Below are 57,671 nucleotides of genomic sequence, written 5' to 3' on the forward strand. Positions count from 1 at the left end.
TGGTGCTTAAAATCGTGGATGGCTCCTATAAGGCGGACATTATCATGTTCCTCGGAACTGAAAACCGGCCGGGAAGGATCTATCTCATGGATCTTCTGGGCCAAATTTTCCAAAAACGTTACGTATCGCTTTCGAACCACCGTCAAATAGGGTTGACCATACCGCTTTTTCAGCAGACCCCAGGTTTCATTTCCGATGTTCCAGGCAATGATGGATTCTTCATGTTGATACTTTTTTACGTACTTGAGTACCTTTTTCTCATAGGCCCGCAACTCATCTTCGTCAGCTACGTAATCTACTTTGGGATCAAACCAAAAACCGTACATGATTTTCATATCCTGCTCCTTGGCTTCCTTCAGGATATTGCGATCGTAGACGCCCGGTTCATACCGCCTAATGGTATTCGCCCCTGCTTGCTTCATTTTTTCAAAATCTCCAGCCACTTGCTTTCGGGATAATGGTTTAAAACCCTCTTCCCAGTCGTGACCGTTGTTATAGCAAATACCCTTCATATAAAACGGTTCACCATCCACCTGAAGGGAAAAGTCACCCGAAGTGCCCCTTAGGTTCTTTGGACGAGTCAAGGGAGTGGATGCCGTCGAAAGAAACTGCACGGGTAAACGCTCCACTTCCCGAATCGCAATTGATCTTGCTATTGTTGAAAGGTCAAAGGTCCAATCGATCGCCTTGACTTTACCGGATGGCTTCCAGTCAGCGATCGCCCTATCGTCGCTACTGCTATAGTACCATACAATTGCTTTGATTTCCGGATGGGAATTGCGAATGGTATTCAAAGACTTTATGTTCCATGCCTCCGGATCTGTGGAGAAAGATGCCGAACCAAACTCTGCAAGCATCACAGGTACTTCAATTTCCAACGACTCCAGTTCCTCCTGAAAGGGCGAGTAGAGTTCATCAAAGCTTCCGGATCTCCCAGCATTAGATGCTGAACCGTAATTCAAGGCAGTGAATCCGACCCAATCCACCAACTCCGTAGTAGATCCACCCGACCCGTAAGGATAATATTCAGCTATATTTTTTGGATCGTTGGGTGAAAATACCCAGCTGACATTTTGCGCACCTACACTTTCGAATAGATAGTGGACATGTTTCCAAGCTTCTTTGAATTCCTCTGAAGTGTTTCCGAAAGCCGCGGACCAAGGAAATTTAGGGTCATCCATATCTGGAGCGAAACGCAAGAATACAGGTGCGTTCAAGTCGCGAACAGTTTCCGCCATTCTAATAATGTATCCGTCAAAATGTCCCGCAAGAATTTGTTGAAATACCCCGGCACTGTCCTGACCGATCGAATCTTGTGCAATGTCCAAATAAGGTTGCCACGTAATCATAGGAATGGCACCGTGCGAAATGATCTGACGCCATTTGGCTTCCGGTAATGTTGGACTTGACCACTTCAGGTAGGTGGAAAGAATGGACCATTGATGATCTGACTGAACCTCTGTGTTCTCAACATATCTCAGGTCTTCTGACAGGTCAAAGTTCGGTTCATATAAGCCGGTGTAGAAGCTACCGTATTGCTTTTTGCTGATAGACATCTCTACAGGCAATTCATTGAATTTAAAATTCAATGCTGAGAATAAAAACAAAATACCGAGGACGAGTGGAATAGTCGCCGAAACAGGCAGCGAAACGCGACTGATCTTCACATAGGTCAACTCCAAGGACTCCACAGCGGGCCGGGTTTTTAACCAATACCAGGCTGCTCGAATCTTCTGAACCCATAAGTATTGCCCCATCAAAAATGCAGCAAAGAAAATGATGCTGTTTGATATCGCAAAGCTTGCCATCATCCAGCTATAGGGCTGCCAGTCTACACTAACTCCATACATCGCAGCCGAGAAGGAAACAATCGATACGATCAAATTAGGTAAGCCCAGCAAAAAGTCTCCTTTCGAAGAGTGCTCTTTTGGAGTAGGTATATAGGGAACCTTTTTATTGATAAGGGTATAGACAAATCCCAAAATATAGATCCACCAGGTACCGACGCGTAGAATCCCGCCAAGTAAATGTAACCCCTTTTCATTTCGGCTATGCAACCAATGCTGTGCATAATGCCTTTGAAGCATCGACATACTTAAAAAGGGCAAAAATATGGCGAAAAATACTGTAGGGTTCAGCAACCAAGGATATTCGCCAGTGATCAGGGAATAAATAGGAACACCCACGTCGATTAAGCCTACAAATCCAAAAAGAAAATAAATCGGAAGCAGGAAATAATGCAACTTTTGTCGAAACGTAAAACTGGAAAACAATTTGGGTAGTTTGTTCAACCATAAGTCGAACGTACCTCTGCTCCATTTCAATTGCTGTTGGTAATAAGCCGCTAAGCTGCTAGGTACCAATCCCAAAGACAAAACCTTTGGCTCATAAACGGATTTCCATCCTTTGGCGTGCAGCAACATGGCTGTGTGCATGTCCTCTGTAAGACCCGGAGCATGTCCCCCGATTGAATCAAGCGCAGTGCGTCGGAAAGTACAATTAGCTCCTATCGCCTGTGCCGTCCCGAAGGTGCCCATAGCCTCCATATAAGGGCCATAATACATATACGTTTGTTCGGCCGCAGCATGCGCGACCAAGGATTCGCTTTGGTTCTTATAGGCCTGTACAATCTGTACGTAGCCAACTTCCGAATCATCAAAATGGTGCACTACATGATCCAAAAAGTCGGGAAAGGGTACATGATCTGGGTCAAGAATCACACAAAGCTCGCCGGTAGCTCCCCTTAGCGCATTATTGATATTACCAGCCTTGGCATTCTCATGGGTCTCCCGAGTTACGTGGATCGCCCCCAATCTATTACACAATGCCTTTAGCTTCGGATCATTGCCCTCGTCACATAAATAGGAAGTATGGGGATACGTCACCGCTACCATCGCCGTTAAAGTCTCCTCAATCATGTCATATGGCTCCCCAGGACATGCCGTCGTCAGCATATCCACCGAGTAAACCCTTGCAGCTTTTTCCGGCAACTTATTATCTTCCCGTCTTTCAGATAATGCCCAAAAATGATACCACTCAAAGCCAACTTCGAGCACCTTTAGTATAAGTGAACCCGTAAGCAAGTAATAGGCAATCTCATCCCCTACCCCCACTATCCAAAAAAAGCCAAACAAAAAAGCAACCAACGACAAAATGGAAGCAAAATTTAGCAAATTCCTTAGCATCGCATTTAAAATTTAAGTCTACTACACCCACCTATTTCACGTTCCAAAATACATTAAAATTATTTTAAAAAACAAATTTCTATATGTTAAATATTTTCTACCTTTGTCGCCATAGGCGGGGGGAGATCGTAAAATTCTCTAAAACGGATTTTATTCAATTATTTTAACTCAAGTTGGCATGAAAAAGTCTTATAAATCAAACTTGCTTTTTTTGAAGGGATTAGTACTTTTTGCGTTATCGGTGTCTTGCACGCAAGAAAACACAACGTTTAATCCGAATAGCGTATATGTGAATTACGAAAATGGACGCGCTACATTGTACAGAGCCGGGGCTCCGTATTACATCAAAGGCGGAAGCGGAAGGGATCACATTGAAAAAATCGGAGAGAACGGCGGAAATTCGGTAAGAACCTGGAGCCTGCATGAAGCGGAGGAACTGTTGGACAAAGCGCATGAACATGATATGACGGTGACTTTAGGTATTGAAATTGGCCGGCCCTATTGGGGAGAAGATTTCAATTACTGGAATTGGTTTGCCGTAAGCCGAAAGATAGAGGAACTGAGACCCATCATCCGAAAATACAAGGATCATCCCGCACTATTAATGTGGGGAGTCGGCAATGAAGTGGAGCTTCAGGGCGGCAATAAGTACCTAGTTTATCTTATGACGAACCGCGTTGCCAAAATGATCAAAGAGGAGGATCCCAATCATCCCACTATGATGGCGACCAGTGTAAAACTTATTGGAAGAAGTGGCATACTCCTTTCGAACATCGATATCATGGGGTACAATTCATTTGGCAAAACGCCATTATTTTTTGAAGAGAATAAGAACTATGTACCTAGAGGATGGAAAAAGGCATATTTATTCTCTGAGATCGGACCTCCGGGGCACTGGGAAATAAACGAAACAGAGTGGGGTGCACCCATCGAAATGGACATCTCCGAAAAGCTAGCCTTTCTCCAAAAATATTGGGATTTTATAGATTCGGATACGGTTTCATTATTGGGGTCCTATTCATTTTATTGGGGCTACAAGCATGAGATTACCGCAACGTGGTTTAGTCACTTTTCTAAGGAAGGGGCTGAAGCCGAAACCGTGAAATTTCTCAAAACAAAATGGAGGGGCGAAAATCCAACAAATTTCCCACCGAGGTTGTCTCCTATAAAAATTAATCAACAATTTCCTGACATAAATACGTATTTGGTGGCAGACTCGCTTTTCCAAGCACATATTGAGGCATTTGATCCAGAAAGCGACAGTGTTACCTACCGATGGGAACTCTGGCAGGAAGAAATAAACTTTCATGAAATGAATTCCTATAACTACAATATGGAACACCTGCTTTTCGATCAAGACAGTAGCACCTTGACGTTTAGAACGCCCAAGAATGAGGGGGCTTACCGTTTATACATTTATGCATTTGATAATCAGGGTAACTTTGTATCGAGAAACCTGCCTTTTTATGCTATAAACCGTTGAAACCAGAAATTCTGTCGGGTAGGAAGGCCGCTGAATTCTTGGTATTATGCTAAGAAAAGCTACCAGGTTCCGTTTAGGTAAGCAATCCTACGTTTCACTTCGTCATTCATTACTTTGGGCTTCAGCTTAGCAGTATCTAGCATTCCTGTAAAGCAGGTATGATCTAGAAAATAAACCAATGAATTCAACGCCATCAACCCCTCAACTGGATCCACCGTATGGTTTATTAACTCGACCAGGGAATCTACAGGATTTATTCCCGCCGCAATACCCAAAAACTCTATCGCTCTCAGAGATACTGCATTGTCTTCCGAATGCCTCAATTTACTGATAAGCGGAACTAACGCACTGGCCTCAGCCCCAAATCCAGAGGCGACGGTTGTCGCCCAATATTGCTCCAACTCAGTACCATACTCCAAAAATCGCCGCAAAGATGCCTCTGCCTCAGTAAATGGTCTCGTGCCCAGATTGTTTATCTCCAATAGTTTACCCAATACCGGATGAAATCGTTTTCCATATGATACCGGATCATTTAGCGCAGCCTTTACCAGGTAATTTTCCGGAAGGAATCCCAAGTCATTTTTCTCCAAAAGCATCTCATGTAAGCGATTCCGCAAATCCTGAACTATATACTGAAAATCGGATCTTTGAGCCAGATTATTCGTTTCCAGAGGATCTTCTTCCAAATCAAAAAGCATCTCCATCGGCTTAGCGGAAAAAAACTGGCCTTGAAGAGAATCCAGCCCTCGTTCGGTATATAATTTTCTCCACTCCGCGTAAGCCAGCATCTGGTAGCGGTAGTTATTATGCAGCGCATCGGGATAGAAGGGTTGAAAACTTCTAATGTATTTATACTTCCCCTTCCGTAAGGATCGCACCATATCGTATTTCTCATCAAATCGATCCGCATACCCCAGCGCTTCATCCCGTGCTGCCACCTCGCTACTCCTAATTCCAGGGCCTAAAAAGGCTTTGCCATCCATTTGCGAGGGGATTTCCAAACCCGCTAAGGAAAGAACCGTGGGCGCAAAATCAATGAAACTTACAAACCCCTTTTGAACTGATCCGGGCAAGGCATCTACCAAATGGCGGAAATTTTGAGGAATCCTCACCACCAAAGGCACATGAAGTCCCGTTTCGTACAAATAACCTTTGCTGCCTGGGAGTACTCCCCCATGGTCTCCAAAATAAAATACAAAGGTATTTTCCAATTGCCCATCTGCTTCAAGTTTACGAAGTGTCTCGCCAACCCATTGGTCTATTTCTCTGATTTTATCTCGATGATAGGCCATGGTAAACCGAAAAATCGGGGTGTCCGGGTAGTAAGGAGGCAAAAACACCGACTCTGGTGAGTCTAGGGGTTGGTAAGTACCCAGCAGCTCTCTTTCAAAATGAAGCCTGCTTTCGTGCGACTCCATAAATGTCTCTTGATGAAAAAAGGGTTGATCTCCCGACGGTCTGTCTCTCCAACTGGCCTGATTGGATGAAGAATCCCAGACATCGGGTGCCTCTACCGCATTGTAATCTTTTTTCGCATTATTGGTGGTATAATACCCCGCCTTCCGAAGGTACGCCGGAAACATTTCCAGCCCTTCGGGCATAGGGGCTAATTTTATTTTTCGATGCAAATGCATCCCTGTTCTCGTTGCCAAGGCACCTGTAATCAGCGTACTTCTGGCCACGGAGCAAACCGGTGCATTTGAAAAAGCATGCATAAAGGTGATTCCATGCGCTGCCATGGCTCGAATCGCCGGTACCTGCACTCCCGAAGAATCAAACAGATCCATATAATGCTTGGAATTATCTTCAGAGATCAAAAAAACAATATTCGGTACAGCGGGGATCTTTCTCTTCAGTTGCGGCAACACAGGCGTTGATGTTTCTGTGGCTTGCTGTTCGGGCAAATGCTTTGGGATGGCAACCACGTGCAAAAAAATAGTCAGATATAAGCATAGATTGGGTAAATTCATCGGTAGAAAAGGGATTAGGCGAGATCGATAACTAGGCCAAAGCAAATTAACGATGTCAAACTAGCAGTTTTGCCTCAAATTAGCGAATAAGCGGCGTAAAAAAGTGCATTAAATTTTCTGATTTACTCAACAACTTGCATGAAGTTTACGTCATGGGGCAAACCAATAAACAGATCTTATGAATACGACCATGATGTGGACACTGATTTTTGGGGCATTCTTTGCCTGCGTACAAGAAGATGACCTTTCAGGCCCCCTACCTGTTGGATCATGGGTTCATTCTGAACGCATACCACAGGGATTTACGCTGGAAAAGGTTTCAGATATTCCTTCCAACACCTATGGCTACCGGTTCCTGCCCAATGGTAAAATGATCAACCGTACACAAAGTGGATGGTGTGCCACACCACCCATCGTCACCCAAGATTATGAAGGAAGTTGGCAATTAGACGGAGATATTTTAACGTGGGAATCTCCATTTTGGGGAGGCACCGAAATCCAGGAATGGAAAATTACCCCTAATGCCCAGAATCAACTACAAGTAGAAGTCATCCGAAGGGATTTCGTATACACCATTTAGAAGGGTGCAGAAATTGCATTTTTGATCCGGGTATAAAGCAAGTCAACTTGGGACATCGATCACCGAAAAAAATCCTAGGGCCTTCCCTAAACCGTAAATTGCTTCATTCCTTCCCTGCTATCCGATCGACCAAAAGCGCAATGGCTCCATCTCCCGTAACATTGCAGGCTGTTCCAAAACTGTCCATAGCGATGTAAAGGGCAATCATTAGCCCAGTCATTTCTTCGTTGAAACCAAGCATCGTTTGCAGCAGGCCAATAGCTGCCATGATCGCACCACCCGGGACACCTGGGGCAGCAACCATTGCTATACCAAGCATCGGTATGAACCCCCCAAAAACGCCTAGGCCATTTGGCATACCCTCCAAAACCATCAACGCAAATGCGCAGGCGGTAATCTTCATGATGCTGCCCGAAAGATGTATCGTGGCACAAAGCGGGATAACAAATCCCGCTACCTTGTCCGAAACCCCCAGCTTTCCTGCCTGTAGCAAAGTAACAGGAATGGTAGCTGCTGAGGATTGGGTTCCTAACGCGGTAAAATAAGCTGGCATCATCGTCACTAATAAACGAAGGGGATTTTTTTGTACCACCACACCTGCTATCAGATACTGAAGTAGCAACAGCAGCACATGCATGACAAAGATAACCCCGGCAATATTTAGAAAAACGGTCAAAATACCAAACACCCTACCGGTAAATGCCATCTCTGCAAATATTCCCAATATAAAAAGAGGAAGGAGCGGAACGATCACCCGTTCAATCAGTTGCATAATGATTTTTTGAAAATCTACCACGACCGCCTTTAGCCTGGATCCAGTCTGAAAAGACAAACCCAACCCAACAATAAACGACAATGCCAAGGCCGACATGACGTCTATGACTGGCGGGATGGCAATGGAAAAATAGGAGGCTAACTCCGGGGTAGGATCGGTAATCGCCTCCGATGCACTGATATGGGATTCCAGTAAGGGAGGAAAGACAGCGGAGGCTATGCCATAGGTAGAAAAGCCAGAAAAAAGGGTGAAGCCATATGCAATTCCGGTAGTGTATAACAGCATCTTTCCAGCTCCTCTACCCAGATCGGCTATGGCCGGCATTATCAACCCCAAAATGATCAACGGAATGGCAAATCCCAAAAACTGACCGAAAAGCGTATTGAATGTTGCAAAAATCCGGTTCACAGATTCGGGAAGATAAGTACCAAACACGATTCCCAAAATAATGGCAACCAGTACTTTGAATAGCAAGCTGGAAAACAGACGGGTCATTCCTTTTTCAATTTTCGGCCAAAACGCAGGAAACCTTATCCCGCAAAACACTCGCTAAGTTACAAGGAAAGCAGCTGATGTCGCTGTATCGACAGATTAATTTTAAGAAATCGCCTAGGGGTATGATATATTGGAATTTAAGTGAACTCATGTATGAATTTCTAGAATCCCGCACTTAGGCAGTGTCAGGATCTGAAGAAATAAAATTTTTCGAATTTTTTTCATTTTAATTTCAAGCCTAAAAAATCGCTAATCAAAGGAAGTGTACCAAAAATGTCACTTAAACAACTATCACAAAAAGAGATTTAATTACCAATTATCAAATTGGATGAATAAAAAATTCGAATTACCGTAATCGAAAAATTAAAAAATTCCCAAAACACCAATACCAACCATACAACAAGTACCCTCGTATACCACGAATGATTTTGTGAATTGCGTTTTATTATTGGTAATTTTTCGACGAAATTAAAACTTTTCAATTTTATAGAATTTTATTCGGAATTTAATATGTGTGGAATTGTCGCATACACAGGACAAAGGGAGGCCTATCCCGTGATTTTAAAAGGGCTAAAACGATTGGAATACCGTGGCTATGATAGTGCTGGAGTAGCCCTATCTGAAGGAATCGGTCTTTCGGTATACAAAAAAAAGGGAAAAGTAAGCCAATTAGAAGAATCCCTGATCGGAAAACAGCTGAATGCCCTGTCTGGGATTGGCCACACACGCTGGGCCACGCATGGGGAGCCTTCTGACCGAAACGCCCATCCCCACCGGTCCTCAAACGGAAAGTTGGCATTGGTTCACAACGGCATCATCGAAAACTACGCCTCTCTGAAGCGGGAGTTGGTAAACAAAGGCTATTCCTTTGAAAGTGATACCGATACAGAGGTTCTATTGAAATTCATCGAGGACATTTTCAACCATCAGAGCGAGTCCTTGGAAGAGGCTGTACGAATCGCCCTGCGTCGTGTGGTAGGGGCCTATGTCATTATCCTGCTAAACGAAGATGAGCCCGGCACATTAATTGCCGCCAGAAAAGGAAGCCCCTTGGTTATAGGCATCGGCAAAGGAGAACACTTTTTGGCCTCCGATGCCTCGCCCATTATCGAATACACCAAGGAAGTCGTTTATATAAACGACTACGAAATTGCGATTGTCAAGCCCGAAGAATTAATCCTGAAAAACTTGGGAAATGACAAAGTAACCCCTTTTATCACCCAGTTGGACATGGAATTGGCTGCGATAGAAAAAGGGGGATACACCCACTTCATGCTAAAGGAAATTTTTGAGCAGCCAACCACTGTCTTCGATTGCCTGCGTGGTAGACTCGATGCGAAAGAAGGCACGATTACTATGGGGGGTGTGGATCCCCACTTGGATAAACTAACCAATGCAAACCGTATCATCATGTTGGCTTGTGGCACCTCCTGGCACGCAGGGTTGGTGGCAGAATACGTTTTCGAAGAACTCTGTCGGATTCCCGTAGAGGTGGAATACGCTTCGGAATTTCGATACCGCAATCCTGTAATAAAGGAAGGTGATATAATCATGGCAATTTCCCAAAGCGGTGAGACAGCCGATACCCTGGTAGCGATGGATATGGCAAAAAAACAGGGTGCTTTTCTCTTTGGCGTCGTCAATGTGGTAGGTTCCAGCATTTCCAGAATGTCTCATGCAGGTACCTATACCCACGCCGGACCAGAGATTGGGGTTGCTTCGACCAAGGCATTTACCGCTCAACTGACCGTACTTATGATGATCGCCATGAAAGTTGCCTATGCCAAAGGCACGATTGATCAAAAGCGTTACCTTCACTTGATCAGAGAGCTGGATTCAGTTCCCGGTAAGATTGAGGTCATTCTGGAAACCAACGAACAGCTAAAAAAGATTGCAGAACGATACAAAGATGCACGGGACTTTCTCTATCTGGGAAGGGGGTATAATTTCCCCATTGCACTGGAAGGTGCCCTGAAGCTAAAGGAAATCTCGTACATACATGCGGAGGGCTATCCTGCTGCCGAGATGAAGCACGGACCCATTGCCCTGGTGGAAGAAAAGCTTCCGGTGGTGTTTGTGGCTACCAAAGATGCCTACCACGACAAGATTATAAGCAACGCACAGGAAATCAAAGCGCGAAAAGGTAAGGTATTGGCAGTGATATCCGAAGGAGACGATGCCTTTGCGTCGCTGGCGGATGAAACACTTCCTGTGCCCGTAGCAGACGAACTTATAGCACCCCTTTTGACGGTCATCCCACTTCAATTACTGGCCTATTATATTGGAAATGCAAAAGGATTGGATGTGGACAAGCCCCGCAACTTGGCAAAGTCAGTCACCGTCGAATAACCTATTGTTAATGGAAGCGTCATCTTTTTTTACCCCATCCCTATGAATTTAATCAAACGATCACCTATACAGAGCCTAGGATACCACTTTATACCAGAAGCTTTTATCCCAGAGGAAAAGGACGAATACTACCTCAGAAACATCCAAAACAGGAGTGGCATTTCGTACCGACAATTGAATGCCATGGAAATTGAAATTCTGGTACGAAACCGTAATCAATCGGATGACTGGAACAAACTCCTAGTTTCAGATGATTTTAACCCCGAGCTAGTAAAAAACTGCAAGTTTTTCGGACTGGTTCGTATCGGAAAATTGGAACCTTGCTATCTCGAGTACCATAACCTCCGCATGCCAGTGGGCATCTACAACAGCACGATCATCAGTTGTGACTTGGGTGATAACGTAGTAATCGACAACGTGCACTACCTTTCCCACTACATCTTGGGCAACGAAGTAATTTTGGTGAATGTGAATGAAATGTCAACAACCAACTATGCGAAATTTGGGAATGGCATTGTCAAAGAGGGGGAAGACTCTGCCATACGGATTTGGCTCGAACTATGCAATGAAAATGGCGGGCGTAAAGTCATCCCATTCAGCGGCATGCTTCCGGGCGATGCCTGGATCTGGTCAAGATTTAGAACGGACAGAGTTCTCCAAGATAAATTGATTGAAATCACTCAAAACAGTTTCGATACACGCCGTGGATACTATGGAAAAGTGGGTGATCGATGCATCATCAAAAACTGCCTGATCATCAAAGATGTCTGGATAGGATCGGATGCCTACATCAAAGGAGCCAACAAACTAAAAAACTTGACTATCCATTCGAGCCCCGAGGCATCTTCTCAAGTCGGTGAAGGATGCGAACTCGTTAACGGCATCGTCAGCGAGGGTTGTCGCCTTTTCTATGGGGTCAAAGCCGTTCGCTTTGCCATGGCTTCCCACAGTCAGCTTAAATACGGTGCACGCCTGATCAACTCCTATTTGGGCAATAATTCGACCATTTCCTGTTGTGAGGTATTAAATTCCCTGATTTTTCCTAGTCACGAACAGCACCACAACAACTCCTTTTTGTGCGCATCTCTTTTACAAGGCCAGTCTAATATGGCCGCAGGAGCCACGGTCGGTTCCAACCATAACTCCCGGGGAGCAGATGGGGAGTTTATCGCCGGAAGGGGTTTCTGGCCGGGCCTTTGTGTCAGCGTGAAGCATAATTCCCGCTTTGCTACTTTCAATATCCTTGCCAAAGGGGATTACCCCGCAGAGTTGGATATTCCCCTTCCTTTTTCCCTGATCAGTCATCAGGTTCACCTTAACCGGGTTCAGGTAATGCCTGCGTATTGGTTTAAATTCAACCTCTATGCACTTGCCAGAAATGCTTGGAAATACCAGGAGCGTGATAAACGAACAGAAAAAGTCCAATGGTTGGAATTTGACTATCTTGCGCCAGACAGTGTACAGGAAATGGTCGATGCGCTTCCGATTCTAGAAACGGCCATTGGCAAAGCTTTTTTAGCAGAAGATCTGGATCCTCGTAGCTATGTGTTCCAGCATGCCGGAGAACTGGGCAGACAGCTACTACAGGCAAGGGACCCTCGCATCGAATCCCTCTTCGTTACAGTGGATGGTTGGGAAAACAGCAAACGACCAATTGAACTGACAAAGGTTCCCGATGCCTGGCGCATATTTAATCGAATGATCGCATTTCATGCGGTAAAATGCACCATGGACTGTTCCGAGATCGAAGATTTCCAACGCTGGGAAAATGTCGGAAACCTGCTCCCAAAAGTTTTCGGAAAATGGCGGTGGAAAAATGTGGGAGGCCAATTGATGCCTGAAGCAACCCTCACTAAACTCATCGAAGAGATCAAATCCCCACAGGTAACCTCCTGGCCGGAAGTTCATGCGCTGTACACGACAGCGGCTTTGTCCTATACCACCTGGAAATGTGCCCACGGTCTTCAGTGCCTTTTCGAAGCCCGAAAAGTGGTGAGGGAGAACTTTGGTCAAACGGAATGGGTAGAGGTATTGCAAGAAGCTGTTGAAACGCGTAGATGGCTGTCCGAGCAAACTTTTCTCTCCCGGCAAAAGGACTATCAAAACCGGTTCAGAAACATGGTTTACGATAGCCTAGAGGAGCGGGACTTGATCTTGGGCACCGTAGAGGGCAATGCCTTTATTCAGGAGGAAAAACTTGAATGCGAAGCATTTATAAAAAAGATGGAAAAAGTCCTTAAAAATTCGGTTCGTGTTTAATGTCGAAAAACCGACCATTCTAGTGCCAAGGACGAACTAAACGGAATCTGATTACTTGGCTAGTTGCTGCTTGATCTCGCGAATACGCTCCTTGATGGTAATCTGACCGAAGTCTATCGGATCGGTGACCGCATTCAAAAAATCCGCTACAGCACCCGCATGCGGGGTAGACTTGCCGTCCGCCATGGCTACATAGCGCATGGTAGTCCACATGAGCGTCTTAAGCTCTTCCTTACTATCATCGGTCATATAATATTCCACCAACACAGTCTGATGGTCGTGCCATACAACCCTGCTCATGATCCGTACCCATTCACCAACTTTGGCAGGGCGTATGTAGGAGATATTGTGGTTATAGATGACCCATGCTGCCTTGTATTTGCGGATAAAATCAATCATTTCCACGCCGTATAGCTTGGGAACCTGATCTTCCCTGGCATTGAAGAAATAATCGAAATACTTGGCGTTGTTTAGGTGCTGCAGCGGATCGCAATCCTGAAAGCGGATAACCACCCTGCTTTCTGTTTCTTTGGGATAATGCCTTTCCGGATCAAATTCAAACATGAAGAATATTTTTAAAGATAAATAAGCCCTACAAAGATATATGATTTATATCATGGTTACTTTCTGGAATATTGCTTAAATTAACGTCTTACGCAAATTAACCCACAAAGATCATGAAAATCTTGGTTCCAACGGATCTATCAGAAAACGCCAAAAATGCGCTGGATTTTGCAAAGAAATATGCTCTGCTCCACAATGCGTCAATTACGTTATTGTATGCTTATTACGCTGTATACGACTTCGCCGCTCAAGCAGAGGAGATCGTTGCGGCCATCGAGGAAGATGCCAATAACGCACTTCGAGAAGAAATAAATGCCAATACCGATCCTCTATACATTGATTACAAAATCGTACAGGGAACCGTATCCAACAGTATCCATGCAATAGTGCTTTCCGGTGATTATGATTTGATTATCATGGGAACACAAGGAGCAAGCGGCATTAAAAAAGCATTAATTGGCTCCAATACGGCTACGGTGATAAAGGAAAGTCAGGTACCGGTTATTGCTGTCCCGGCAGGTGCGCAATTCGAATCCGTAAAATCCATCACCATTTCAGTAGAACTCTCCAATGAGGATGAAAAATTACTGAAAAAGGTCGCTAACCTGACGGAGAACTGGGATCTACCCTATACCATCCTGCATGTTTCAAAAAATGAGGATTTCAATAAAGAACTCTCTTTCAAAGGCCTGCAGGCTCATTTAAAAGAGTCCTATCCCGATGATGAATTTGAATTTATAAAAATAGCCTCTCCGGATTACGGCACAGGTGCAGAAAACTATTTACGTGAACAAAAGGAAACCATGATGGTGATGTTATCAAAAAACAAAACCTTTTTTGAATACCTGTTCAATAAAAGTCAAAGTGTGGCCTTTGCCTATCATACCCATGTCCCTTTGTTGGTAGTTAAGTAGAAGGGCATGCATGGGTGCAAATAAAGAAACTTACATGAGAGCAGTGTGCATTACCAATCCGGGTGGTCCCGACGTCTTGAAAGTGATGGAAAGGGAAATCCCCCAACCGGGGCCGCATGAGGTATTGATCCAAGTGGCTGCGGCGGGTGTGAACAGGCCCGACGTTTCCCAACGAAAGGGCAATTATCCGGCCCCGCCAGGGTCACCTGCAGACATCCCCGGCTTGGAGGTTTCCGGCACCATCGTGGCTGTGGGTGAAAACGTCAAACTCTGGGAGATCGGCGACCAAGTTTGTGCGCTACTAGCGGGTGGCGGCTATGCGGAGTATGCGGTAGCACCCGAAGAGCAATGTCTAATTATTCCTGAAGGCGTTAGCTTGCAAGAGGCGGCTTCCCTACCAGAAACCTTCTTCACCGTCTGGAACAATGTCTTTGATATTGGAAAGTTTTCGAAAGGCGAACGTGTACTTGTGCACGGAGGCAGCAGTGGAATTGGTGTGGCGGCCATACAGATGGTCAAAGCATTAGGTGGCAGCGTATTCGTAACTGCTGGTAGTGAGGAAAAATGTTCCTTTTGCAGGGAATTAGGTGCAGACCTGGCCATCAACTATCGGGAAACCAATTTTGAAAAGGCAATTGTGCAACATACCCAAGGCAAAGGGGTGGATATCGTGCTGGATATGGTGGGTGCTGCCTATACAGAGGCAAACATCAACCTGTTGGCGCCGGGAGGGCGCTTTATTATTATCAATGCCATGAAAGGCCGCATGGGTTCCGTAGACCTTATCCAAGTGATGAAAAAGCGGCTTACGTTGACCGGCTCCACCCTGCGGCCCCAGACACCTGCTTACAAAGGATTAATAGCCAAAGCTTTGATGTCAAAAATATGGCCATTCTTTCCAGATGAGATTAGGCCCTATATCTACCAGACCTTTCCTTTGGACGAGGCCGCAACTGCCCATGACCTGATGGAACAATCCCATCACATGGGCAAGATCCTCTTGGAAATCCCTTTTAAAACCTAAAAAACCGAAAGTTATGAGAAATCTTTATTTCCTACTTGCTTTGTATTGGGCTGTCTCCTGCTCTCCATCCATAGAAAGGGTGGAATTGGCCAAAGGCACCTATGTATTCGAACAAGCCAATGTAATTGACATTACCAACGGCTCGGTTTCTGTGAAACATGTAGTGGTAGAGGAAGATCAGATTACTCGCCTTCTAGATGGAACCACTGAATTTGACTGGACAGAAGCGACCGTTATTCCAGCCAAAGGAAAATTCCTGATGCCTGGATTGGCCGAGATGCATGCACATATTCCCTCACTGGAATGGGATGACCCGTTGATTGATGAGACGCTGTTTCTTTACTTATCCAACGGTGTGACCACTATAAGAGGCATGCTTGGAAACCCAGTACATTTGGCACTTAGGGAAAAGGCCAATAATCGGGAAATTATCAGTCCAAGGATTTATACCTCCAGCCCATCCCTAAACGGCACCACCGTCAGGACACCCGAAGAAGCGCAATCCAAAGTTAGTGCCTATGCGGATGAAGGATACGATTTCTTAAAACTTCACCCAGGAATCCGCATGCATGTATTTGACGCCATTGTGCAAACAGCGAATGAAAAAGGTATTCCTTATGCAGGACACGTATCCAACTTAGTGCGGATCAGGCATGCACTTGAAAGCAGCTACCATACCATCGACCATATAGATGGTTTCTTGGAAGGGCTAGTACCGGCAGAGGCAGGTGTAAACCCCATAGAGAACGGCTTTTTCGGATACAACTTCACCGATTTGACGGATACGGATAAAATCGGCGAGCTCGTTGCCCTAAGCAAAGAAAATAGCGTATGGGTGGTTCCCACTCAAGCCCTGTTCGATCGCTGGTTTTCCCCGACTCCAGTAGAGCAATTGGTCGAAGAACCTGAAATGAAATACATGAGCCCAGACACCCGTGCGGCGTGGACCAAGAGCAAAAAGGACCTGACCGAATCCGAGAGTTACGAAGCGGACAAATGGACACGGTTTAACGAGATCAGGTACAAACTTATCAAAGCCCTACACGAAAATGGAAAAGGCTTACTATTGGGTTCTGATGCACCTCAGGTATTTAACGTTCCTGGTTTTTCCATTCACCACGAGTTGCAAGGCATGCTGGACGCGGGATTAAGTTCCCTTGAAGCCTTACAGATAGGAACCATAAACCCAGCAACGTTTTTTAAAGGCAACTTTGGTCAAATAAAAGAGGGAATGGAGGCAGACCTTATTTTGACCGCAAAAAACCCACTAGACGATCTCAAGCATCTCCAAAATCCGGATGGAGTAATGGCCAGAGGGATTTGGCTGGACAAATCCACGATAGCCAAAAAACTAAACCAGATTGCTGAAAAATACCGGTAGCAGCAGCAGATGTCGGTTCTCCTCTCTGTACATCTATCCAATCGCTCATTTGTACCCTGTGGGGGCCTAAAGCATTGGATAGCCAACAACTGCACCAATAGAAAAAAGTCCGGCACCAAAGCGGTGACCGGACTTTTTGTACGGAATGAGAACTAATGATAAACCTGTGTCAGCTATCCAGCCAACCAGCTCAATATCATATATATTGGTTGAGAATATTTTCGTACATCTCTTGCTTTCCACTGATTTGCTTAGGCTCGCCGATTTCCAGGGCAAGGCTACGAAGGTCTTCTAAAGTAAGTTTTCCGTCCTCAAAGTCTTTGCCTTTGCCCGCATCGAAGGATGCGTAACGGGATTTCCTCATGTCAAGGTAAGGCGATTTTTCCATGATATCGTTTGCAATGATTAGACTACGTGCGAACGCATCCATACTGCCTACGTGTGCGTGGAATAGATCTTCCAAATCGGTGGAATTCCGACGTATCTTAGCATCAAAATTCACTCCGCCCGTGGTAAATCCCTCTCCTTGTAGGAGAACCAACATGGATTCCGTAAGCTCCTGTAGGTTGATCGCAAATTGATCCGTATCCCAGCCATTCTGATAGTCTCCACGATTAGCGTCTATGCTACCCAAAAGGCCTGCATCCTGTGCTACCTGTAGCTCGTGCTGAAAGGTATGCCCAGCCAGCGTTGCGTGGTTAACCTCTAGGTTTAATTTGAAATCTTTGTCCAATCCAAAGTGACGGAGGAAACCGATCACCGTTGCCGCATCGTAGTCATATTGGTGCTTGGTGGGTTCCATGGGCTTGGGCTCAATCAAAAAGGTACCTTTGAATCCCTGCTTGCGTGCATAGTCTCTAGCCATCGTTAAAAACTGGGCAAGGTGCTCTGTTTCCCTTTTCATGTCCGTGTTGAGCAAAGACATATAACCCTCTCTACCACCCCAAAACACGTAGTTTTCTCCTCCTAGTTTGATGGTCGCGTCAATGGAGTTTTTCACCTGTGTGGCCGCCCTAGTGACCACCTCAAAGTCAGGATTGGTAGCCGCACCGTTCATGTACCGTGGATTGCTGAAGACGTTTGCGGTTCCCCAAAGCAACTTGATGCCGGTTTCCTTTTGCTTTTCCAAAGCGTAGTCGGTGATTATCTGCATGCGGCGTTCGTATTCCGCTATGGTTTCTCCCTCATCAATTAGGTCAACGTCGTGAAAGCAATAAAAAGGTGCGCCAATCTTTCCGATAAACTCAAAGGCCGCATCCATTTTATCTTTAGCCCGCTGAACGGCATCCTCGGATTTGTCCCACTCCCTTAGGATGGTTCCAGGCCCAAAGGGATCATTTCCAGTACCACAGAAGGAATGCCAGTAGGCAATGGCAAAACGAAAATGTTCCTTCATGGTCTTTCCCGCGATCACACGGCTTTCATCATAATATTTAAAAGACAACAGGTTCTTCGAATCCCTTCCCTCGTATTTGATCTTTTCGATGTTTGGAAAATAGGTTTTTGACATGTTACAACTGGTTTTGATTATTATCGTTTAGGTTTAAATAAGTTTACAAATTTTTCAAACGCCTTTCCCAGACGTGGTAGGCTTCCGCATAGGCGTCGATCAGTACCGCCCTAGGCTCCAGATCGGTTACTTTTTCAAGCCCAACAAAGGCCTCTTTTGCGCTATCGTAATATCCCGTACCGATTCCGGCACCCCTTGCTGCGCCCTGCGCACCATCGGTATTGTACAGTTCCAATACCACCTCATTCATGTTGACAAATGCCTCCCGGAAAACCGGGCTTAAAAACATGTTAGCCTTTCCTGCTTTGACGGTTTTTAAGTTCAGACCCATACCTTTCATGATATTAAAGCCAAAGGTCAATGCGCTCACAATCCCCTCCTGTCCTGCCCGAAGCACATGGCGTTTATCATGCTTCAGGAGATTCAGGCCTTGCAGATGCGCATCTACTTGTCGATTTTCCATTATCCGCTCAGCACCGTTTCCAAACGGTATAAAGCTAAGTCCCTCAGAGCCAATAGGCACTTCGGCGGCCAAGGCATTCATTTGATCGTAGCTAATGGAAGCCCCCCCTATCAACCGCTTGATCCAGCTATTCAATATTCCGGTGCCATTTACGCAGAGCAATACCCCATACCTAGGATCTTTCTTCTGGTGATTCACGTGCACGAACGTATTCACCCTACTGGCAGGGTCGTACACCGGACGGGGGCTAACCCCATACACGGTACCCGAGGTTCCCGCGGTGGTAGCCAGTTCCCCAGCCTCCAATACGTTCAAGGAAAACGCGTTATTGGGCTGGTCTCCTGCCCGATATGTGACCGGGATTCTGGATTCCAAGCCAAGAAGGGCCGAAGCAGCAGAACTAAGTCTTCCCTGGAAACTAAAGGAGGGAACAGCATCTGGAAGGACGGAAAGCGGGAGTCCGTAATAATCCAAAAGCCGTTGGGAAACGCCATTCTGAGGAAAATCCCAAAAAATGCCTTCGGATAGACCGGTTTCAGAGGTGAGAACTTCTCCGGTTAGCTTCATGGCGATGTAATCTCCAGGCAGCATGATTTTATCGACTCGGTCAAAATTCGCAGGCTCGTGTTCCTTTACCCAGCGTAGTTTTGAAGCAGTAAAATTTCCCGGTGAATTTAGCAAGTGTTCTAAGCAATACGATTCGCCCATCTCCTGAAAGGCCTTGTTCCCGATCCCCACGGCACGGCTGTCGCACCAAATGATGGAAGGCCGGATAACCTCCCGTTGTTTATCAAGCATGACCAACCCGTGCATTTGATAGGAAATACCTATTCCCAAAACCTCTCCGGGTTTGATCGCCGCCTCCTGACGTATGAGAAGGGTGGTTTCCTGAATGTATTTCCACCAAGTAGCCGGATCCTGTTCAGCCCAACCTACTTGTGGAGATTCGATGACCATTTCCTCCCCCGGCCTCGTAGCAGATGCCACCACCGTACCCGTCTGAGCATTCAGCAGCGTCGTTTTTACCGATGAACTGCCAATATCGTATCCAATCAATAATTCTCTCATCATAAAAAAGGCTATTTTCTTACCAAAAAACAGTGTAAAGGGCTGCGAGGATTCCAGTTATCAATATAGCCCCAATTTTGAACTTGGTACTCGTTTTGAACAAATCCGGCGTAATCTCAATACTATTGGGATGGTCCTTTCCTTTACCCTCGTACAAACTCAACATCACAATGACCCCTGAAATGATCAAAAACACCACTCCCATTCGGTCAAGAAAAGGCAATCCAGGCGCCATAAACTTAAACAGGGTAGACAAAGGAATGGTAAGCGCAGCCGCAGTAAGCGCCGCATTGGAAGTTGTCTTTTTCCAGAAAAATCCGAAAATAAATATGGCAAACACCCCTGGAGAGACAAAACCGGTATATTCTTGAATATACTGAAACGCCTGATCCAACTGCCGCAACGCAGGGGCTACAAGCGCCGCAAGGAAAAAAGCCGCAACAGCCGTGATTCTACCTACACGAACCTGCTTCCGCTCACTGGCATGGGTATCAAAGAAACTCTTATAAATATCCAAGGTAAAGATGGTCGAGGTGCTATTGGCCATAGAGGCTAGAGAGGAAACGATTGCCGCAGTCAATGCCGCAAATGCAAGACCCTTCAGTCCAGTAGGCAACAACTGCAGCAAAGTGGGATACGCCCGGTCCGATTTGATAATTCCCGCCTCCGGATCCGTCATTGACTGAATAAACGAAGTGTCCATGCCCTCCCGAACAATTACATAAGCAGCTATTCCGGGGATAACGACGATAAGAGGCATTAGAAGTTTCAAAAAACCAGCAAATACCATTCCCTTCTGGGCTTCATTTAGCGATTTTGCCGCCAATGCACGTTGGGTAATGTATTGGTTGAAACCCCAATAATTTAGGTTTACGACCCACATCCCACCAATCAACACACTTAGGCCTGGCAAATCCAGGTAGGCATCCTTCTCACCGCCAGATCCATCAGGAATCATCATCTCTCCCTCGAAAATGATCATCTTAAAATGCGATGGGGCCTCCTTTATCAAAGATGCAAATCCACCCCAAACATCTCCTTCACCAACAATACTCAGTGCCAAATAGGTAGTAGCCAAACCACCGGCCACCAAGAAAAATACTTGGATAACATCTGTCCAAGCAACCGCTTTCAAACCTCCGTAAATGGAATAAAGCATGGCAAAAACCGCCAAACCGGCAATACCGTACGGCAAGGGAACACCCAGAATGGTATCCAAACTCAAAGCTCCTAAGTATAAAACCGATGTCAGGTTTACAAACACATACACTAACAACCAAAAAATTGCCATGGTAGTCCTAACCCGGCTGTCATACCGCTTAAGCAAAAACTGCGGCATGGTGCTGATTCCTTCCTTTAGATAAATAGGAAGGAAGAATATCGCTACAATGATCAAAGTCGCAGCAGCCATCCATTCATACGTAGAAATCGCCAGCCCCAACGCAAATCCTGAGCCTGACATGCCGATAAACTGCTCAGCAGAAATGTTAGATGCAATTAGCGAGGCTCCCACCGCCCACCAAGGAAGCGCCTTGGAAGCGAGGAAGTAGTCATTGGAGTCTTTTACGTGTCCTTTTTTTTCACGGGATACAAAATAGCCCATCAGAATAATTAAGAGACAGTACCCAATGAAGATGGTTAGGTCTAATGAGGTAAAGTTCATAAATGGTTTAAAATGGTTATAGGTTTAATTAGGTTTACAAAACAAACATTTCTTTGTGAAAATACGGCCTGCAATATAATGAAATAAGCCTTTACTGGAATAGGAATCCGAAAAGTAATGGAGCATAAAGGAAATTTATTGCCCTGTAATGCCCGTAATTTTGGGGCTGCGAAACGGATCTATTACCGTACAAACAACTACAGGTTTCCCAATCACACCTAATAGGCGATTCACAATCTGGGAATCTTGTTCGCTTGTATCAAATAATCATGAAGAGATAGACTACGTATAGATTTGTAAGCTAGATTTAGTATATTCCCTCTTAAAAACGTATCGCTACATGGGATTCACGAAGGTAGAGAACGCATCGGAGGAAGCTTTGGAAAATAGTTGGCGGCAATTTGCAGCTGAAAATGAGCTAAACGAAGCCGTAGTTCATATTCACGGTGATGTCGGTAATGATTTGGTGTGGTCCGCTTCATCGGGTGATACTAAGCCCTCTCAGCCCTATTTTTTGGGTGAGCTTTCAGATATGCATATGGCTGGCATATTGATAAAACTGAAAGCGAGAGGAAAAGTAGCTTTTGAAGACCCAATACAAAAATTTTTGCCAGATTCGCTGCAAAACACGATCGATCCTTGGTCGCAGGGCCATGTATTTCAACAAATAACGGTAGGGCAACTACTTACCCATACCTCGGGGCTTCCTGATCTATTCGATGCCACACCAGACAAATTGCCTTCTATACGCGAGTTGATGATCACCGGCAAAGACGGATTTGTCTTTTTAGAAAAGCATTTAGCAAATGTAGGTACCTTGAAACCTTTCTTTTCACCGGTAAATGCCAAAAAATCAGCGTATTCGTTTACCAATACGATATTATGTCAACTGGTTATCGAAAAAGTCACCGGCAAACTGTTGGAGACCGTCTTTCAAGAGTTGCAACATCGTCCGTTAGGATTTATGCAAACCTACCTCTACGCCGATCACCATGACCGGACGCCCAGCAATTTTTACCGCAGCGGCAAAAAGCTGTCTCTACCCCAACTAATGAGCTGCTTGGGTCATGCCGGCAGCATGGTTAGCTGTGCCAGCGACCAAATGGCTTTTATTCGGGCATTTTTTCATGGGCATCTGTTCCCGCCCGAGTATTCCGGACTGACACACCAATGGATTCCTGTAAACGGAACCATTAGCCGGGGCATAGGACTGGAAGAATACTGCCAAAAAAACTTTATAAATTTATTTCGTCGTGAGAATCCGTTAAGAGGTCTAACTTCCAGTACGGGGGCCTTTTCTTTGTATCACCCCGAAAAAAAACTTTTTTTCACCGGCACCACCAACCAATACCAACGGCCTGAATTAGCCAGGACACTGGTTTGGAAGTTGGCGAAGGCCATCCCCTAGTCGATCGCTAGTCAGGAAACGTCCACATCAAAGGCAGCCTGCCTGACCTTTCCATTAATCTTGACCTGTACCCAAATCCTATAGGAACCCGCTTCAGGAAATGCATAGGGAAAGCTCACGAGTTGATGTTCCTCGTGTTCGGGACTTTCTGGGGACAAATGCAGCATATCCCCCATCAATAGGCTATCCCGCTCGATATCAGGTAGACCTTCCAACCAAGCCAGCACCTGATCCACGCTATCCATAAACGTCATCCCTGAAGGTATGCCACGGTATCCTTGCTTTCGGGACTTAAAGCGCTCCACCATCATCTCCTGCGCTCCCATGGAGTAATTGCCCGTGGGATGCAGATGAATGTACACTGAGCCATCGTGCTTCATCACCACCGCATGGCCCATCATACCCAGATAGGGTTCCAATACCGCTGCATTAGCATCCGGGTCAAACAAGGCAAAAGTTAGGTTGTAAAGCCTGCCCGACTCGTATGTTGGAACGTCTGACTCCCATATGGCTTCGAATCCTTCTCCTAGCCCCACGCGAATACCTGGAATTCCACACAGCATGAAATCACTGTCCAATGTCCCCGACGCGGCGTTAATGGAATTAGTGACTAGGAACGAGTCGTCCCTACCCAGAACTGTACGCAGTGACGCAAATTCGACAAGCGATTGCTCCGGAATATGTAAATCTCCCACGATGGTTTCTGCAAACCCGGTGAACCGGGTGATATCTGCAAATACATGGTATTCGCCGGGTGGTAGATCAGGTATGGGTGTCCGAAAATGGAGGGAATCCAACCGTTCTGGATGCAGGTGGGCGAATACGTCCAGTCCTCCTTTTTTGATCAAAAACAGGTGCATAAGTTTTCCATGATCCGGAATCAGGTAGCTCATTTTGCGGGAAATGCCACCGTTTTGAAGTTCTTTTAGGTCAACCGTCAGATCCAAAAACAGGCCTTCACCGGAAGAAACTACCTTGACTTCGCCCTGAATCGGTTTATAGATATTTCGCTGGTATTTATCGGCCTCACTTTCCCACCATACTTTGCCTCCCCACAGGATTAGCAACATAGTCAGTGTTCCAACGGAAAGACCCACCCATTTTCTCTTCGAAGACACAGGGCTCGCATCTCCCGCCGGCCTCAGGCTCTCTCCCACTGCTGCCATCACGATGGTTACCATCAACACCACCAAAAAAAGGCCCAACGCCGACAATACGACCCCCAATCCAAGAGGCATCTCCTTTTGGGCGGTTGGCATTGCTAAGATAGGGATCGTGGCCTCGTATAGCTGCCCCCCTTCCGTCATTATCAACTGCACACTGGACGCACCAGAACCCATAAACCAGAGATCGAGTTGGTACTTGCCCGGCTCTCCTTTAACTGCCAGCAATGGGTCTGAACTCGGCGTGCCGTCTAAACCCACCGACCAATAAACCGGCTTCGCCTCCAAGGAGATACCGGAAGGGTTTTCAGGAAGAATCACCGTAACCAATGCGATACCCGGTATCACATCCGGAGGCTCTATGTGGGCCAACATTCTATGATTTCCCAAAAGCCCTTCATACACGACTCCGGGACTGCCTACGTGTCCACTGTTCAGAAAAAAGATGAGCAGCCAAACCAAACTCGAATACCAAAACTTCTTCATGCGACCTTATCGTTTTACCTGCTCCATCCATCGACCCCATGACAGCGCCAGCCTCGCACTGAGCAAGCCGAGAACTGCCGCTATACCCAAACCCTTTACCAAGTCCATACCGAATGACACATAGTTGGGATGAAAGTCATACCGATAAGTCCAGTCAGGAGCACTGCTGTAAGGCCAGGAAGATCTCCCAAAAAACCACCCTCTCGCAGCTTCTGTGTGTAAGAAATTGGCAAAATACCATTGAATTGGCACAAAAACCATCAAAAAAACCAAACTCAAAATGGCCGCCATAACCCACCGGTTTGCGATACGCCATTGATGGATGGTCAAATCGATCGCCATCGCAGGAAAAAGCAGCAACAAGGGAAAATGATACGGCTGGAAATGGGTGATGTGGTTGTAAACTGGACTTAACTTAGGTTCTGCAGGAAACAAGGGGAGTATCCAAACCATCGCAGCCATCAAAAAGGTATAAGCCAAAGCCATCACGGTACCTCCCCAACGGAAAGGTGAAGCGTAGGATACAGGGATAATTAACAAAGGAAAAATTACAGCGGCTACCTGATAGGCAGTAGCACCGTGAAGGCGATTCACAAAGAAAAATTCAGAAATAATGGTATAAACCATGACCAACACAAACCCAGCTGACAAAGCAAACAGCCATTTGAGGTGAGTCTGAGTTCTGTTGGATGCTTCACCACGAAGATTGTTCTGAACGGCCAGCACACTCACCATCGCGCCAAACTGGATCATCATCATGCCTAGGCCCAGCACCAGATGAGGAGGGGACAATATCTTAACATCCAGTCCGTAGGTATTATGCCACCAGTCGTCAAAGGGCGCGGAAGTTAGCATTGCAAATGCGCCCCAAATGCAGAAAAGAGCACCTAAGGAGCCTCTGAAAATCCCCCAAAAAGAAATACTCCCTTGTTGCTCCTCCTTTGTGGAAAAGAAACTGGTCTTCAAGACCTTGATGCCTGAAAAAACACCGGCAATAACGGCGCCCAGGTACATAGATAAATGAGGAGGGGACAATAAGCCATCCCGACCCACACTCATGTGCCAAGAAATATCCCACAATAGCCCTACAGCAATGCAGAGGCTTGCAAACACCGAAGCATACACATAGCTAGGTATAGGATTCAGCCGAATGGCCGGCTTGGACTTAACCGCGGAACCGGAAATTGAAATCGTCTGAGGCATAGTTACGTTTCAAATCAACTATCTAAATTAATATACGTCAACACTAGAGTTCAATGGCTATGGACTAAATACGAATTAGCGAAAAGATAAGGCTACCCGTCGAAATAAAAAAACGGCGGATCGGGCTAGCCGCCCGTGATCCGCCGCTTCGTTAAACTACATCTGTGGTATCACAAGGAGCGAAGTCACTTAAGCCAATCGGGCTTGGTCGTATAAACCTCCGCCTGAAGCTGATTCAGCAGGTTGTAAAGCCCAAAATACGTTCTATTGACATAAAGCCCGTGTTTGGAGCCACGTGCCTGTTTGGATTTTCTGAACATGTTATCGTTTGAAATCCGGTCTCCCAGTTTAAATATTTCCTGAAAGTATCCATTATCGGCGAAATCAAAACGATCCACGTGAAAGGGTTTTCCCAATAGATGTATCATTTCTCGAAAAATCGCTTTAAAATAAGCTTGTTCCTCTAACGTGTCCTTTCCAGAGATAAACTCCAGGTCCACAAACACCTGATCCAATTCCTGCTGATTGAGCAACAAATCTTTTCTAATCAAGGAAAAATATCCCTTGTAGAAATCCTCAGGTATCACCTTGACGCACCCAAAATCAATGATCGCCAACCTCCCATCAGGCTGAATGATAAAGTTGCCGGGATGTGGATCTGCGTGGACCTGCTGCATTTCGTGCACCTGATGGTGGTAGAAATCCCACATGGCTTGACCTACCTGATTTTTGAGTTCCTGCGTTGGATTGGTTTGGAGCCACTCTTTGATATGTAAACCATCCATCCAGTCCATGGCAATAATCCGGGGACCACTGAGATTTTCGTAATATTTTGGGAAGGACAAATGAGGGATGTGGCTACAGGCTGCTGCAATCTCCGTACCCCGTCGCATCTCCAGCTCATAATCTGTTTCTTCCAGCAATTTTTCCTCTACCTCCTCCATGTAGTGGTCCAATTCCCGCTCGTTCATGTTCAGTAACCTCAGGGCAAAAGGACGCACCAACTTCAAGTCAGACCTTACACTCGACGCTACTCCCGGGTACTGGATCTTTACCGCAAATTCCTGCTCTCCCTTTTTCGCCTTGTGCACCTGTCCGATGGAGGCGGCATTTACCGCTGAATTGGTAAAGCTGTCAAACAGTTGATCCGGCGATTTATCGAAATACTGTTTAAAGGATTTTACGACCAATGGATAAGACAATGGCGGAGCGCTGTATTGGGCCATCGTAAATTTGTCTTGGTATGCCGTAGGAAGTATATTTTTATCCATAGCCATCATCTGGGCGACTTTAAGGGCGGAACCCTTTAGTTCACTCAGCGAGTCATAGATATCCGCTGCATTACTTTGATGCAGCCGATCTTTGGTCAGAGAGGGATTAACCACCTTCTGTGCGTAGTGTTTTACGTAGTTCCCTCCCACCTTCGCGCCGGTTTTGATAAACTTAGCGGCACGTTGTACTTTGGAAACCGGGATACTGCTCTGCTCTTTCAGGGTATTGGTCATGGTTACTTGTATTGATAGAGAAATTTGGCAAAATCCAAAAAGCTATCCACGGCACTCTTACCCATCAGGTCAAAGACAAGATTGACGGATTTTTCTATGGCCGCATCGGTTTTTTCAAAACTTGGAGAAGTATCTTTTAGCCAATACTGAAACACAAACATGACCTGTAGCCACAGTGCCTCGTCGTATCGATCAGATATAAACGGCCTCTCTGCAATTTCCTCTGTCTCCTTTCCCTCCATAACGATATCTTTCGCAAAGGATTTAAACTTCTCTTTAAATACCTTCATTTCAGGTGCAAGGACATTTCTGTTCTTCATACCGCCCTTATATTCGCTAAGTAGGTAACTTCTTCGCTTCTTTAACTCCTCGATCCAAGTGAAAAAAAAGCCCAGCAATTTTTCCCTGGCTGAATAGCCAGGGTATACCTCCTGCCCTTGCAGTTCTTCTAGGGTCTTGTCAAACAAAATTTCCCAAATCGCCTCTTTGATAGCCTCAAAGGAGGTGAAATATTGGTAAAAATCTGCCTCTTTCATCTTCAATGCCTTGGCAAACTTAAAAACCGACGCCGGTTCCTTTCCGTTTTCCAACACATAATTGATATATTCATCCAATAGTTGCCGCCTTTTATCCGTTTGGCTTTTTTTCGTCTCGCTCATTCCGTTTCGTACTTTTGTATCTGATATGCTAACAAAATAACCTAGCGGTAGGTTTTTAATTTATATGGAATAATTTCCCGTTGTTCTGCAAATAACTATCCGTGCCGAATGTTGAACTGATTTTCGATTCAGAAAACCATTTCTAGCGCTTTATACGTTTAATAGTTAAATCATTGACATTGCCGTATGATTACCCCAAAACTGATACTTCCCGTTCTACTAGTCGGACTTCTGATCAACGTATCTTGTACGGAAGATGAGGAGGTTCCGGAGGTACGCGTAAAACGGGTTAAGGAAGCCATTTACGCCAGCATGAATGAGTGGTATTTTTGGAATGATTTTATCCCTTCCAGTGTAAATGTTGACCGGTACAGCTCTTACGAAGATCTCCTAAGAGGGTTAGTATACAACGAATTGGATCGTTGGTCGTATATTACGACTCCGAGTGAATTTAACCGCGCCTTTACCGGACAGCAGGCAGGCCATGGATTTGGCATAGGCATTGGAACGGACGACAATTTATATATATCGTTTGTCTACGATGCTTCTCCTGCCGGCAAAGATGGATGGCAACGGGGATGGGAAGTGATCGAAGTCAATGGTAGGCCTATTTCGGCATACCGATCTGGTAATGGCTACAATCTTCAGTTGGGCCCAAATACATCGGATGTTCAAAACACATTTGTCCTGCGACTTCCGGATGGCAGCGAAACTACCCGTACCATTGGGAAAGCGGAGTATCAAACCAATTCAGTACTACACAAAGAGATTGTTAAGCTGGAAAACAAGCAGGTAGGCTACTGGGTATACAACAGCTTTCGGGCCAGCCCTGGGGTAACGCCGACAAAAAGTATGGAAGTCGAAGAGGCCCTCCAATTCTTTGAAGATGGTCAAATAGAGGAATTGATCATCGACCTGCGATACAATGGTGGTGGGTCTGTAGATGTGGCCGAACAAATTATGAATGCCCTAATCCCGGGCATTCACGATGGCAAGTTGATGTACACCAATGCACTCAATAACGACAAGTCTAATTTTAACGAAACATACGAATTCAAAAAAACCGGCAACTTAGAGTTGGAAAGACTAATCTTTATCACTTCTAGGGGATCAGCCTCCGCAAGTGAATTGATAATCAACTGTTTAGAACCCTACATAGAAACAGTCATCATTGGAGAGGACACTTTCGGTAAGCCGGTTGGATCTTTTCCCTTGTCCCGATACAACAACACCCTTTCTGCAAACGATATAGAGTTGGTTCCGATTACCTTTGCCATCGCAAACGCCAATGGAAAAGCAGAGTATTTCGATGGATTTCCGGTTGACTTTCCCGTTGGTGATGACATCTCCAAAAATTGGGGAGATCAAAAAGATCCCCGCCTGCAAGCTGCTCTAAGTTATATCCAATTTGGAAGTGTGGGATCTCAGGCGAGGCTAAGTTACAAAGATCATGGATGGGCCATGATTGACGAATTTTCCGGTCTCCTCAAAGAATTTCCCTCCTACTAATTTTCAGCTGGTTACTTGGCCCCCTTTTCCCTAAGGTAAGCGAGATAGTCTCCATCCAATATCCGAGGTAATCCCACCGTGTCACCTTGGTATTCATATATCCACACATTTGGGTACCGTTCCCCAGCCAAAAATACGGTATCGGCAATTCTGCGGTAAGGAAAATCTGGCGTATAGGATTCAGAAACTCCCTCGTATTTATCTAATTCAGTCAATATTTTATTTGCGAGGCGCAACCGGTAGATTTCTCCAATTACTCGGGCTTCCGCGGCTGCATCAAGCTTAATACCCGGATATTCGCCTAGATCATAAAGGTACCCATTTACATGACCTGAACCCAAAAACGTTGCATTCTCCTCTAGAAGCCTGCCTAGAGGGTGGCCATAATCACTGCGAAGCGTTCCATACACAAAAAGAAAATCCACCTGAACCCTATTTCAGTTTATCCTTTGTGCCTACGCATCAACACTTCCATGACTTCGTCCAGTTCATACCCTTTGGCTTCCAATAGCACCAGATAGTGAAACAGCAAATCCGCCGCTTCGCCGAGAAATAATTCCTTGTTATCATCTTTGGATTCTATGACAATCTCCACTGCCTCCTCCCCTACCTTCTGGGCCACTTTATTGATCCCTTTCGCAAACAATGATGCGGTATACGAATTATCCAAAGGGTTGTTTTTTCGGCTTTTGATCGTCTTCCTTAATTTATCAATGAAGAAGGTATTAGAGCGGTTCCTCTCTGCAAAACAGGTATCTGCACCGGTATGGCATACGGGGCCTACCGGATCCACGTAAATTAATAGTGTATCCCGATCACAGTCCACCAACATCTCTTTAACCTCTAAAAAATTACCGGAGGTCTCTCCCTTCGTCCAAAGCCTCCCCTTCGTGCGACTATAAAACGTTACCCGGCCGGTAGATTTAGTCTTCTCCAATGCCTCTTCATTCAGATAGCCTAGCATTAATACCTGCTTGCTTTTAGCATCCTGAATGATTGCCGGAATCAGGCCATCCGATTTATCAAAATCTAAACTAAAATTCTCCATCTTCATTGGTTGAAATTTTTTTCAATTGCCCAATACAAAAGGATTTCGATACAAAACCTCCTGTTCGCATCAGACTCTACACCTTTTAAATCCTCACTGCAATCCCTTTTTCGTGAAGGTATTGCTTCAAATCAGGAATGGCGATTTCCTTGAAATGAAAAATACTGGCTGCAAGGGCAGCATCCGCTTTTCCAGCTGTAAATACCTCTTCAAAGTGTACCATTTGCCCCGCACCACCAGAAGCGATAACGGGTATACTCAGGCTGGATGAAATCTCCGCCGTTATGCGGTTAGCAAACCCCGTTTTTACCCCGTCATGGTCCATGGAGGTCAATAATATTTCCCCTGCACCACGTTCACATACTTCCTTGGCCCAAGACTGGGTTACAATGGCCGTTGGCTTTCTGCCCCCGTGGGTATGCACGAGATCCACGCCATCTATATTTTTAGTATCTATGGCTACCACGATACATTGACTTCCAAATTCCCTGGCCATCTCATCTACCACCCCAGGATTCCTTACAGCCGAGGAGTTGATACTTATCTTATCGGCACCGGCATTGAGTAGCGCTTTGACATCGTCTACCGTCGATATTCCTCCACCTACCGTGAAGGGAATGTTGATGTTTTTGGCCACCCGGGTAACGAGCTCCACCAAGGTTTTTCGTTTTTCTACGGTAGCGGTAATATCCAAAAACACCAGTTCATCAGCGCCTTCGTCGGCATAGAGCTTACCGAGCTCCACCGGGTCTCCGGCATCCCGAAGATCCAGAAAGTTTACCCCCTTCACGGTTCTTCCGTCTTTGATATCCAGGCAGGGAATGATTCGTTTTGTTAGCATAATTCGAGGTTCTGTGTCCTTGGTTTAGTTTACAAATGAGGCCATTTGTTCCAAGGTGACCTTTCCCTCGTAGTAGGCCTTTCCCACAATGGTACCATAGACTCCCAACTTTTCAAGAGCTTCTAAATCAGCCATACTCGAAACCCCGCCGGAGGCAATCAATTGGATTCCGGGAATTTCGGCCAAAATATCCCGATAAAGCTCTAAGGAAGGCCCCTGTAAGAGCCCATCCTTTGCCACGTCCGTACAGATTACATATTTTATACCCTTTGCATAATAGGCTTTAATAAACGCAATCACCTCTTGATCGGTAGTCTCCTGCCAACCCGAAATAGCAATTTTACGGTTTTTGGCATCTGCTCCCAAAATGAGCTTGTCCCCTGAGTAAGCTTCCAACCACCGATCAAAAAGTGTTGGGTTCTTTACCGCGATACTGCCTCCTGTGACTTGGTGAGCCCCAAGTTCAAAAGCGAGTGATAAATCCTCCTCAGACTGGACGCCACCGCCAAAATCGACCATAAGATTGGTTTCCCTAGCCACACGCCGCAATACCGACGCATTCACAATTTTTTTGGCTTTTGCACCGTCGAGATCCACCAAATGGAGTCTTCGAAGTCCTGCTGCTTCAAATCGCTTGGCCACCTCTACCGGGTCGTCGGCATAGGATTTTTGCTGGGAATAGTCTCCCTGGGTAAGGCGTACGCACTTGCCACCTATGGTATCTATCGCTGGAATGATTTCCATTACAAATTAAGAAAGTTGGTCAAAATCTTCTCTCCTGTGCCGCTACTTTTCTCCGGGTGCGCCTGCATGGCATAATAATTATCCCTATGTAGCAACGCGCTGAAATCCAACATATACCGAGTGGTAGCAATGGTGTATTGCTGGTGCAGTTCCGCATAGAAGCTGTGCACATAATAAGCAAAAGCCTGCTGATCCAGCCCGTCAAGTAGCTGACTTTTCCGGTTTTCCAAGCTGTTCCATCCAATATGCGGAACTTTTTCCAAGTTGGGGAAACGCTTAACTTGAATTGGAAATACCCCGAGACAGGGAGTGTCGTTTTCCTCTGAATATTCACACAATAGTTGCAAGCCTAAACAGATACCAAAAAAAGGTTGCTTAAGTTCTTTGATCAGGAGGTCTAGCTTACGGGATTTAAGGTACGCCATGGCCGTACTGGCCTCCCCCTGTCCGGGAAAAATCACCTTGTCCGCCTTTTGGATGGTCTCCCAATCGTCGGTTAATACCGCCTCGACTCCCAGGCGTTCCATAGCGTATAAGACCGACTGTACGTTCCCTGCATTATATTTTATTATCGCTACATTCATAAATCCGATAGGCAGCGGCTGACCGGTGTTGGGCGCCGTCTTACATTACAGCGCGCTAATTTAGCGCTTTTCGGCTGCACACCGACAAAAATTATGCTTAATTTACCCTGGGGTTATCGTTCGTCATTTGTGGGACTAGCGAGGATATCTCCCAATTGTGCTCGGATTTCAGGGATTGATGCAAATAGCTGGTCGAAATCATCAATAATAAAATACCGGTCCTGAAACCTATTTTTCCAGAAAGGGGTATTGAGTATGGTAAAGACATCAAAATCCATGTGCCTAGGTTCATCTGACAGCGAAAACTTCGTTTCACCAATCGAACTGAGAATACCCGCCCCGTAGACCTTTAACTCATCTTGTTCCCTAATCAGTCCAAACTCAACGGTGTACCAATAAATGCGCGAAAGCATCTCGATGGCTAGGGGATTATCCACGTAATCCAACGCTATTGCGGCTAATTCCTCTAGAAAATTCACGAAGGGCTGATTGGTCAATAAAGGCAAATGTGCAAAGGCGTCGTGAAACATATCCGGTTCCTGTAGGTAATCTAGTTCACTGATTTTCCGCAGCCATGTAGAGGATGGAAAGCGTCTGTGCCGTAGCAAACCAAAAAAGAGGTCATCATCAACTAACCCATGGACCACCTGAACGGACCAACCGGTAGTTTGGGCAAGTCGTTCGTTGACTTCCACAAAATCCGGTATCCGATCGGGAGAAAAACCTACGGTTTTCAATCCGTCCAAAAAATCCCGGCAGGCGTGTTGAAGCAAAAACTGATATTGGCGTTCATAAAGCAACTTCCAAACCTTTCGGTCTTCCTCTGTATAGGCATCGTAGCGTTGGGTTAGTTGGGGCAATCTTGGGCTATTCATTAGTTCTGTAAAGTTCATAAGGTACGTATTCGCTACTAATTCCCCTCGATATAAATTGATATCAATTAGCTAACGAAAAGAGGTGTCAGGTGGTTTTGATCAATAAATGGGCGTAAAATTTGTTTTATTCCAGATAAGTTTAAATATTTGTATGGTAAAAAAATGAAGGGCACAGTATCCATATCGGGCGGTAACAGATGGGCAGTGAATTTGTCTCATAGCCTCGTTTTATTTTGTCCATTGAAAACTTTTAGGTCTGTGTTCAGGGCATAGTCCCTGTATGATATATTTACGTCCTACGTGGATGTTTTTCCTCGATTCTCCTCATATTCAATCATTTAATTCATGGGAATCCTTTGAACAACGTCGTTCATAGGGTGGTAGGAGGGTTTCCCACAGCGTTTTATAAACCAATGACAAACCAAAAATTCATCATAAAACCCGCCGGACAGCAGCATCACCATTACGCGGAAATGATCACCGAGGAGATGGCTAGGTCAGCACAAGCCAGAGGAACCGGAATTGCCCGCAGATCGCCGGAATACATCAAAACCAAAATGTCAGAAGGGAAGGCGGTTATTGCGCTTGCCAAAGACGGCACTTGGGCAGGTTTTTGCTATATCGAAGCCTGGAGTCATGGAAAATTCGTGGCAAACTCAGGGCTGATTGTGTCTCCTGAGTTTAGAAAATGCGGCTTGGCGCGGGAAATCAAGCGAGAGGTCTTTAAGCTTAGTAGAACGAAATATCCGGATGCGAAAATTTTCGGGTTGACTACCGGTGCCGCTGTCATGAAAATCAATTCCGAATTGGGTTACATACCGGTATCCTATTCGGATCTTACCACAGATGAAGATTTCTGGAAGGGATGCCAGAGTTGTGTCAACTACGAGATACTGATGAGCAAAAACCGTCAAAACTGTCTTTGCACGGCGATGCTTTATGAACCCAAACCGGAAAAGAAGTCCGAAATCAAAAAGCTACGGGATGATTTTCAGAAAAACGTCAAACTCTTTATTCGGCTAATGAAGATTAAGAAGCACGTATTTTTGAAATTCAGCCGAAGAAAGACCGGGGCAAATACCATGAAAACTGAAAGCGTAAACGCATAACCAACTTGTTTTACTTCCTCCTAGAGGAAACCAATAAACCATTTGAACAACATGAAGAAAGTCGTATTAGCATACAGCGGCGGATTGGACACCACCTTTTGCGCGCTTCACCTCACCAAAGACAAAGGCTATGAAGTACACGCTGTATTGGTTAACACAGGGGGCTTTAGCCAGGAAGAGCTTAACACCATCGAAGAGCGGGCAAAGCTGCTCGGCGTGGCCTCCTTTACGGTATTGGATGTGACCAAAACCTATTACGAAGAAGTAATCAAGTACCTGGTGTACGGTAACGTGCTTAAAAACCAGACCTACCCCCTTTCGGTAAGTGCAGAACGAATCCTACAGGCCAAGTCGTTGGCAGAATATGCCAAATCTATCGGAGCTACGGCTGTGGCCCATGGAAGCACGGGTGCTGGGAATGATCAGGTGAGGTTTGACATGATATTTCAGACCATTTTACCCGAAGCAGAAATCATCACCCCTATCCGGGATTTGAAGCTCAGCCGGGAAGAGGAAATCAACTACCTTAAAAAACACGGAGTAAGCATGAATTTCGAAAAAGCAGCTTATTCCATCAATAAAGGAATCTGGGGGACTTCGGTAGGAGGCAAGGAAACACTAACCTCCCACCAAAACCTTCCGGAATCTGCCTGGCCAACCCAGTTAGCCACGGAGGAGTCAAAATCTATCTCGCTGCAGTTTGAAAAAGGAGAATTGAAAGGCGTGGATGGTGTACATTTCGACAACCCCGTGGATGCGATTCTGCGCGTACAAGAGCTTGCCGCACCCTATGCTATAGGAAGAGATATCCACGTTGGAGACACCATCATTGGGATCAAAGGGAGAGTGGGTTTCGAGGCAGCTGCTCCATTGATAATCATCAAAGCGCACCAACTGCTCGAAAAGCATACCCTGACCAAATGGCAGCTATTCTGGAAAAACCAGCTGGCTGAGTTTTATGGAAACCACCTGCACGAGGGTCATTACTTGGATCCGATAATGCGTAATCTGGAGGCTTTTTTAACGGACACACAGACTTATGTAAGTGGTCAAGTTTCTGTTGCGCTGCATCCTTACCGATTCCAATTGATTGGCATCGAATCGGCCCACGACTTGATGTCTTCAAAATTTGGAAGCTACGGGGAGATGAATAAAGGGTACACTGCCGATGATGTGAAAGGTTTCACACGAATACTGGGCAACCAAACGGCTATCTTCCATAAAGTAAACCAAAACCCCTCCCATCATGAAAATTAGAACTGCGGTCATTGGTGCAGCGGGGTATACGGGAGGAGAGCTCCTTCGTCTGCTGCTGCACCATCCCCAGGTTGAAATCCAGTACATACATAGTAACAGTCAGAACGGTAAAAACCTCGAAGATGTCCATCCTGACCTTATCGGAGACTCAGACCTTACGTTTACTGATCAGGTAACCACACGCGGACTGGACGCAGTATTCCTTTGCCTTCCTCATGGTGAAACCAAGCCCTTTCTAGATGCGCACCTTTTTTCGGAAAACACGGTTATCATAGATTTAAGTACCGATTTTCGAAATGAAAGTAATGGCTTTGTATACGGTTTGCCTGAGGTAAACCGGCAAAAGATACAGAAAGCAACGAAAATCGCTAACCCTGGATGCTTTGCTACGGGCATACAGTTGGCATTGGCTCCCGCGATAGCCGCTGGCTTGGCCAAAACCCACCCCCTTCACATCACAGGCATAACAGGAAGTACCGGAGCCGGCAAAAAGCTAAGTGAGACGACCCATTTCAGTCACCGGAACAGCAATGTCTCTGTTTACAAGCTCTTTACCCATCAGCACCTGAAAGAGATACGGCAAACGTTTGGCCAGTTAAATCCGGGATACTCCAATGAGCTGTTATTTGTACCTTACCGGGGAAATTTCAGCAGGGGAATCTGGATAACGGCCTACTTTCCGTACCAAGGAAGCCTTGAAGAAGCCTATGCTGCCTACCAAAGCTTCTATCTAGATGCCCCGTTCACGCATATTTCCAGGCGGGATATTGACATGAAACAAGCAGTAAACACCAACAAATGCCTGATCCACCTAAAACAGGAGGCTGGGCAACTGATCATTTATTCTTCCATTGATAACCTACTAAAGGGTGCCTCTGGACAGGCCGTTCAAAACCTCAACCTCGCATTTGGGTTAGAAGAAACGACCGGGCTGGCACTTAAAAGTATTGCATTTTAAACTATGAACTTATTCGACGTTTACCCGCTTATTGATGTGACTCCGGTAAAGGCATCCGGAGCGAACATCTGGGACGAGGCTGGAAATCAGTATTTGGATCTGTATGGAGGGCATGCAGTTATTTCCATCGGTCATACCCATCCCCACTATGTAAAACGGATCACCGAGCAACTAAACAGTATTGCCTTCTACTCTAATTCGGTGAAGATTCCAATACAGAAAGACTATGCTATGCATCTTGGCAGGCTGTCAGGATATCCGGACTACGAATTATTTCTTTGCAACTCCGGTGCGGAGGCAAACGAGAATGCTTTAAAGCTTGCATCCTTTGAAACGGGAAAGGACACCTTTATAGCATTCAAAGGTGCCTTCCATGGCCGTACTTCCGGAGTAGTAGCTATCACAGACAATCCTAAAATCGTTGCGCCCTTTAACAGCCACCATAAAGTACACTTCATCAGCTTTGGGGATCTGGAAGCCGTTGAAAAGGCCTTACAGAATGGCCAAATTGCCGGTATTATCATCGAAGGCATACAGGGCGTGAATGGCATTCGGGTGCCGGACGGCGAGTTTGTCACCTCATTGAGCGACCTGGCGAATCGCTATGGAGCCAAGCTGATTCTGGATGAAGTACAATCCGGATTTGGAAGGACAGGAAAATTCTTTGCACATCAGTGGATCGCGGGCCTGCGGCCAGACCTAATCACTGTGGCGAAGGGAATGGGTAATGGATTCCCCATCGGCGGAGTGCTTATAAATCCCGAGATCAAAGCTTCCTATGGGTTGTTAGGGACCACTTTTGGAGGTAATCACTTGGCATGTGCCGCAGGCTTGGCAGTGTTAGAAGTGATCGAATCGGAAAAGCTTATGGACAATGCCCTGATTCAAGGTGAATGGCTCATGGAGCAACTTAGTTCCAATGCCGGTATCACAGACATTCGAGGTAAAGGATTGATGATTGGACTGGATTTGGACCGGGAAGCCGGACCGGTAAGAAGCGAACTGGTACATAAATTCCGAATATTTACCGGAAGCTCCGCAGGAAAAAACACCATTAGATTGCTTCCTCCTTTAAGTATTGGGCAAGAAGCGTTACATTTATTCCTAGAAAGTTTACAAGCCGTTTTGACCTTAACCGAAGCCTGACCAAGAAACCGGATCAAATGAAGCATTTTACACAATTTGAAAATATAACCACCGCCTCTGCGCTCATTGACCAAGCGCTAAAATTCAAAGAAAATCCCCGAATTAACCAAGCCCTGGGACAGGGCAAACGCCTGGGACTAATCTTTTTAAATCCAAGCTTACGGACACGGGTAAGCACCCAGATTGCGGCCTCAAACCTCGGGATAGAGAGCATCGTCCTGAACATGGACAAGGAAAGTTGGGCATTAGAAATGCACGATGGTGCGCTTATGAACAAAAATACGGTGGAGCATATCAAAGATGCAGCAGCAGTGTTAGGCAGCTATTTTGACATGCTGGCCATTCGTGCATTTCCTTCACTAACCAACAAGGGGGAAGACTCCGATGATTTTACGCTAAAGCAGTTTATTAAATACGCCAAACTACCCGTAGTAAGTCTGGAAAGCGCCATTAGGCATCCTCTACAAAGCCTAGCGGACATGATAACCATACGGGAAAACCTGTCTACTAAGTCGAAGCCAAAAGTAGTCTTGACCTGGGCACCCCATATCAAAGCAATCCCACATGCTGTCGCCAATTCCTTTGCGGAATGGTCAATTGGATGCGGATACGACCTTACCATCGCGCACCCTGAAGGCTACGAACTGGATGAGCGATTTACCCAGGGAGCGCACATCACCCATAACCAGGACGAAGCCCTAGCAGACGCAGACTTTGTCTATGTAAAAAACTGGAGTGCTTTTCACGAATACGGTAAAATCATTCACGTAAACCAACCTTGGCTGCTTACAGAAGAAAAGCTAAAAAACAGCCCCCAAGCCAAGGTCATGCATTGTCTGCCAGTAAGGAGAAACTTGGAATTGTCAGACGAAATCCTGGACAGCCCCCGAAGCTTGGTACAGGAACAGGCAAACAATCGGATTTACGCCGCGCAAGCCGTGCTAAAGCACATCATTTCATAACTCTAACCATAGCCATGGAAATCAGTGTTATCAAAATCGGGGGAAACGTCATCGATCACCCCGAAAAATCCATCGAGTTCCTGAAGGCTTTTGCCGGCTTCCCCGGAAACAAAATACTGGTACACGGCGGCGGCGTGTTGGCATCCCGAATAGGCAAGTCACTGGGCATCACACCTCAAATGGTAGACGGCCGCCGCATAACCGATGAAAAGACGCTGGAGGTAGTTACGATGGTCTATGCCGGACTGATAAACAAGCAGCTGGTAGCGCAACTACAGGCCTATGGGCAAAACGCCATAGGTATGACCGGGGCAGATGGAAATGTCATCCGGTCAGTAAAGCGCCCGGTAGGAATCATAGACTATGGGTTCGTAGGTGATGTGGTAGAAGTAAACACGCAATTTCTTACTGCCCTGGCAGACCAACAGGTCGCTCCCGTCATTTGTGCCATTACCCACGACAAAAATGGACAATTGCTAAATACCAACGCAGACACCATTGCTTCCACCATTGCCACTTCCTTGGCTAGATACCATACCGTCAATCTGTACTTTTGTTTTGACCGTGCAGGTGTATTGATGGATGAAGAGAAAGAAGACAGCCTGATTCCGCTGATTAACGAAGATATTTACGAGGAACTCAGGCGGGAAAACGTCATCCATAGCGGCATGATTCCCAAATTGGAAAATGCGTTTGCCGCGCTGCATCAGGGTGTTTCCAATGTGTGGCTGGGTCTACCTGAAAACCTACAACTCGCCGCTAAAGGCAAAAATGCCGGAACCATTATCCGTAGCCAAAAGTACGATTTGTATTAACCCAATATCAAACGAACCTACTTTGACCTTGGACAACCTAAAAGCTGAAGCAATTGCCTTACTCAAAAAGCTAATCGAAACCCCCTCATTTAGCCGAGAAGAAGCGAAAACAGCCGACCTGATTACGGATTACCTCAAAAACAAGCAGATCCCTTGGCATAGATTGGAAAACAACGTTTGGGCAAAAAATAAGCTGTTTGATCCAACCCTTCCCAGTTTGCTGCTTAATTCGCATCATGACACCGTAAAGCCCAATCAGGGGTATACCCGCAATCCGTTTCGTGCAGAGGTGTCGGAGGGAAAACTTTATGGTCTGGGCAGCAACGATGCAGGAGGCTGCCTGGTCAGTCTATTGGCAACATTTACCCATTTTTACGAACAAGCCCTCCCTTTCAATTTGATCTTTGCTGCCACTGCTGAGGAGGAAATCAGCGGAAAAAATGGCATGGAACGACTCATTCCCGAACTTCCCAAACTTGAACTGGCGATAGTCGGAGAACCTACCTTGCTTCAGCTAGCAGTGGCCGAAAAAGGGCTGCTAGTCATAGATGCCACCATAACCGGAAAGGCCGGACATGCCGCACGGGAAGAAGGAATCAATGCACTCTATCTGGCGTTAGATGACCTGCTAAAAATCAGAGATTACCGCTTCGAGAGAGTTTCTCCCTATCTGGGAAACACCAAAGTTACGGCCACCATTATACAAGCAGGCTCACAACACAACGTGGTACCCGACACCTGCACTTACACCCTAGATGTGCGCGTTACGGATGCATATACCCTACAAGAAGTCCTGGATGAGCTAAAAGCTGCCTTAATAGCAAAACTGGAACCTAGATCCATGAGGCTAAACTCTTCACATATTGCCCCGGATCATCGGATAATGCAAGTGGCCGACGCGATGGGGGTTTCCAAATACGGTAGCCCCACACTTTCCGACCAAGCATTGATTCCCTACCCTTCTGTAAAAATCGGACCCGGGGACTCCGCCCGTTCCCATACACCGGATGAGTTCATTTATTTGGATGAAATCGAAAAAGGAATCGAGTTGTATGTAGGGCTACTGAACGCTTATATACAAACCGTGTAAACAATGCTCCAAAGGGTAAATAACCACTAGCTGATCTAAAACCCCATTCACACGAAACCGTGCCTGGCCAACGGCAATCTGGCCAATATAAAATAGAAGACGGATGAAACTCTGGCAAAAAAACACCTCCAGCGAAAAAGAAGTAGAACGGTTCACCATAGGACGTGATCCCGAATTTGATATCCTATTAGCCCCCTTTGATGTTTTGGGTTCGCTAGCGCACGCCGAGATGTTGGAAAGCATCGGCTTGCTGACTTCCGAGGAACTGAAAACCCTCCAAACAGGCCTAAAGGAGATCTGGCAAGAAATCGAAGCAGGTACCTTCCGTATCGACGAAGGTGTGGAGGATGTTCATAGTCAGGTGGAATTCCTCCTAACCGAAAGGTACGGTGCTGTGGGTAAAAAGCTGCACAGTGGAAGATCCAGAAACGACCAGGTATTGGTAGATTTAAAACTTTACTACCGACACCGGATCCGGGAAATCCTGCAGCGCGCCGAAGGCTTGTTCAATTGTCTAATGGCACTGGCCGAGAAACATCGCGGAGACCTGATGCCCGGCTACACCCATACCCAACTGGCCATGCCTTCATCTTTTGGGCTTTGGTTTGGTGGGTTGGCTGAGTCGTTGGTGGAAGATATGCAGCTTTGGAATGCCGCCTTTTCACTGGTTAACCAAAACCCTTTGGGATCCGCTGCAGGATATGGGTCTTCTTTTCCGTTAAATCGAACGCTCACCACCCAGCTGCTCGGGTTTAGTGATCTACACTACAATGTAATCAACGCCCAAAACAGCCGGGGCAAAACCGAGAAATTCATTGCTTTTGCAGTGGCAGCGCTAGCCGGCACCCTCAACAAACTCTCGGCTGATGTCATTCAGTTTATGAACCCCCACTTTGGCTTTGTGGGCTTTCCGGATGAACTTACCACTGGGTCCAGTATCATGCCGCATAAAAAAAACCCAGATGTCTTTGAGTTGCTACGGGCAAAAACCAATCAATTGCAGTCCAGCCCTCAGACAGTCATGATGCAGCTCACCAACATGACCACTGGATATCACCGGGATCTTCAACTGCTGAAGGAGACCATCTTTCCGGATCTGGAGACACTTGCTGATTGCTTGGACATGGCTGTTTTTATGCTGGAGCATATCCGTGTGAAAAAGAACATTCTCAAAGATCCTTTTTACGCGTACCTGTTTAGCGTGGAAGAGGTCAACAAGCTCGTACTGGCTGGAATACCCTTCCGCGATGCCTACAAAAAGGTTGGGCTGGATATTGAAGCTGGGAATTTTGAACCTGAAACAAACGTGAACCACACCCATGAAGGAAGCATAGGAAACCTTTGCTTGGATCAGATACGGGGCAAAATGCAAGCAGTACTTCATTCCTTCAGCTTCGAGGAGATAGACCGCTCCCAAGCAAGTCTGCTGAAATAAAACCATCCGGCACATATATAAAAAGTAGGAAACACAACTTCCCATCCCCATTTTATGCCGTATCCTTCAAATGCATGGGCGAATTATCTGCAAATGGTTTATATTTAGAAATCACAAGTTGAATCACCCACCAAAAACTTACACACCTTGAAGGCACGATCAAACGGTTCACTAGTCTTTTTCTGGATGGCGCTTGTACTTATTCCCCAAGTGGGAATAGGGCAGCAGGCGACGGTTTCCGAAAGCAAAGAGACGTTCAAAACATACCCTTTTGGAGATCCTACTCCCATTGCTGCCTTTGCTTACAAACCGGATATTTACCCATATCACCGCTTTGAGGGATACAGCGTTGATCAGGTGGACAAGGAATGGCAAGTAATCCGAATGGAAAACGATTACCTCAGCGTAAGCATCCTGCCGGAAATCGGAGGTAGGGTATGGGGTGCCCGGGAAAAGTCTACCGGTTTTGACTTTATCTATGAAAACGGCGTAGTGAAATTCCGAAATATTGCCATGCGGGGACCTTGGACCTCGGGAGGCATAGAATTTAATTTTGGCATCATCGGACACGCGCCTAGCACCGCATCACCTGTAGACTACACCTGCTTCGAAAACGCCGATGGCAGTGTAACTTGCGTGGTGGGTACTATGGACCTCCCTTCACGTACCCAATGGAGAGTGAAAATCAACCTACCGAAGGACAAAGCCTTTTTCGAAACGGAGGGGCTTTGGTATAATCCGGAACCCATGCGCCAACCGTACTACAATTGGATGACAGCTGCCGCCCACGTAGGTGAGGATCAGGAGTTCTTTTATCCTGGTCATATCGCGTTGCAGCATAGTGGAAGCCTGATGGACTGGCCCGTGCAGGAAGGACGGAATACAGCTTTTTACAGGGAAAATAATTTTGGTTCCAGCAAGTCCCACCATATGGCTGGATCCTTCCAGAACCATTTCGGCGGATATTTTCACGAAAAGGGAGTGGGCTTTGGCCATTTTTCCAGCTACGAAGAGATGCCCGGCAAAAAGCTTTGGCTATGGGCCCTGTCGCGTTCCGGCGGAATTTGGGAAGACCTTTTGACAGATTCCGATGGTCAATACATGGAATTCCAGGCTGGGCGTATGCTAAACCAATTTTCTCCATCTCGAAACACACCTACGCCACTTACCAAAGCGGGCTTTACTCCCTACAGTCTGGACCGATGGACCGATTACTGGTTTCCCGTTAAGGGAATTGGTGGAATCAGCGACGTGTCGGAATATGGAGCCTTCTTCGTAAACCAAGAAAATGGTCAGATCAACATCAACTTCAATCCTTTTCAGGCTCTCGAAGGGCCAATGCTGTTTCTGGTAGACGGAAAACTAGAAGGGTCTCTTATCCTAGATTCCCGGCCCATGGACGTAATCAAACATTCTATACCCTCCAAAGAGGGCATGGAAAAATTGGAGATCAAACTTGGCAAAAAAACCCTTTACCAATGGCAGGCATCAGATCCTAACCGTCTCAGCCGCCCTTTCGGTGCTGAACTCGCACCTACTTTATCTGAGGCAGATGATCGCTATTACCAAGGCAGGCAAGAATACAACAGTCGCAACTACCGCGAAGCGCTAACCCAATACGAAACCTGCCTTTCCCTAAATCCAGGACACCAACTTGCCCGAATCGACTTGGCAGAGTTGGAATTCAGAAATGCCAACTACTCCAAAGCATTGACACATATTCTGTTGGCACTTTCAACCGATTTTTATGACCCACATGCAAACTTTGTAGCGGGCAGTATTTACCGGGAAATGGGTCAAACCATAGACGCTCTTGAAGCATATGGATGGTCCGCCCGTTCCATGGAGTTCCGGTCTGGGGCTTACACCGCCATGGCAGAAATTTATTTGGCACAGGGAGACCTTGAAAAGGCAAAAACCTATGGTAAAAAGGCCCTGGATTATGACCGTCACCAAGTGATGGCTTATCAACTGCTTGCCGTGGTGTCCCGTTTGGAGGACAGACCTGATGAAGCTGCCCAATGGCTAAAGATGTTACATGAAATTGACCCACTGAATCACTTTGGCAGATTTGAACAGTACCTGCTCAAAAAACCGGGGATGAGCCTCGGGACGTTTGACAACGGCATACAGAATGAGTTTCCGTTTCAGACCTACCTGGAAATCGCCTCAGTGTATTTAAAATACGGTCAAAATCAAGAAGCCGTCACGGTCCTGAAAGCCTCTAAAAGCCATTCCTTGGTACATCTTTGGCTAGCCTACTTGGATCACGCAAACAGCAACGCGCACCTGAATGCCTTTTTGGAGAAACCCATAGATTTTGTCTTTCCGTTCCGAAAAGAGACCTATCACATGCTACAGTGGGCAGCCGACAAGAATCCTTCTTGGAAAACCACCTACTACCTGGCCCTGAACAGCATGGCTCTGGGTAGAGATTCCGTCGCGATTCAACTACTTAAGAAACTCGGAAGCGATCCGGACGAAGCAAACTTTTACTTAAACCGAGCGGCACTTCTGAGAGAGGAACCGGGATACCGTTCTTACGAGGATTTGCAAACAGCATTAAAAATGGATCCGAACCAATGGCGCCACCATTATCACCTGGCAAAAGACTTCGAATCCGCAGGCAACCATGTAAAGCAACGCGAATTATTGGAGCATGCAGTGGCTGCGTTTCCGGGAAACTACATGCTTGAACTGGATCTGATAGGTGCGTGGAGCCAACTCGGCGAGTTTGATAAGGCCCTGAAAGGATTGGAAACCATTCAAGTGCTTCCCTATGAGGGTGCGGGTGAAGGCCGCGTGATTTTTGAAAACGTCTACCTAAACGCCGCACTGCTTGACCTACATAGCAGACGGCTTAGGGATGCCAATGCCAAAGTGGCCAAATCCTTGGAGTGGCCGGAAAATTTAGGCGTGGGCAAGCCATTTCAAACGGATGAAACCCTTCAGAACTACCTTTTCGCCTTGATCGCCAAAGCTGGGGGCAAGCAGAAAGCCTATCGCGACCGCCTGGAACTGGTTATAGAAGCCCACAAAACCCAACCAAGGAGACTGCTGCGACCGCATACAGCCTTGGTAATGCGTGCCTTGGAAAGTCTGGATCGTCAACACGAAGCGGATCGTATATGGGATGACATTCAAAAGACGGCCAATCATAAGGCTATTGAAAATCTCGGTAAACTGACGGGAAGAATTTCAGGAGAAGTTGAAGAAGACAATCGGGACTCCCAACTGGTGAAAAAACTATTGGAAACGGAGATACGGCGGTAAACCAATTGAAAAACAATCAAATAGAATCCCAAATCAGGTAAACCATGGCAAACGCCAACAGATACCCTCCCAAAAATGAAAAGAAATAAGGCCAAGTAAGGTCATATTCTTGGTAAACGGCTCGCTTTAATTGCTTAGGAAGAGGATTTATACGTTTAAATGATTTAAGCGGAAAAAGCGACAAAAACGCCAAGCTATACGTCATCGTAAGAATAAGCAGCGATACTAGTATTTCCATAGGACAAGGCTTCCGGACAAAGATAGAAAGAGCGTCTGAAAACCCAAGTGATGGAATCCCAAATTTCCAATAAACTCAACCTTATCAATGTTTTAGATTAAATACATTGAAAAAGTCGAACCGACGGTGCCGATTTTTAAACTTGTATTTCATCTTGGCATAGGTGTAGGAGGGAATAATCCGAAATGACTGTATGGTAACCGCCAACATCATACCGATCGAAATAAGGAAAATGAGCTCAAATCCGTAGCCTGCATCTACAATCACCCCATAAACAGCCGGCCCCACCGCAGAACTCAACACCATCACAGAGGTAAATATACTCCGTACCTTTCCAATCTGTGCAGCCCCAAACAACTCTACCTGAAGGGCGGACATGATGGCATTGCCTGTACCTGCAGAAATGCCCATAAAAACCATGTAGGGAAATATAACCCAAGGATTATCAACAAGCCAGATAAAAATGACGGCAATTAAAAATGGCATTAGGTAAAAGGGGAAAAAACGCCTTGCCGTGTACTTATCTATAAGTGGGCCTGCAAATAAAATGGAAACGGAACCAGCGATCGCATAAAAGGTAAGGCCCAACGCCATCCACTCTATCGTCCATCCCTTGTGTTCAGCGATGGTAAACTGGTAAAAAAAAAGCCCGGTAATGATAAAAGCCAAGGCAAACAGGTTAGGTGCCAACAGCAAAAAAGCTTTGGATTTCAAAATGTCCCAAGTGGAAACTTTGTCGGTAGCCTTCAGCTGCTGATCATCAGACGGTGTAGCCACTACGAGTTTCCGTTCATCAAGTAAATAATACAGCAGTATGGGAATAGCCACGAGCACTAAACCTGCATTAATCAATAATGAAGCCCGCCAGCCTGAAAACCCAATAATCCACACCACAGTAATCGGAAGTAGGGCCTGTCCTAAGGGGTGGCCGAGAGATGCCAAACTGATGGCTTTTCCCCTACCCTTGTCAAAGAACTTAGACATGCTGGTCATAGAAATGTGGCTAAAAAGTCCTTGTCCTGCTATGCGAAGTCCAAAAAACACCAATGGCAACAAATATCCATGTTGCACAAAACTCATGGCAATCATAGAAACTACAAATACCGCAGTAGATACCAACGTATAGTTTGTCAATTTCACCTGATCAATGAGTTTCCCCACACGCGGAAGCAACAATGCGCTGCCCACAGTGGCTATCATGTAATAGAGGCTGATCCGGGCATTTTGCATGTCGAATTCCTCCATCAAAAAAGGAATATAGATGGCAAGTAGATAGGTTTGACCATACCCTGACAAATAAGTCATCAGCATCCCGAAAGAAAGTAGTCTTAAGTTTGACCGTACAAATGCAAAATACCCCATATTCATCAAGGTGAAGACCCTAAATACTTCGGATAAGGAATCTAAAAAATAGTAGCTGTAACCGCAGCCAAAAACAAATGTAAAAAATTCCCCATTGACACTTAATAAATTATTTGTTTTTCGCCTATTTAAAGGCCCCAAAGCAACTATATTTCGGGATTTTTTAGTTACTTAGCTAAAACTTCAATCAACACACTATGGCTACTGGATTACAGCACCTACACTCGTTTCTCGCTTATTTGGCACTCCTGGGACTGATTATCAGCTTCTTGTATGGCATGATCGGTGCCTTTAGTGGACGAGAGTTTACCGAAAAGGACCGAAAATTTGCCCTCTTCGGTTTGATTCCCGTTCATGTTCAGTTTTTGGTTGGAATCATTCTTTATTTCGTGAGCCCTTTGGGACTCGCCAATTTGAGTGCTGCTGCAATGTCCGATGCAGCGAGCAGATTGTATGCGGTAGAACATCCACTTATCAACATTATTGCGGTAGCGGTCATCACCGTTGGGTACAGTCGAGCCAAAAAAATCACCGAGAGCAAAAACCGGTTTAGAAGCATTTACATGTTTTACGGCGTTGGACTCATCCTGATTCTCAGCCGAATCCCATGGGGCGCTTGGTTTAATTAAACCAGCTACCAATCTGGACAAACCTATCTCATAGAGGCCTGCAGGACATACTTTTCTGCGGGCCTCTTTGCATGAACTCAAGATCCTACTTCGACCGCATCTCCCTGAATACAAATTCCCTTTTCACCGCTAATCCATGGACAAACACATACTGATTGACCTAGTGACGAAACGAATGCCCTTCGGAAAATACAAAAACAAGCTGATATGTGACCTGCCAGAGCATTATTTAGTTTGGTTCAGAAGTCAGGGATTTCCGGAGGGAAAACTGGGCCTTTGGCTGGAAACCATGTGCGAAATCCAGCTAAATGGACTTACACACCTCATTGATGAAATAAAACGAATACACCGTGGTAGCTAACTAGGCTTAGAAAAATCGCTTGGTATCACGTTTCCCATTGCAAATTTCGAAAAGATGCAATACCTTTGCATTTGACACTATATTGCAAAAAGTGACGATTCCGGTGAGCCCACGCATACTTGTAATTTTACTCTTCATCGCCCTTCTTCCCTACCCCGCCCAGGCTCAGTCTTCCCATAAGGTAAGCGGCAAGGTCTCGGGAGAATCTGGAGAGCCCCTGCTCGCTCATATTCACATCCACGAATTGGGAAAGGGAACGGTGTCCGATTTGGATGGACAATTCTCCATCTCCAACCTTCGATCCGGTACCTACCACTTTCACGTAACCCACATAGGGTATAAAGCCCAAACGCTGACCGTTCGCCTAGCCGACGAAGATGTATTCCTTACCATTGTAATGCCCGAGTCGGCTTTGACCCTACAAGCACTAACGGTGGAAGCAAATCCCTTCAAAAACGGCCCCATCGAGCAATCCCAAACCATCGATGTCATAGACCGTGATTTTATCGAAAAAAACAATACCGGCACATTTGCAAACGCCTTGGAAAAACTACCGGGCATAAGTACCCTCAACACTGGAGTCGGAATCAGTAAGCCCGTGATTCGGGGCATGAGCTTTAACCGCATCATGATCAATGACCGGGGTATCAAACAAGAAGGCCAACAATGGGGTGCCGACCATGGCTTGGAAATTGACCCCTTCGACGTGGATCGCGTAGAGATTATCAAAGGACCCGCCTCCTTGGTTTATGGATCTGACGGCATGGCAGGAGTTATCAATATCGCACCGGGAGCGACACCCGACCCGGGTTCACTAAAGGGTCATTTGATCAGCACCTATCGCTCCAATAACCATATGATAGGCAATACCGCCATGGTGGAGGGAAATGAAAATGACGTAATATTTAAGGCGAGATTTACCGCTCAGGATTACCAAAACTATAGGGTACCTGCCAGCCAATTCACCTACGCAGGTTTTGTGCTTCCCATCGACGATAGGCGCCTTAAAAATACCGCAGGACAGGAGCGCCATTTTTCGGTCTCTGCGGGTGTTAGACGAAACTGGGGAAAATCCACTCTAACCATCAGCCGCTTTAGTCAGCAGGCAGGCATCTTCACCGGTGCAGTGGGGATTCCCACCGCCTACAGCCTCCGACATGAAGGAAAACACGGAATTGTGGATTTTCCAAAACAGAACAATACCCACTTAAAGATCATTAGCAATACCACTATTCAACATAAAAAGAACTGGTTGGAGATCGACCTAGGCTACCAAGCAAATCAACGGCAAGAAGAATCGCTCCCCCATGCGCATGGGGTGGGTCCTACGCCCGAAGGAAACCTAGCGCTTGGACTTTTCTTGGATACATTTACCGGCAATGTACGATACAACCGACAACTCAACGGCAAGCATCAGACCATTGTCGGTTTTCAGGCACAGCACATGCAAAACCAACACACGGGGTTTGAATTCCTGTTGCCGGATTTTACCAGCACACAGGGAGGCGCCTATTACTTCCACGAATACCGGTGGAAGAAAAACCTAATCGCCAATGCGGGTATCCGTGTCGATGCAGCCAACCACCAAATTCAAGAACACCTACAACCCATTTACGAACGTCTTCAGCCTACCGGAGAGTTCGAGCAGCGAAACCCCGATATTGACCGAACTTTTTTCAACCTAAGCGGTTCTTCTGGTTTATCTTGGATATTTTGGGAGCATCACAACCTGAAGCTCAATGTAGGAAGTAGCTTTCGCATGCCAACACCGATCGAACTTTCCACCAATGGCATTCACCATGGTAACTTCAGGCACGAAGTTGGAAATGCAGGCTTAAATCCAGAAAGAAGCTACCAGGCCGACCTGAATTACAGCTATTCCAAAAAGAAATTTCTTTTGGGTATAAGTCCCTTTTGGGGCTACTACGACGGGTATATTTACCTTTCTCCAACCGGTCGGTTTTCTACCATCCCTGGTGCTAGCACCGTTTGGGAATACCGGCAAAACAATGCGGTGTTTACCGGCGGAGAAGTGAAAACGGAATGGGTGGCAGGCGCTGGCTTTTCGTTCACCTTAGCCGCAGAGTACGTGTATAATTTTAACTTGGACACCCGCCTGCCATTGCCACTTACTCCCCCATTCAGTGTGCTGACTGGCATTCACTATGCTTTGCCGGTTTCCACACAAGCTTTCGGCGACCTGTATACCTATGTGGAATACCGACATGCGGCCGATCAAAACCGCACCGATCGAAACGAACGGGTCACCGAGGGCTACGACCTTTTGGAAGCGGGCTTAGGTTGGGAATCGCACATTGGAAATCAACCCCTAAAGTTTCAGCTGAGTGGCCAAAACCTGACCAATACCTTTTATTTTAACCATCTGAGCAGGTATAGGCTTCTTAATCTTCCCGAGCAGGGACGGAATATATCTTTGAGTCTTAAAATCCCAATTCGAATAAAATAAGCATTGATTCCGTAAATTTTCTTGCAGTATTCATACGCAAGCATTATACTTGCAACATATTTGCATTTGCAACCTTGTTTAATCTAACCATAATTATCATGAAAAAAGGATTCAGCTTCTTGGCTTTGGGAGTTTCTCTTTGCTTGATCGCATGTGAAACCGATGACGACCAAATGAGAGACCTCACCGCACCTGTTATCGGAGCTGCCGACGGTCGGGATGAAATCAGACCAGTACATGGCGAAACCAGAGCGGCAACTACGGATCATATGCACGTGCGCTTTGCCGTGGAAGATCCCTCAGGCATTGCACAGATTCGTGTAGATGTGCACAACTCCTTTGATGGCCACAGCCACGGTAGGATCATGACAGGATTTGAGCCCCTGAATGTAGACGATATATATTCGCCAGATGCCAGCAACCCAACTTTTCGCTTTCCACAGGGAGCCACAAGGGTAAGTATCGACGGTACCGGAACGGATATTTATTGGGGAGGGAACAACACTAGAGTCAGTGGAAATGTATTGGCCGGACCCTATGATTTCAGTATTCAGGCAATCGATATCCATGGCAACCAAACCAGCTTTGGGGATGGGTCAAACTATCTGGCTACATTTTACATCCGAACTCCCTATGCCCCGGAGATAAATGTGACAAACCTTCATGATGGTGAATTGGAAGGAGATCATGGAGAAGCTCTGGAGGTGGAAGGCACCATCCGAAAAACCTCCCACGAACTAAGCTCTGACCTAAAGTTTGTGTGGATTAGACTGGCAGAAGAGGACGATGACCATGATCACGATGGCCATGCGCATGCTAGAATCATGTCAGGAGAATTTTATGAGCGTATGTGGGGTTCCTCAACTTGGCGACAAGGCTTTTCTGGGCCAGACTTACCGCACAGTGGTGAAATTGACTTGGCTGAATTACTCAGTGGAGATAACGCCATTATTGTTCCCGATGGGGAAGAACATTTGGATTTAATTATTTGGGTGGAAGATGTTTCTGGAAATATATCGAAATATGTGTTTGAAGTGCACGCACACTAAAGAGAAAATCAAATCATCGCCTCCAAGCGTTTGCTTGGGGGCTTTTTTTATCTATTGTTTGTTTAAGAAAAATCGAGTGTGCGGAAAAAGCGATACCTTTTCATTTGGCGTCCCTGATCCTTTCGAGTTAAATACCCGATGATCTTTAAAGATAGCCTCTACAGCATGAATATAATCCTCTTTCGGATCATCTGATTGTTCAGAGAGCTCTGCCATTTCTTGGTTTATCAGAAAGAAAAAACCCAAAAGCAACCCATATTTCCGTATCGTATCCATGGTTATCTTGTTTAACAAAAATATAACCATGTCTAAACAAAAAAGTTTGTACTTTGATGAAAATTTGAATTACTTTCTATTGATGTGGAAAGTAAGGCGTACAGATAGCTACACTTTCTCTGTGGAAGAGTTCAGGGGAATTAGGGTTTTTTCCGACATTTCCGGTGGCCAAGATCACCGAGTAGTCGGGTCCATCCTCTGCCAAGTGTATCTTGATATGACCATCAAAGCGCTTGAAATCTTCAAAGCGAAGGCTAGTACCATCAGAAAGGGTTCCCAGCACAGTTCGGCTTTGTAGCGAACGAATATCTACCGGGTTCAATGTTACCGCAATGGCGGCATCCGCTTCCTCATAGCTACCGAAATGCAGGTGACTGGGGAAAAAATATGGCTCCCGGCTGTCCGCACCCCGTAGCGTTAATATAATTTCCAGTCCACCATCTCTCATTTCTTTGATGACGGCATTACCTTCATAAGGAAAGTCGCTAGACTGAAAAAGCTGATAGGTGATGCTATTGGCGGTGTAGGCCTCTTCCTCCTGCTGACAGGATGCTAACAGAAGGGCAATCATCGCCCATATAGAAATTTGTCGCATGGCTTTTGTTATTATAATTTGCTAAACGAATTTTACGTTTTGTTGTTACCTTCTTAACAATTTAAGTTCGGCAATTAATTCCTTACCTGACGAATATCATTGAATAGCCATGCAAGTTACAGACCGGTATGAAGCAGTTCTCCGATTTATTTTCCAGATTAGATCAATCGAATAAGACCAAAGATAAGCTGGAATATCTAAAAAATTTCTTTTTGGAAGCACCAGATTCGGATAAAATCTGGACACTTGCCTTATTTGCACATCGGCGACCGAAGCGGACTGTTACCGCCTCCCAACTCAGGGAGTGGTGCCAAGAAGTAGCACAGATTCCGGTTTGGCTATTTGATGAGTGTTACCATACCGTGGGTGATTTGGCAGAGACAATTGCCCTACTTTTACCTCCCGCCAGCCAGCAAAGCAGTAAATCCCTGACCGAATGGGTTCGAATGCTGAAATCCCTAGCTGATATCCCCGAGCAGGAACGAAAGCCACTAATTATTCAGGCTTGGTTCCAACTCTCTAAGGAAGAACGTTTCGTGTTTACCAAGCTAATAACCGGTGGTTTCCGGGTAGGCGTAAGCCAGAATATGGTCACGCAGGCAATTGCCGACGCCTATCAAATAGAGAAGTCTGAAGTAGCCCACCGCATTATGGGCAACTGGGATCCCGCCCAAACCTCGTTTGAGGCGTTGATTCTATCCCGAAACCCGGCAGATGACCTATCAAGGCCGTACCCTTTTTGCCTTGCCCATGGCGTAGATTTCGAAGTGAAGGACTTGGGTGAAGCATCTGAATGGTTGGTCGAGTGGAAATGGGATGGCATCCGTGGCCAATTGATTCGGAGAAAGGGACAAACTTACCTTTGGTCCAGAGGCGAGGAATTGATCACCGAAAAGTTTCCGGAACTTGTTTTTATGGCGGAGTCCTTGCCTAATGGCACAGTCTTGGACGGAGAGCTGCTACCCTATGGACCATCGGGACCGCTGCCCTTCGCTGTCTTACAAACCAGGCTTGGAAGAAAAACCGTCTCCAAAAAGCTCATGGAAAGTGCTCCCATTGTCTTCGTAGCATACGACATACTGGAATCGCAAGGTAAGGACCTACGTGCTGGCTCGCTTGTTTCAAGAAGAAGCATACTGCAAGCATTGGTGGCAAGCATAAAACATCCATGCCTTCTATTTTCTGCAGAAATCGCGGATGGTAGCTGGAACAGCCTGAGTGAATTACGGGAACAATCCAGAAAGCGAAAAGCCGAGGGGCTAATGCTCAAACGTAAAAGCTCGCCGTATGAAGCCGGAAGAAAACGGGGAAACTGGTGGAAATGGAAGATTGACCCTTTGACGGTCGACGGAGTATTGCTTTATGCCCAGAAGGGACATGGACGTCGTGCCGATCTATATTCGGACTACACGCTTGCTGTATGGGATGGCGAACTACTGATACCCTTTGCAAAAGCCTATTCTGGTCTTACGGACGCTGAAATGGCCGAAGTGGATCGGTTTGTGAAGCAGCATACCAAGGAGCGTTTTGGCCCTGTGAGGACGGTCACCCCGGAATTGGTTTTTGAGATTGCCTTTGAGGGCATACAGGAAAGCGCCCGCCACAAATCGGGGATTGCACTGCGGTTTCCTCGGATTCTTCGCTGGCGCCAGGATAAAAAACCCAAAGATGCGAATACGCTTTCCGATCTAAAGGTACTTTTGGAGCAATATGGAAAATAACTCCCTAAACCCAGCCATCCGCTGGTTTGAATCTAAGGGATGGAAACCCTTTCCCTTTCAGGTGGAAACGTGGATAGACTTTTTAGATGGCAAGAGCGGCCTGCTTAACGCTCCTACAGGCAGTGGAAAAACCTATGCCTTATGGATACCGGTGTTATTACAGTACATCAGAAATCACCCGGAGGATTGGGCCAAACCGCGAAAAAACGGCATTCAGATCATTTGGATCACGCCGTTGAGAGCGTTGGCGCAAGACCTGCAGCGCGCCATGCAGGAAGCCTGCCTAGAGATGGGCATTCCCTGGCGGGTAGAAGTCCGAAATGGAGATACCGATCAAAAAGCCCGAAAAAACCAATCAAGAAACCCACCTGAGTGCCTGGTTACCACGCCTGAGACATTGCACATCCTGCTCTCCCAAAAAGAACACAGCCGACTGTTTGAAGACCTACGGGCCATCGTAATAGACGAATGGCACGAGCTACTGGGGAACAAACGTGGTGTTCAGGTTCAACTTGCCTTGGCCTATATCAGGCAACTTTGCAGCCCAAACCTACAAGTATGGGGTATCTCCGCCACTATTGGCAACATGGAGGAAGCATGCCACGTATTACTGGGCGATCGTCTTCCCGTACATATAGTACGGGCGCAGATCCAAAAAAACATCCAACTGCGTACGATCTATCCTGACGAACTGGAAAAATATCCTTGGTCCGGGCACCTTGGCATCCGGTTGATCCAAAAAATAATCCCCATTATCGAAAAACACCGTTCACTGCTCCTGTTTACGAATACCAGGGCACAGGCAGAACTTTGGTACCAGCAATTGATGGTCCTCAGACCAGATTGGGCAGGCTGGGTCGCCATTCATCACGGATCGTTAGATCAGACCGTTCGAAGTTGGGTGGAGGAATCCCTCCATGGGGGAAAACTCAAGCTGGTAGTCTGTACTTCTTCCCTTGATTTAGGGGTGGACTTTAGGCCGGTGGATGCCGTCATTCAGGTAGGGAGTCCAAAAGGAGTGGCCCGGTTCCTGCAACGTGCCGGAAGGTCAGGCCACCAGCCAGGCCAGCCAAGTATTATCTATTTTTTACCCACCAACGCGCTGGAACTCATCGAAGCATCTGCCCTGCGTTCAGCCATAGAAACCGGAGACGTGGAACAAATCCCCTGCCCCACCCAAACCATGGACGTTCTTATCCAGTTTTTGGTAACCCTATCACTGGGCAACGGATTTTATCCAGATAAACTTTTTCCAGTAATTCGGACAGCCTATTCATTTAAGAAACTCACGCAAGAAGAATTTCAGTGGGCGCTAACCTTTATCACAAAAGGAGGCGAATCACTTCGGGAATACGAAGAGTTTGCCAAAGTGGCCGTTGATACGGACACCAGGCATGTAGTAAAAGACAAGAAGACAGCCATGAGGCACCGGTTGTCCATGGGAACCATCGTAAGTGATCCCATGTACAAGATCAAATTTAAAAACGGCACCTATCTGGGCATGGTGGAAGAATATTTCATATCAAAACTAAAGCAGGGAGACGAATTCTTCTTTGCCGGCAGAAATCTGGAATTTTTGCATATTCGGGATCTAAGCGCCATCGTACAGCTATCCAAACGAAAAAGTAATTTGGTCCCCTCTTACATGGGGGGCAGAATATCCCTCACCTCCAAACTTTCTGCTAAGATGCGGGAAATCTTGGAGGCTGCTTCCCGTTTGGAGTACCGCTCCGAAGAGGTCGCCTATCTGGCCCCGTTATTGGAACTACAACAGCGTCTATCGCTGATCCCCGACTCCCACACTTTGCTGATAGAACAATACCACACCAATGAGGGGCATCACGTTTTCTTCTTTCCATTTGAGGGGAGGATGGTTCATGAAGTATTGGCTGCCCTGGTCGCCTATCGGATTTCTGTCAGTTACCCCTTAACGTTCAGCTTGGCCATGAACGACTATGGCTTCGAATTGCTGTCAGACAGCCCCATTCCAATCGAGGATGTGCTGGAAGAAAACCTGTTTTCGGAAGAAAACCTGGAAGACGACCTCCTTGCCAGCATCAACGAAAGCGAAATGGCCAAGCGGAAGTTCCGGGACATTGCCACCATTGCGGGCTTGGTCTTTCAGGGTTATCCCGGCAAACCAGTGGCCTTTAAACACCTTCAGGCCAACTCCGGGATATTGTACGGAGTCTTTGACGAGTACGAACCTGAAAACCTGTTGTTGAAACAAGCCCACCGCGAAGTACTGGACATGCAAATGGAAAAGGACAACATCCTGCAGGCCATTCGGGAAATCAACCGTCAGCGGATCACATTAAAAAGTCCCCTAAAATGGACCCCCTTTTCCTTCCCTATTATGGTGGACCGGCTCCGTGCATCGCTTAGTTCTGAAACCATCGAAGATCGTGTCCGGAAAATGCAGGCCAGTCTAGAAGATTGACCATACCCGTAAAAAGCCTTGGGTTTGCCCATAAAAAATAAGTACCTTCCATTCTTGGATTTAACCACGACTCATTCAAACGCCTATGAGAAAGATTCTCCCACAGAAGAAGGTCTATGATCGACGAATCCTTCCTGAGCGTCGTTGGGCAAAGACCTTAAGCATTAACTAACACCTAAAAAACAAATGAAAAAATACCTATTCGTTGTTACTTGGATAATTAGCCAAGCCTGTTTGGCCCAAACGCCTCCCAATGGTCCGGAAGTAACCGACCTCACTTGGGACAAATTCACCGTGGAAACGGTCGTAGACAATCTGAAAGTGCCTTGGGGGCTTACTTTCTTGCCGGACGGCAGCATGCTCGTCACCGAGCGAAGCGGCGAAATGATCCATGTGAAAGATGGTAACAGGACCGAAATCAAGGGAGTCCCGGCGGTGAAAGCTGCCGGACAGGGCGGATTATTGGATGTCATTGCTCATCCTGATTTTGCACAGAACGGATGGATCTATTTCTCCTACTCATCGGAAGAGGGATCCGGCGATGGTGCACATACAGCCATTAGCAGGGCTAAGTTAAGTGGCGATCAGTTGACAGACCTACAGGTGCTTTACAAAGGGAGTCCAAACAGTAATGCAGGCCACCATTATGGTTCCCGAATCGTTTTTGATGGAAAAGGTCACATCTACTTTTCCATTGGGGACCGAGGAGACCACCCCAATAATCCCCAGGACATCAAACGCGATGGTGGCAAAATCTACCGCCTACATGAAGACGGACGG

At 46.2% G+C, this 57,671-nt stretch carries 46 protein-coding genes (2 of these 46 only partly in view); 25 read left to right on the top strand and 21 right to left on the bottom strand.

The features are described from left to right. Positions 1-3,185, bottom strand: the 5' portion of a protein-coding gene (locus tag IAQ59_RS00720; protein ID WP_209328847.1) for a glycosyltransferase. Its footprint begins 682 nt before the window's first position; the window shows 3,185 of its 3,867 coding nt (coding positions 1-3,185); its start codon is at positions 3,183-3,185; its stop codon lies beyond the left edge, outside the window. A gap of 178 nt (positions 3,186-3,363) precedes the next feature. Here IAQ59_RS00720 and IAQ59_RS00725 point away from each other — a divergent pair, with 178 nt between their 5' ends. Next, positions 3,364-4,668 carry a glycoside hydrolase 5 family protein gene (locus IAQ59_RS00725; protein ID WP_209328848.1) on the top strand — a complete coding sequence of 435 codons (1,305 nt, stop codon included), beginning with the start codon at positions 3,364-3,366 and terminating at the stop codon, positions 4,666-4,668. 59 nt (positions 4,669-4,727) lie between these two features. Here the strand turns inward: IAQ59_RS00725 and IAQ59_RS00730 are convergent, their stop codons facing one another. Beyond that, positions 4,728-6,638, bottom strand: a complete 1,911-nt coding sequence (locus tag IAQ59_RS00730; protein ID WP_209328849.1) for a sulfatase family protein — start codon at positions 6,636-6,638, stop codon at positions 4,728-4,730. Between the two features lie 178 nt (positions 6,639-6,816). Between IAQ59_RS00730 and IAQ59_RS00735 the strand changes: the two genes are divergently transcribed. Further along, positions 6,817-7,218: a hypothetical protein gene (locus IAQ59_RS00735; protein ID WP_209328850.1), complete on the top strand. Its 402-nt coding sequence runs from the start codon at positions 6,817-6,819 to the stop codon at positions 7,216-7,218. A gap of 103 nt (positions 7,219-7,321) precedes the next feature. Here IAQ59_RS00735 and IAQ59_RS00740 read toward each other — a convergent pair whose 3' ends face one another. Next, entirely contained in the window at positions 7,322-8,488 is a 1,167-nt protein-coding gene (locus tag IAQ59_RS00740; RefSeq protein ID WP_209328851.1) for a dicarboxylate/amino acid:cation symporter, read from the bottom strand. Positions 8,489-8,998: 510 nt separating this feature from the next. Between IAQ59_RS00740 and glmS the strand changes: the two genes are divergently transcribed. Further along, positions 8,999-10,837, top strand: a complete 1,839-nt coding sequence (glmS, locus tag IAQ59_RS00745) for a glutamine--fructose-6-phosphate transaminase (isomerizing) (RefSeq protein WP_209328852.1) — start codon at positions 8,999-9,001, stop codon at positions 10,835-10,837. A gap of 42 nt (positions 10,838-10,879) precedes the next feature. Beyond that, entirely contained in the window at positions 10,880-13,096 is a 2,217-nt protein-coding gene (locus IAQ59_RS00750) for a DUF4954 family protein (RefSeq protein ID WP_209328853.1), read from the top strand. 51 nt (positions 13,097-13,147) lie between these two features. Here the strand turns inward: IAQ59_RS00750 and IAQ59_RS00755 are convergent, their stop codons facing one another. Next, a complete protein-coding gene (locus IAQ59_RS00755; RefSeq protein ID WP_209328854.1) occupies positions 13,148-13,660 on the bottom strand; it encodes an acyl-CoA thioesterase in 513 nt (170 codons plus the stop codon). Positions 13,661-13,773: 113 nt separating this feature from the next. On the opposite strand from IAQ59_RS00755, the gene IAQ59_RS00760 reads away from it, so the two are divergent. From IAQ59_RS00760 to IAQ59_RS00770, 3 genes are read left to right on the top strand one after another with little or no spacing between them, the layout of a single operon-like run. Next, positions 13,774-14,574, top strand: a complete 801-nt coding sequence (locus tag IAQ59_RS00760) for a universal stress protein (RefSeq protein ID WP_209328855.1) — start codon at positions 13,774-13,776, stop codon at positions 14,572-14,574. 34 nt (positions 14,575-14,608) lie between these two features. Continuing rightward, the gene (locus tag IAQ59_RS00765; RefSeq protein ID WP_209328856.1) at positions 14,609-15,598 is read left to right on the top strand and encodes an NAD(P)H-quinone oxidoreductase; all 990 of its coding nucleotides are present in this window, start codon (positions 14,609-14,611) and stop codon (positions 15,596-15,598) included. A 13-nt stretch (positions 15,599-15,611) separates the two neighbouring features. Further along, positions 15,612-16,979 carry an amidohydrolase family protein gene (locus IAQ59_RS00770; protein ID WP_209328857.1) on the top strand — a complete coding sequence of 456 codons (1,368 nt, stop codon included), beginning with the start codon at positions 15,612-15,614 and terminating at the stop codon, positions 16,977-16,979. 196 nt (positions 16,980-17,175) lie between these two features. Here the strand turns inward: IAQ59_RS00770 and xylA are convergent, their stop codons facing one another. From xylA to IAQ59_RS00785, 3 genes are read right to left on the bottom strand one after another with little or no spacing between them, the layout of a single operon-like run. Further along, positions 17,176-18,489 (bottom strand): xylose isomerase, encoded by a 1,314-nt coding sequence (gene xylA, locus IAQ59_RS00775; protein WP_209328858.1) that lies wholly within the window; start codon positions 18,487-18,489, stop codon positions 17,176-17,178. A 43-nt stretch (positions 18,490-18,532) separates the two neighbouring features. Beyond that, positions 18,533-20,020, bottom strand: a complete 1,488-nt coding sequence (locus IAQ59_RS00780) for a xylulokinase (protein ID WP_209329094.1) — start codon at positions 20,018-20,020, stop codon at positions 18,533-18,535. Positions 20,021-20,039: 19 nt separating this feature from the next. Then, on the bottom strand, positions 20,040-21,683 hold the full coding sequence (locus IAQ59_RS00785) for a sodium/sugar symporter (protein WP_209328859.1): 1,644 nt from the start codon (positions 21,681-21,683) through the stop codon (positions 20,040-20,042). 340 nt (positions 21,684-22,023) lie between these two features. On the opposite strand from IAQ59_RS00785, the gene IAQ59_RS00790 reads away from it, so the two are divergent. After that, positions 22,024-23,091, top strand: coding sequence for a serine hydrolase domain-containing protein (locus IAQ59_RS00790; protein WP_209328860.1), 1,068 nt, complete (start codon positions 22,024-22,026; stop codon positions 23,089-23,091). 11 nt (positions 23,092-23,102) lie between these two features. On the opposite strand, the gene IAQ59_RS00795 is transcribed toward IAQ59_RS00790, so the two are convergent. The 4 genes from IAQ59_RS00795 to IAQ59_RS00810 form a co-directional block, all read right to left on the bottom strand. After that, entirely contained in the window at positions 23,103-24,740 is a 1,638-nt protein-coding gene (locus IAQ59_RS00795; RefSeq protein WP_245189337.1) for a hypothetical protein, read from the bottom strand. A 6-nt stretch (positions 24,741-24,746) separates the two neighbouring features. Further along, a complete protein-coding gene (locus tag IAQ59_RS00800; protein WP_245189338.1) occupies positions 24,747-25,943 on the bottom strand; it encodes a hypothetical protein in 1,197 nt (398 codons plus the stop codon). 185 nt (positions 25,944-26,128) lie between these two features. Beyond that, positions 26,129-27,448 (bottom strand): ABC1 kinase family protein, encoded by a 1,320-nt coding sequence (locus IAQ59_RS00805; RefSeq protein WP_209328861.1) that lies wholly within the window; start codon positions 27,446-27,448, stop codon positions 26,129-26,131. Between the two features lie 2 nt (positions 27,449-27,450). Then, the gene (locus IAQ59_RS00810) at positions 27,451-28,107 is read right to left on the bottom strand and encodes a TetR/AcrR family transcriptional regulator (protein ID WP_209328862.1); all 657 of its coding nucleotides are present in this window, start codon (positions 28,105-28,107) and stop codon (positions 27,451-27,453) included. Between the two features lie 186 nt (positions 28,108-28,293). Between IAQ59_RS00810 and IAQ59_RS00815 the strand changes: the two genes are divergently transcribed. Then, positions 28,294-29,616 carry a S41 family peptidase gene (locus tag IAQ59_RS00815; RefSeq protein WP_209328863.1) on the top strand — a complete coding sequence of 441 codons (1,323 nt, stop codon included), beginning with the start codon at positions 28,294-28,296 and terminating at the stop codon, positions 29,614-29,616. 11 nt (positions 29,617-29,627) lie between these two features. On the opposite strand, the gene IAQ59_RS00820 is transcribed toward IAQ59_RS00815, so the two are convergent. From IAQ59_RS00820 to IAQ59_RS00845, 6 genes are all read right to left on the bottom strand, one after another. Continuing rightward, on the bottom strand, positions 29,628-30,041 hold the full coding sequence (locus tag IAQ59_RS00820; RefSeq protein WP_209328864.1) for a gamma-glutamylcyclotransferase family protein: 414 nt from the start codon (positions 30,039-30,041) through the stop codon (positions 29,628-29,630). Between the two features lie 17 nt (positions 30,042-30,058). Next, entirely contained in the window at positions 30,059-30,664 is a 606-nt protein-coding gene (hisIE, locus tag IAQ59_RS00825; RefSeq protein ID WP_209329097.1) for a bifunctional phosphoribosyl-AMP cyclohydrolase/phosphoribosyl-ATP diphosphatase HisIE, read from the bottom strand. 85 nt (positions 30,665-30,749) lie between these two features. Beyond that, complete coding sequence (hisF, locus tag IAQ59_RS00830) at positions 30,750-31,505, bottom strand: imidazole glycerol phosphate synthase subunit HisF (RefSeq protein WP_209328865.1); 756 nt, start codon at positions 31,503-31,505, stop codon at positions 30,750-30,752. A 24-nt stretch (positions 31,506-31,529) separates the two neighbouring features. Continuing rightward, positions 31,530-32,249, bottom strand: a complete 720-nt coding sequence (hisA, locus tag IAQ59_RS00835) for a 1-(5-phosphoribosyl)-5-[(5-phosphoribosylamino)methylideneamino]imidazole-4-carboxamide isomerase (protein WP_209328866.1) — start codon at positions 32,247-32,249, stop codon at positions 31,530-31,532. Further along, positions 32,249-32,833 carry an imidazole glycerol phosphate synthase subunit HisH gene (hisH, locus tag IAQ59_RS00840; protein WP_209328867.1) on the bottom strand — a complete coding sequence of 195 codons (585 nt, stop codon included), beginning with the start codon at positions 32,831-32,833 and terminating at the stop codon, positions 32,249-32,251. The genes hisA and hisH overlap by 1 nt, the downstream gene beginning before the upstream one ends. Before the next feature lie 113 nt (positions 32,834-32,946). Next, positions 32,947-33,726 carry a phenylalanine 4-monooxygenase gene (locus IAQ59_RS00845; RefSeq protein WP_209328868.1) on the bottom strand — a complete coding sequence of 260 codons (780 nt, stop codon included), beginning with the start codon at positions 33,724-33,726 and terminating at the stop codon, positions 32,947-32,949. Between the two features lie 395 nt (positions 33,727-34,121). Between IAQ59_RS00845 and IAQ59_RS00850 the strand changes: the two genes are divergently transcribed. The 9 genes from IAQ59_RS00850 to IAQ59_RS00890 all read left to right on the top strand — a co-directional run bounded on the left by IAQ59_RS00850 (position 34,122) and on the right by IAQ59_RS00890 (position 45,753). Further along, complete coding sequence (locus IAQ59_RS00850; RefSeq protein ID WP_209328869.1) at positions 34,122-34,817, top strand: GNAT family N-acetyltransferase; 696 nt, start codon at positions 34,122-34,124, stop codon at positions 34,815-34,817. Between the two features lie 51 nt (positions 34,818-34,868). Continuing rightward, the gene (locus IAQ59_RS00855) at positions 34,869-36,074 is read left to right on the top strand and encodes an argininosuccinate synthase (protein WP_209328870.1); all 1,206 of its coding nucleotides are present in this window, start codon (positions 34,869-34,871) and stop codon (positions 36,072-36,074) included. Next, complete coding sequence (gene argC, locus IAQ59_RS00860; RefSeq protein ID WP_209329098.1) at positions 36,061-37,032, top strand: N-acetyl-gamma-glutamyl-phosphate reductase; 972 nt, start codon at positions 36,061-36,063, stop codon at positions 37,030-37,032. The genes IAQ59_RS00855 and argC overlap by 14 nt, the downstream gene beginning before the upstream one ends. A gap of 3 nt (positions 37,033-37,035) precedes the next feature. Continuing rightward, positions 37,036-38,178 (top strand): aspartate aminotransferase family protein, encoded by a 1,143-nt coding sequence (locus IAQ59_RS00865; RefSeq protein WP_209328871.1) that lies wholly within the window; start codon positions 37,036-37,038, stop codon positions 38,176-38,178. A gap of 17 nt (positions 38,179-38,195) precedes the next feature. Then, positions 38,196-39,140 carry an N-acetylornithine carbamoyltransferase gene (locus IAQ59_RS00870; protein ID WP_209328872.1) on the top strand — a complete coding sequence of 315 codons (945 nt, stop codon included), beginning with the start codon at positions 38,196-38,198 and terminating at the stop codon, positions 39,138-39,140. 14 nt (positions 39,141-39,154) lie between these two features. After that, positions 39,155-39,955, top strand: coding sequence for an acetylglutamate kinase (argB, locus tag IAQ59_RS00875; RefSeq protein WP_209328873.1), 801 nt, complete (start codon positions 39,155-39,157; stop codon positions 39,953-39,955). Positions 39,956-39,983: 28 nt separating this feature from the next. Further along, entirely contained in the window at positions 39,984-41,045 is a 1,062-nt protein-coding gene (locus tag IAQ59_RS00880; RefSeq protein WP_245189341.1) for a M20 family metallo-hydrolase, read from the top strand. A gap of 103 nt (positions 41,046-41,148) precedes the next feature. Beyond that, positions 41,149-42,480, top strand: a complete 1,332-nt coding sequence (gene argH, locus IAQ59_RS00885) for an argininosuccinate lyase (protein WP_209328875.1) — start codon at positions 41,149-41,151, stop codon at positions 42,478-42,480. A gap of 147 nt (positions 42,481-42,627) precedes the next feature. Further along, positions 42,628-45,753: a DUF5107 domain-containing protein gene (locus IAQ59_RS00890; RefSeq protein WP_245189342.1), complete on the top strand. Its 3,126-nt coding sequence runs from the start codon at positions 42,628-42,630 to the stop codon at positions 45,751-45,753. 16 nt (positions 45,754-45,769) lie between these two features. On the opposite strand, the gene IAQ59_RS00895 is transcribed toward IAQ59_RS00890, so the two are convergent. Both IAQ59_RS00895 and IAQ59_RS00900 read right to left on the bottom strand, forming a co-directional pair. Next, complete coding sequence (locus IAQ59_RS00895; RefSeq protein ID WP_209328876.1) at positions 45,770-45,991, bottom strand: hypothetical protein; 222 nt, start codon at positions 45,989-45,991, stop codon at positions 45,770-45,772. Between the two features lie 84 nt (positions 45,992-46,075). Further along, positions 46,076-47,353: an MFS transporter gene (locus IAQ59_RS00900; protein WP_209328877.1), complete on the bottom strand. Its 1,278-nt coding sequence runs from the start codon at positions 47,351-47,353 to the stop codon at positions 46,076-46,078. Between the two features lie 197 nt (positions 47,354-47,550). Between IAQ59_RS00900 and IAQ59_RS00905 the strand changes: the two genes are divergently transcribed. From IAQ59_RS00905 to IAQ59_RS00920, 4 genes are all read left to right on the top strand, one after another. After that, positions 47,551-47,982 (top strand): hypothetical protein, encoded by a 432-nt coding sequence (locus tag IAQ59_RS00905; RefSeq protein WP_209328878.1) that lies wholly within the window; start codon positions 47,551-47,553, stop codon positions 47,980-47,982. 136 nt (positions 47,983-48,118) lie between these two features. Continuing rightward, entirely contained in the window at positions 48,119-48,343 is a 225-nt protein-coding gene (locus IAQ59_RS00910; RefSeq protein WP_209328879.1) for a DUF3820 family protein, read from the top strand. A 103-nt stretch (positions 48,344-48,446) separates the two neighbouring features. Beyond that, a complete protein-coding gene (locus tag IAQ59_RS00915) occupies positions 48,447-50,810 on the top strand; it encodes a TonB-dependent receptor (RefSeq protein ID WP_342450669.1) in 2,364 nt (787 codons plus the stop codon). Positions 50,811-50,908: 98 nt separating this feature from the next. Next, positions 50,909-51,859, top strand: coding sequence for a DUF4625 domain-containing protein (locus tag IAQ59_RS00920; RefSeq protein WP_209328880.1), 951 nt, complete (start codon positions 50,909-50,911; stop codon positions 51,857-51,859). A gap of 51 nt (positions 51,860-51,910) precedes the next feature. On the opposite strand, the gene IAQ59_RS00925 is transcribed toward IAQ59_RS00920, so the two are convergent. Beyond that, entirely contained in the window at positions 51,911-52,135 is a 225-nt protein-coding gene (locus tag IAQ59_RS00925; protein ID WP_209328881.1) for a hypothetical protein, read from the bottom strand. 76 nt (positions 52,136-52,211) lie between these two features. Next, positions 52,212-52,730, bottom strand: a complete 519-nt coding sequence (locus IAQ59_RS00930; RefSeq protein WP_209328882.1) for a hypothetical protein — start codon at positions 52,728-52,730, stop codon at positions 52,212-52,214. Positions 52,731-52,858: 128 nt separating this feature from the next. Between IAQ59_RS00930 and IAQ59_RS00935 the strand changes: the two genes are divergently transcribed. The 3 genes from IAQ59_RS00935 to IAQ59_RS00945 all read left to right on the top strand — a co-directional run. Then, positions 52,859-54,451: an ATP-dependent DNA ligase gene (locus tag IAQ59_RS00935; RefSeq protein ID WP_209328883.1), complete on the top strand. Its 1,593-nt coding sequence runs from the start codon at positions 52,859-52,861 to the stop codon at positions 54,449-54,451. Then, positions 54,441-56,891 carry a ligase-associated DNA damage response DEXH box helicase gene (locus tag IAQ59_RS00940; protein WP_209328884.1) on the top strand — a complete coding sequence of 817 codons (2,451 nt, stop codon included), beginning with the start codon at positions 54,441-54,443 and terminating at the stop codon, positions 56,889-56,891. The genes IAQ59_RS00935 and IAQ59_RS00940 overlap by 11 nt, the downstream gene beginning before the upstream one ends. Positions 56,892-57,077: 186 nt before the next feature. Continuing rightward, positions 57,078-57,671: the 5' portion of a PQQ-dependent sugar dehydrogenase gene (locus tag IAQ59_RS00945; RefSeq protein WP_245189344.1), read on the top strand. The gene runs 528 nt beyond the window's last position; the window shows 594 of its 1,122 coding nt (coding positions 1-594); it begins with the start codon at positions 57,078-57,080; its stop codon lies beyond the right edge, outside the window.

This window comes from Lunatimonas salinarum, assembly GCF_017811155.1.
Lineage (GTDB): Bacteria > Bacteroidota > Bacteroidia > Cytophagales > Cyclobacteriaceae > Lunatimonas > Lunatimonas salinarum.

Coding starts and splice junctions, on each gene's coding strand:
- IAQ59_RS00725 (WP_209328848.1), top strand. CDS start 3,364: ATGAAAAAGTCTTATAAATCAAACTTGCTTTTTTTGAAGGGATTAGTA.
- IAQ59_RS00730 (WP_209328849.1), bottom strand. CDS start 6,638: ATGAATTTACCCAATCTATGCTTATATCTGACTATTTTTTTGCACGTG.
- IAQ59_RS00735 (WP_209328850.1), top strand. CDS start 6,817: ATGAATACGACCATGATGTGGACACTGATTTTTGGGGCATTCTTTGCC.
- IAQ59_RS00740 (WP_209328851.1), bottom strand. CDS start 8,488: ATGACCCGTCTGTTTTCCAGCTTGCTATTCAAAGTACTGGTTGCCATT.
- glmS (WP_209328852.1), top strand. CDS start 8,999: ATGTGTGGAATTGTCGCATACACAGGACAAAGGGAGGCCTATCCCGTG.
- IAQ59_RS00750 (WP_209328853.1), top strand. CDS start 10,880: ATGAATTTAATCAAACGATCACCTATACAGAGCCTAGGATACCACTTT.
- IAQ59_RS00755 (WP_209328854.1), bottom strand. CDS start 13,660: ATGTTTGAATTTGATCCGGAAAGGCATTATCCCAAAGAAACAGAAAGC.
- IAQ59_RS00760 (WP_209328855.1), top strand. CDS start 13,774: ATGAAAATCTTGGTTCCAACGGATCTATCAGAAAACGCCAAAAATGCG.
- IAQ59_RS00765 (WP_209328856.1), top strand. CDS start 14,609: ATGAGAGCAGTGTGCATTACCAATCCGGGTGGTCCCGACGTCTTGAAA.
- IAQ59_RS00770 (WP_209328857.1), top strand. CDS start 15,612: ATGAGAAATCTTTATTTCCTACTTGCTTTGTATTGGGCTGTCTCCTGC.
- xylA (WP_209328858.1), bottom strand. CDS start 18,489: ATGTCAAAAACCTATTTTCCAAACATCGAAAAGATCAAATACGAGGGA.
- IAQ59_RS00780 (WP_209329094.1), bottom strand. CDS start 20,020: ATGAGAGAATTATTGATTGGATACGATATTGGCAGTTCATCGGTAAAA.
- IAQ59_RS00785 (WP_209328859.1), bottom strand. CDS start 21,683: ATGAACTTTACCTCATTAGACCTAACCATCTTCATTGGGTACTGTCTC.
- IAQ59_RS00790 (WP_209328860.1), top strand. CDS start 22,024: ATGGGATTCACGAAGGTAGAGAACGCATCGGAGGAAGCTTTGGAAAAT.
- IAQ59_RS00795 (WP_245189337.1), bottom strand. CDS start 24,740: ATGAAGAAGTTTTGGTATTCGAGTTTGGTTTGGCTGCTCATCTTTTTT.
- IAQ59_RS00800 (WP_245189338.1), bottom strand. CDS start 25,943: ATGCCTCAGACGATTTCAATTTCCGGTTCCGCGGTTAAGTCCAAGCCG.
- IAQ59_RS00805 (WP_209328861.1), bottom strand. CDS start 27,448: ATGACCAATACCCTGAAAGAGCAGAGCAGTATCCCGGTTTCCAAAGTA.
- IAQ59_RS00810 (WP_209328862.1), bottom strand. CDS start 28,107: ATGAGCGAGACGAAAAAAAGCCAAACGGATAAAAGGCGGCAACTATTG.
- IAQ59_RS00815 (WP_209328863.1), top strand. CDS start 28,294: ATGATTACCCCAAAACTGATACTTCCCGTTCTACTAGTCGGACTTCTG.
- hisIE (WP_209329097.1), bottom strand. CDS start 30,664: ATGGAGAATTTTAGTTTAGATTTTGATAAATCGGATGGCCTGATTCCG.
- hisF (WP_209328865.1), bottom strand. CDS start 31,505: ATGCTAACAAAACGAATCATTCCCTGCCTGGATATCAAAGACGGAAGA.
- hisA (WP_209328866.1), bottom strand. CDS start 32,249: ATGGAAATCATTCCAGCGATAGATACCATAGGTGGCAAGTGCGTACGC.
- hisH (WP_209328867.1), bottom strand. CDS start 32,833: ATGAATGTAGCGATAATAAAATATAATGCAGGGAACGTACAGTCGGTC.
- IAQ59_RS00845 (WP_209328868.1), bottom strand. CDS start 33,726: ATGAACTTTACAGAACTAATGAATAGCCCAAGATTGCCCCAACTAACC.
- IAQ59_RS00850 (WP_209328869.1), top strand. CDS start 34,122: ATGACAAACCAAAAATTCATCATAAAACCCGCCGGACAGCAGCATCAC.
- IAQ59_RS00855 (WP_209328870.1), top strand. CDS start 34,869: ATGAAGAAAGTCGTATTAGCATACAGCGGCGGATTGGACACCACCTTT.
- IAQ59_RS00865 (WP_209328871.1), top strand. CDS start 37,036: ATGAACTTATTCGACGTTTACCCGCTTATTGATGTGACTCCGGTAAAG.
- IAQ59_RS00870 (WP_209328872.1), top strand. CDS start 38,196: ATGAAGCATTTTACACAATTTGAAAATATAACCACCGCCTCTGCGCTC.
- argB (WP_209328873.1), top strand. CDS start 39,155: ATGGAAATCAGTGTTATCAAAATCGGGGGAAACGTCATCGATCACCCC.
- argH (WP_209328875.1), top strand. CDS start 41,149: ATGAAACTCTGGCAAAAAAACACCTCCAGCGAAAAAGAAGTAGAACGG.
- IAQ59_RS00895 (WP_209328876.1), bottom strand. CDS start 45,991: ATGGAAATACTAGTATCGCTGCTTATTCTTACGATGACGTATAGCTTG.
- IAQ59_RS00900 (WP_209328877.1), bottom strand. CDS start 47,353: ATGGGGTATTTTGCATTTGTACGGTCAAACTTAAGACTACTTTCTTTC.
- IAQ59_RS00905 (WP_209328878.1), top strand. CDS start 47,551: ATGGCTACTGGATTACAGCACCTACACTCGTTTCTCGCTTATTTGGCA.
- IAQ59_RS00910 (WP_209328879.1), top strand. CDS start 48,119: ATGGACAAACACATACTGATTGACCTAGTGACGAAACGAATGCCCTTC.
- IAQ59_RS00920 (WP_209328880.1), top strand. CDS start 50,909: ATGAAAAAAGGATTCAGCTTCTTGGCTTTGGGAGTTTCTCTTTGCTTG.
- IAQ59_RS00925 (WP_209328881.1), bottom strand. CDS start 52,135: ATGGATACGATACGGAAATATGGGTTGCTTTTGGGTTTTTTCTTTCTG.
- IAQ59_RS00930 (WP_209328882.1), bottom strand. CDS start 52,730: ATGCGACAAATTTCTATATGGGCGATGATTGCCCTTCTGTTAGCATCC.
- IAQ59_RS00935 (WP_209328883.1), top strand. CDS start 52,859: ATGAAGCAGTTCTCCGATTTATTTTCCAGATTAGATCAATCGAATAAG.
- IAQ59_RS00940 (WP_209328884.1), top strand. CDS start 54,441: ATGGAAAATAACTCCCTAAACCCAGCCATCCGCTGGTTTGAATCTAAG.